Origin of the sequence: Comamonas denitrificans (assembly GCF_017368815.1) — a bacterium.
Classification (GTDB): domain Bacteria; phylum Pseudomonadota; class Gammaproteobacteria; order Burkholderiales; family Burkholderiaceae_C; genus Comamonas; species Comamonas denitrificans.
In genome coordinates, this window is sequence record NZ_JAFNME010000019.1 from 1 (window position 1) to 56,768 (window position 56,768).

Consider the following 56,768-nt stretch of genomic DNA (forward strand, 5'->3'; position numbering starts at 1 on the left):
CTTCTGCTTCCCCCCAGCCCACAACCACCCCTGCCACCCCAGGCAGGGCACCGGCCCATGTGGCACACCCCCAGACCGTGCGCAGCTTTGTGCGCCGCACAGGCCGCGTCACCACTGGCCAAGCCAAAGCTTTTGCTGAATTGGGCAGCACCTTTGTTCTGCCCTTCCAAACCGCGCCCTTGGACATGGTGGCGGCCTTTGGCCGCAGTGCCCCAGTAATTTTGGAAATTGGTTTTGGCATGGGCGAAGCCACCGCCCACATTGCCCAAGTGCGCCCGGATGACAACTTTTTATGCTGCGAGGTGCATGAGCCCGGCGTGGGCGCTTTGCTCAAGCGCATTGGTGAGCACAAGCTGGACAACATCCGCATCCTGCAACACGATGCCGTCGAAGTGCTGGCCCATATGCTGCCCGAAGGCAGCCTGCAGGGCATTCATGTTTTCTTTCCTGATCCGTGGCACAAAAAAAAGCACAACAAACGCCGCTTGATTCAAGCGCCTTTTTTAGCGAAGCTGGTCAGCCGGCTGGCCCCAGGGGGCTATATTCACTGCGCGACCGATTGGGAACCCTACGCGCAGCAAATGCTTGAAGTGCTCAGTGCTGAACCCCAATTGCGCAACAGCACCGACGGCTTTGCGCCGCGCCCCAGCTACCGTCCCACCACCAAATTTGAAAAACGCGGCCTGCGCTTGGGCCATGGGGTGTGGGATGTTATTTTTTTAAAACGGTAAGCCGCCGAGACAACGCGAGTAAAAGCCGCTATGGATATCCTGCAGAATTTGGTTCACATGACAGGGCAACGCGACCATTTGCGTTTGGAATTCTCTGTGCTCTCCACCCTGTTACAGCTGCCCCATGTCACCCAGGTACGGGCCCTGGAAATTCATCCCTTTGAAGGCCAGCCCTGGGTACGCCCCCGTACTTGGCTGCAAGATGGGCAGCTGGTCAATACCGATATTGATTTTCTGCATGACCCACAACGCAAGCCTTTGAGCACGTTGCCCACCTTGAACGCAGGCATGCTGCGCAAGCAAGAGCGCATTGCCATCACCACCGCCGATGGGCTGCACATTCTGTGGCTGCCGGTCTGGATGCGCGAACAGGCCCGGGTGTGCATTGAAATTACCCAATCGGCTGAGTTTTCCACGCACGATCTGGATATTTTGCTGGCCATTTTTCAGGTGTACCAAAACTACCAAAGCCTGCTTGATTACAGCGAGCGCGATGCTTTGACCGGGCTGCTTAACCGCAAAACTTTTGACGAGCATCTGCACCGCTTTTCCAACTCCACCAAGGCTGAGAACATGACCGAAATCCAGCCCTGGCTGGCGGTGATTGATATTGACCACTTCAAGCAGGTCAATGATCGCTACGGCCATCTGTTTGGTGATGAGGTGCTGATCTTGGTGGCCAATTTGCTGCGCTCTAACTTTGGCTCGCAGCACCGGGTGTTTCGCTTTGGCGGGGAAGAGTTTGTGATCTTGCTGCAACCCATGAGCCTGAGTGCCGTCTCGGAGGCCTTGGAGCATTTTCGCCAAGCTGTGCAGGATTATGAATTTCCGCAAATTGGCAAAATCACCGTCAGCCTGGGCTTTTCCGGGGCGCACATGCGCTCGCCATCGCCCACCGAGCTGCTCAGCCAGGCCGACGAGGCGCTGTACTACGCCAAGGAAAATGGCCGCAACCGCGTCTGCCACTACGAAACACTGCAAGCCTTAGGGGTGCTGAAAAAGCAAGAACAAATCACCCACGACGATGTCGAGTTGTTCTAAGCAGGTGTTAAGGCTGGCAGGCTTGGCACTTACCCTGCCGTGCTGTGCGCCCAGCCGGCATCCACCCACGAAGAGAGCAGCTGCAGCGCATCGTCACTGAGCTGCTGCACTTCGGCCGAGGACAACTGCCGGGTATCGGCCAGCTGGCGCATCAGTTCGGCATCGCGGCCTGCGGCCAGGTAGCTTTCGCCGTTGATGAAGATGTGCTGCGCGTCGTAAAGCATGCGGGTGCGCTGGTTCAGGCGCACGTTTTCGATCAGACCAAAGTCGTCGGCCGGCTCAAACCACACGCCGGGTTTGGGGTCGCTCAAGGTTTCGCCCAGGGCACGCTCCAGCGCCAAGGGCTCGGCCAGGGCTTTTTCCAGCGCTTGGCGGGCAAAGTCCAGCAAGGCCGCAGGAATTTCGCCCGGGTGGGCCACCGCCGTTTGCTTGGGGTCTTTGTACACCACATCCTTGGGGCACTCATCGGGCGCATCGGACAGGCGCAGAAACAGTTCACGCGCCAGCTCGTCTTGTTTGGGGGAGCGAAAACCGACGGAGTACGTCATGCACTCGCCCTCGGCAATGCCGTCGTGCGCCCACATGGGGGGCAGGTAGAGCATGTCGCCGGGCTCCAGCACGTATTCTTCTTCGGGCTCGAAGTGGGTGAGGATTTTCAGCGGCACATCGGGCTGCAGGCTGAGGTTTTTTTGCCGCCCAATTCGCCAGCGGCGCTTGCCATGGGCTTGCAGCAAGAACACATCGTAGTTGTCAAAGTGTGGGCCAACGCCGCCTTGGTCGGTGGCAAAGCTGATCATCAGGTCATCAAGCCGTGCATCCGGAATAAAGCGAAACGGCTGCAGCAACTCGTGCGCGGCCTGCACGTGCAAATCCACGCCTTGCACCAGCACCGTCCAGCCCGGTTGTTTCAGCGCGGGCAAGCGCCGGCGCGAAAACGGGCCGTGCGCCAGGCTCCACTGCCCGCCGCCTTGCTGTTGCACCAGGCGCGATTCGACACCGTCTTGTCCCGCCAAGTCCAGCAGCTCGGAGCGGCTGAGCAGCGGCTTGAAACCGGGGATGGCCTGGCGCACCAGCAGGGGCTTTTTATGCCAGTAGGTGCGCATGAATTGGGCGGGGGAGATACCACCAAGAAGAGCTAGAGGCGTACGTGTATCCATGATTTAAGCCATTAAAGTATAAAAAACTGTTTATTTAAAAGCGCGAGTAGCTCTTATTTTTAAGAAAATTCGCCCGAAAGATGCTGCGATTGTGCAACGCCTGCGCACGCCAGCGCTTGCGACAGCACAACAAAACCAGCGCTTGCCCCGGCTATCGGGGCTGCTCCTACAATCGCAGCCTTTTGCCAGAATGAAAGACTGCCGACCATGCACCCAGCGCACCCCACCGAAGTCAGCGAACAATGTGTTGTTGCCCTGACCTGGACGTTAAAAGACACTTTGGGCGAGGTGCTGGATGTGCTGGAGACGCCGGTGGAATTTTTGGTGGGCGGCGATGATTTGCTCACCCGCATCGACCAGGCGCTGCAAGGCCACGCTGTGGGCGATACCCTGCAACTGCACCTGGAGCCGGAAGATGCCTTTGGCGACTATGACGAGCAGCGGGTGTTCCTCTCAGCCCGCAGCGCCTTTCCGGAGACCTTGGAAGAAGGCATGACTTTTGATGGCCTGGGCCTGCCCGCCAACGCCTGCCCGGATGCACCGCCAGAGCTGCTCTACACCGTTACCGAGATTTATCCCGAGCATGTGGTGCTTGACGGCAACCACCCCTTGGCGGGGATTGCGCTGCGCATCGAGCTCAAAATTGAAGCCATTCGCGAAGCGACCGAAGAAGAAATTGGCCAGGGCAGCGCCGGAACGGGTTTTTTCCGCATCCAGCCGCCCATGGCCCCAGGGTCCAGCACGCTGCACTAAGCACCTGTGTACCCTCTCGGTGCGGGTGGGCAGCAAGGCCGCTCACCGCAACTGAAATGCCTCTTGGTGCAGGTGCCACCCCGCTTCGCGCTGGGCTTGTTCGCGCACGGCCTGGCCCAGCCCGGCGGGGCCGCACAGCCAAATGTCCAGGGCTTTGCCGTGGCGCAGCAGATCTTGCGGACGGAAATACTCGTTTTTTTCAGCGTCGTGCACGATCAATTCCACCGGCGGCTGGGCACTGGCCGCCAGCGCTTGAATGCGTGGCAGCACACCATCCTTCGCGGCGGCGCGGGTGCAGTAATGCAGCACGGCCGGGGCCGCCCCGGCCTGCGCTGCAGGGGCACCGGGCTGGCGGGCTTCCAGCAAGGCGATGAACGGGGTCACGCCCACCCCACCGGCGATCCACACTTGTTGGCGCTCTTGCACGCCCTGGCCGTCAAAGCGGCCGTAAGGCCCTTCAATGCGCACGCTGTGGCCCACGTGCAATTGCTGGTGCAGCTGCTGGGTGTAGTCGCCCAGGGGTTTGATCACCAGGCGCAGGCGCTCTGCGCCATCGGCCGCCTGGCCACAGGCCCCAGGAGCGCTGGCGATGGTGAAGGGGTGGGGGCCTTCGGCCCCATCAAACTGCACAAACACAAACTGCCCGGCGTGGTGTCCTGGCCAATCGGACGGCAGGGCGCACAGCACCTCCAGCGGGTCTTGGCCTGCGTGTTGGCCCAGCAGCTGCACACTGTCAATGCGTGCGCTGTATTGGCGGGCTTGGCCAATTTTGCCCAGCAGCGACCACAGGGCCGCGCCACTGCCGACGGCCAGCAACGCCCCCATCAGCACGCCCATGGGGGCCGCCCACAGGCTCAAAGGCATCAGCGCCACCGTATGGAACACGGCCGCCAGGTACAGCACGGGCATGACGCGGTGCAGTTTGCGCCACGGTTTGTAAGGCAGCAGTTTTTGCCAGAGGGTGAGCACAATCAGCGCCAGCAGGGCGTACATGGCCCACTCGCCCACATCTTTGCCCAGGCCGCGCCAATCGGTGGCAAAGCTGAGTACGGCATCGCGGGCCGGTTTGCCTGCACGGCCAAAGGTGGCTTTGAGCCCATCGCCCAAAAATTCCTTGAAGCCCCAGTAGTGCAGCGCCATGGCGACGGCGGCGGCAATCCCGGCCCATTTGTGCAGGCGATAGACCTGATCCAGACCGCCTACCAGCCGCTCTTGCCACGGCTGGCGCAGGGCCAGCAGCATGATCAAACTCATCATGCCCACGCTCCACACCCCGGTTAAATACAAGCCGTGGTGGCGCAACTGCCACCACCAAGTGCCGGGCACATCCTTGGGGGGCTGCCAGCCCAGCCAGGTCGTGAGCGCCCAGGCCAGGGTGAGTAGAGCGAGAAAGGCCCAAAAAACTTTTTTCATTCGCATGATCGTGTTCCTTTGCATGCAGCAACAAATCAAGGGTAAACCCTTTTATCTATGGCGGTGCTGCCAGCATGCCAAAAAACGACTGAACCGATGCTGAAAGCACTGTTCAGGCTGTATTCAGCGGCCCCAGCGTACAACCGAGGTGCTGCTGGTAGATGCAGCCACCTGAAGAAAGGAAACCGCTATGAATACCCGCACCCTGACTTTAGCCCTGGGCAGCGCCTGCCTGGGTTTGGCCCTGTGGGCCAGTGCCTTGCCCGTCGGTCACGCCGACAGCAGCGACCATGAGCTGGCCCGCCAAGCTCTGCAGCAAGGCAAGGTGCTGCCCCTGCGCACCGTACTGGACAAGGTGGAAAAAGAGTATTCTGGCCAAGTGGTTGAGCTGGAGTTTGAAGCCGAGCACGGCGAGTTTGTCTATGAGATCCGCCTGCTGCAGGCCAATGGCACGCTGCTGAAAATCAAAATGAACGCCGTCGATGGCTCCGTCATTTCTGTCAAACAACGCAATCAACACTAAGGCTTGCATCCCCATGCGCATTTTGGTCGTAGAAGACGAGCCCACCTTGCTCGCCCAACTGGTCGCCGCCATTACCGCTGCTGGTCATACCGTGGAAATGGCCCGCGATGGCCAAGAAGCGGCTTACCTGGGCGAGGTGGAAGATTTTGATGCGGTCGTGCTGGACCTGGGCCTGCCCATCGTCGATGGCCTGAGCGTATTGCGCGGCTGGCGCCGCCAAGGGCGCAGCATGCCGGTGCTGATTTTGACGGCGCGCAGCAGCTGGCACGAAAAAGTCACCGGCATGGATGCCGGGGCCGATGATTACCTGGCCAAACCCTTTCACATGGAAGAGCTGCTGGCCCGCCTGCGCGCCTTGCTGCGGCGGCTTTCGCCGCACAGCAGCGCCCTGTGGCACTGCGGGCCCATCAGTCTGGATACGCGCCAGGCCAGCGCCTGGGTACACCAGGTGCCCATCAACCTCACCAGCCACGAGTTCAAATTGCTGCAGCTGCTCATGCAGCAACCCGGCCACGTGCTCACCCGCACCCAGCTGGCCGAGCACATCTACCCCCAGGACAGCGAGCGCGACTCCAACACCATCGAGGTGTTTGTGGGCCGCCTGCGCAAAAAGCTCCCCCCCGGCAGCATCGAAACCGTGCGCGGCCTGGGCTACCGCCTGGTGGAAGTGGCCAATCACCACGCCAATCCCTTATGAGCGCTCCCGCCCGCCCCGCTGCCCAGGCGCAGCCCACTTACTCTTTGCGCCGCCGCCTGCTGCTGGGCACCCTGGGCTGGGTCTTGCTGGCGGTATTGACTGCGGGCTGGGGACTGCGTGATTTATTTCAAAGCCATATCCAGGCGCAATTGCAAGACCAATTGCTCATGCAACTCAACCAATTGAGCGGTGCGGTGCGCAGCGATGCCCAAGGGCAACTGCACGTGCCGCCGCTGGCCACCGACCCGCGCTGGAGCACGCCCCTGTCGGGCCTGTACTGGCAAATCGACAGCCAAGCCCAAGGCCAAGCGCCCCGCATGGCCGCCGCCCGCTCGCGCTCACTGTGGGACCAGGTGCTGCCCCTGCCAGCCCAGGCCGAGTGGGATGCGCACGCCCCCGAGGGCCATAGCGTGTGGACGCTGCACCAAGAGGGGCAACGCCTGCTGGCCGTCAGCCACCACATCCACCTGCCCGAAGAGGGTGCCCCCACCCTGCGCATCACCGTCGCTGCCGATGAGCGCCTGCTGGCCGAGCCCCTGGGGCGCTTTACCACCATGCTGCTCATCGCCCTGGGCACCTTGGCCGCCGGGCTGCTGATGGCCGCTGCCGTGCAAATGCAGTGGCTGCTGCGCCCTTTGCAGCAATTGCGCCAGCACCTGGGAGCGGTGCAAGCGGGCGATGCGGCGCAACTGCAAGGCCACTACCCGCAGGAGCTGACCCCGCTGGTCACCACCTTGAACCATGTGCTGGCCAGCAATGCCGAGATGGTGCAACGCGCCCGCACCCAGGCGGGCAACCTGGCGCATGCGCTCAATACCCCGCTGTCCATCCTCACCAACGCCGCTGCCCAAGACCCCAGCGCCCTGGGCCAGTTGGTGCAAGAGCAAGTGGCCCACGCCCGCCGCCATGTCGATTACCACCTGGCCCGCGCCCGCGCTGGTGCAGCCGTGCGGGCCACCGGCCTGGCCAGCCCGGTGCAGCCCACCACTCAGGCGCTGCTGCGCACCATGGCCCGCTTGTATCCAGCGGTGGACTTTGGCCTGAACGCCCCGGCCGCGCCGCTGCACTTCAAGGGCGAAGTGCAAGACCTGTTTGAAATGCTGGGCAACCTGCTGGACAACGCGGGCAAATGGGCGCACCGGCAGGTCAGCGTTACCCTGGCCCCGGCCACCGCGCCGGGCATGCTGCTGATTACCGTGGATGACGACGGCCCCGGCATTGCCGATGCAGCGCAGCGCCAGCAGATTTTTCAGCGCGGTGAGCGCTTGGATGAAAACCGCCCCGGCGCTGGCCTGGGCCTGAACATTGTGCAAGTGCTGGCCCAGACCTATGGCGGCGATGTGCGGGCCGAGCCCTCGGCGCTGGGCGGCTTGCAGCTGCAATTGCAGCTGCCATTGAGCGCCACCCCTGCCGCCGCCGCAGCATGACGACGGCCCCCTGGCCCAGGCCTGCCACACCAATAAGATGAGCTGGTAGCGCTGAATAAAAAAGGACTTCATGCTGATTTAGCCATGAAGTCCTTTAAATTGAAGCGCAAACAGCTATGCTATTTAAAGCATACCCAGCGTACGCGGCAGCCACAGCGACAGGTTGGGCCAGTAGGTCACCAGCACCAAAAAGCCCAGCATCGACAGCAGCCACGGCCAGACGGCCACCGTCAGCTCGGTAATGCCCATTTTGGTAATGCCCGAGGCCACGTACAGGTTCAGCCCCACCGGCGGGTGGCACATGCCCACTTCCATATTCACCACCATCAAAATGCCCAGGTGAATCGGGTCAATGCCCAGCTGCATGGCAATCGGAAACAGGATGGGCGCAAAAATCAGCATGATCGACGAGGGCTCCATAAAGTTGCCCGCCAGCAGCAAGATGACGTTTACCGCCAGCAAGAAGCTGATCACGCCCAGGCCGTTGCCCAGCATCCAGTCGGCCATGGCCTGGGGGATGTTCTCGTTGGTCATGATGAAGCTGAACAACGCCGCGTTGGTAATGATGTACAGCAGCATGGCGCTCATGTTGGCTGAGCTGAGCAGCACCCTGGAGACATCTTTCAGGCCCATGTCCTTATAGACGAACACCGCCACGATGAAGGCGTACACCGCGCTCATGGCCGCCGCCTCGGTCGGGGTGAAGATGCCGGAGTAGATCCCGCCCATCACCACCACGATCAGGAACAGCCCCCAAAAGGATTTGCGAAACGCCACCCAGCGCTCACCCCAGGTGGCCTTGGGCAGGCGCGGGTAATTGTTCTTGCGGGCGCGCCACCAGGTCACACCGCCCAGCACCATGGCCAGCAGCAGGCCCGGCACCACCCCGGCCATGAACAAAGCGCCCACCGAGGTATTGGTCGCCACGGCGTACATCACCATCACGATGGACGGGGGGATCAAAATCCCCAGCGCCCCCGAAGTGGCAATCACCCCAGCACCAAAGCGCTTGGGAAACCCGGCTTTGGCCATGGCCGGCAGCAAGATCGAGCCAATGGCCACCACCGTGGCCGGGCTGGAGCCCGAGACCGCCGCAAACAGGGCGCACGCCACCACCCCGCCCAGGCCCAGGCCACCATACCAGTGGCCGACCATGGCGGTGGCAAAGTTGATCATGCGCCGCGCCACCCCGCCGTGGGTCAGAAAGTTGCCCGCCAAAATGAAGAACGGGATGGCCATGATCTCGAACTTCTCGATGCCGGTGAACAATTTCAGCGCCACCGACTCCAGCGGCACATCGGTAAAGCCGAACAAAAACGACAACACCGTCAGGCCCAGGGCAATCGACACCGGCATGCCGGTGACCATCAGGGCCGTGAGGATCAGAAAAATAATGGCTGCGTTCATTTACTGGCCCGCCTTCTTGTTGGTCTGCTGATCGGCCTGCGCATTGGGGTGCAGGTTGTCGTGCATGTTCAAGGGATTGATGTTTTGTGCGGCGTTCTCCGCTTCGTCTTCCTCCAGACCATCGACGTGGCCATGGTCGTGGTGGGGCAGCTCGCCGGTGCGGATAAAGGCCACCAGCACCTGCAAAAAGCGAAAACACATCAAGCCACTGCCCAGGGGAATGGCGCTATAGACCATCCAGGTGGGCCACTCCAGGTCGGGGGTGGTGGGGCCTTCAATCAGCTCATCCACATTCCGGCCCAGCAACTCAAAAATGCCATAGTGCGCCCCGTTGTCCCAGACAAAGGTGGCACCCATGATGCCGATGATGCCGGTAAACAAGGCACCGGCCGCCAGGCCAAAAATAATGAATTTGCGCCGCGTGGCACCGCCCATGCGGTTGATCAGCACATCCACGCCCACGTGGATGCCCGTGCGCACCCCGTAGGCCGCGCCAAACTTGGCCATCCACACAAACATGATGATGGTCAGCTCTTGCGCCCAGGTCATGTTGATGGAAAGCAGCCAGTCTTGCAGGCCCGGAATGGCGTAACCCGCCATGTAACGGTGCAACACTGCTATAAAAACAATGAGCGTGGCAGCGCCCATCAGCAAGGCGATGATCCACTCTTCCAGTCGGTCCAAAATTTTCATCATGGGGTTCTCTCTCCCGCTGAACCTGCCCGCCCAAGGCAACGGGCACCACAGCCTGGCCGGGTGCCCGTGTGCACAAAGCGCAGCAGCGCCAAGAATTACAGCTTGCTGGGGTCAAAGCCAGTGGCTTGGTACACGTCCTGAATGGTTTCCTTGCCAATGCGGCTTTCCATCTGTTTGTGCACGGGCACCAGGGCTTTTTTCAGGGCGGTGCGCTCCTCGGCCGTGGGGGTGTAAATGGTGGTTTTGCCACTTTTCTTCACCGCTTCCAGGGCCTGGTCGTTTTCGTCCTGGGCGATTTGGTTGGCGTAGGCGGTGGCCTGCTTCATGGCATCTTCCAACTGGCCGCGCACGGTGGCATCCAGGCCATCCCAGAATTTCTTGTTCACGATGACGGCATAGCCTAGGTAACCGTGGTTGGTCATGGAGGCGTACTTTTGCACCTCGTGCATCTTCTGGGTGTAGAAGTTGGAAGGCGGGTTCTCGGTGGCATCGACCACACCGGTTTGCAGCGCCTGGTAGGTTTCACCAAAAGCAATCACCTGCGGAATGCCGCCCAGAGCGCGGATTTCCGCTTCCAGCACTTTGGACGATTGGATGCGGTATTTTTGCCCCTTGTAGTCAGCCACTTGGTGGATCGGCTTGTTCGACGAGAAAATTTTGAAACCGTTGTCCCAATACGCCAGGCCGGTAATGCCGCGTTTTTGCAGCTTGTCCAGCAGCTTTTGCCCCACAGGGCCGGTGGTCACTTTGTGCAGGTCATCGCGGTTGTCAAAGATGAAAGGCAGGTCAAACACCTCAAACTCTTTCACGCCCAAGGGGCCAAACTTGGCCAGCGAAGGGGCCAGCATCTGCACCGAACCGAGCTGCAGCGCCTCCATCTCTTCTTTGTCTTTGTACAAGGCGCTGTTGGCGTACACCTCCACCTTGACCTTGCCGCCGGTCAGCTCTTCGGCCTTTTTGGCGAAAAATTCTGCGGCCTTGCCTTTGGGGGTGTCTTGCGCCACCACGTGGCTGAACTTGATCACGGTTTGCGCATGGGCCACCGTGGCACCAACGGCCAGCAAAGCGCAAGCCAGAACGTGTTTCACAGGAAATTGCATATTCGGGGTCTCCTTGGCGAATCTGAAGGTTGTCACACGCCCCGAAATGTAGAAAAGCTGCCCTGCCTTGGTAACTGTGGCGTTCCACAGCTAGGGTTTACCCCTGATGTTTTGCATTCTTTCCAAACTACGCGAAACCCCTTATTCGGACTTGTAGCTTTTTGCAACAGTGGCGGTTATAAGTTTGCCCACAGGAGGACAACCATGACCATTCCAGGAATGGAACTGAGCGAAACCGATGGCCACATTTTCTTGACCATTACCCCCACGGCAGCGCCCAGCCCGACCGACGAAGCCAGCGTCATCCAATGGCTGCAAGCACAGGGGTATGGCACCTGCCAGCTCGACCAAGACGCCATCGCACAGGCTGTGCAAAGCCACCGCACGGCCGATGCCCAGATGGTGTTTGAAATCGGGCAGCGCCTGGATGCGCTGATCAGCGTCGAAGTGGCCAGCGATGCCATGAGCGCCACCCTGCACATCACCCCCGCGCAAGGCGGCACGGCTGCCCGCCCCGAGCAGGTGCTGCAGGCCCTGGCGCAGGCACGTGTACGCAAAGGGATTGATCTGTCGGCCATCGCCTTGGCCTTGGCACAGCCCCACACGGTGGTCATTGCCCGGGGCCAGCCACCAGAACATGGGCAAGATGCCCAATTTGAAGCGCTGGTGACTCTGACCGCCCAGCGCACCCCCCAGGTCAATGGGGAAGGGCGCATTGATTACCGCGAAGTGGATAACATCACCATGGTGTCCGCCGGTGCCCCGCTGCTGCGGCGCATCCCACCGACGCCGGGCATTCCCGGCTACACCGTTCGTGGCGACCTGGTGCCCGCACAACCGGGCACCGACATTCCCTTTGCCAGCGAATGCGAAGGCGTCCAGATCAGCGCGGCCGACCCCAACTTCCTGGAATCGGCCATTGCCGGTCAGCCGGTGGCCATTCCCTATGGCATGCAGGTCGATCCCGTGCTGGTGCTGCCCGGTGTGGATATCAGCACAGGCAACATCCGCTTTACCGGCTCCATCCAGATCGACGGCGATATCGGCCAGCAAATGACGGTGCAAGCCGATGGCGACATCATCGTGCGCGGCACGATTGATGGGGGGCTGGTGCAAGCTGGCGGGCAAATTCAGGTTACCGGCGGGGTGATTGGCCACGCCCAAGTCCAGGCCCAGGGCGATATCCAGGCCAAATTTGCCGAAGCCTCGGTGTTGAAGTCTGGTGCGGCCCTGGACATCCGCACCTATGCCATGGACTGCACCCTGCAAGCGCTGCAGACCATCACCATTGGCCAGGCGGCACCGCGCAATGGTCGGCTGATCGGTGGCAGCGCCACCGCCCTGCTGATGCTCACCACCCCCATTTTGGGTTCCGATGCCGCCAGCTTGACCCACCTGTGCGTTGGCACACACCCTGAGTTTGAAGAGCGCTGCAGCGCCTTGCAGCAAACGCTGCAAAAGCATGAGACCACCTTGAGCAGCCTGCGCAAAATTTTGGCCAACCTGACCGAAGAAGGTGACCCCAAAGGCCTGCTGCCCAAGGTACAGACCTCCTTGGCCCAGGCCCAGGAGGCGCACGCCAGCTTGGTGGCGCAGCGCGAAGCCCTGGAAGCACAACGCGCCCTGGCGCGCCAGGCCTACGTCCAAGTCGGCGTGGGGGTACACGGTGCGGTCGATTTATGGCTGTGCCGCCGACGTCTGTCCTTGCACCAAGACTTTGCCAACGGGCGTTTTGAAATCAACGGCGAAGGCATTCCCGTCTTTATTGACCGCCGTGGCTACGCCGACGTGTTGGCCTAGGCGGCGGCGCGCTCTTTTTCCAACTGCACCAGCCACTGGGGGCCAATGCGCTGCGCCAATCCCTGGTACACCGGCTCCAGGGCCTGGCGCAGCCGCTGGCGTTGGGCGGCATGAATGGTATGCAGGCGGCAATGGCCACTGGCACGCAGGGCCTGCAAATCCTCGGTATTGCGCTGCTGCGCCTGAACGTTGCCCCAGGCCAGCGCCCCCTGCAACGCTTGCTCCACCCACGCGCGCTGCAGGGGCGATAGATACTGCCAAAAACGCTGGTGTACGACGATGCAATAACCCAGGTAACCATGGCTGGTCAGGCTGACATCGGTTTGCGCTTCGTGCATGCGCTGCGTCCAGAAATTAGAGATCGGGTTTTCCGTGCCATCCACCACCCCCATGGCCAAGGCACGCCGCGTTTGACCAAAATCAAGCACCACCGGCTGCGCCCCCAGCGCCCGCATTTGATGGGCAATCACCCGCGAGCTTTGTACCCGCAGCCGCTGGCCCACAAAGTCCTGTGGCTCCAGCAAGGCGCGGTTGGCACTCATGTGCTTAAAGCCGTTGTCCAAATACCCCAACCCCACCAACCGCTGACGCTGCAACCCGGCCAGCAACGCCTGCCCCACCCGGCCTTGCATCACGCGGTGTACCTGGGCCGCATCCTGGAACAAAAACGGCAGGTCAAACAGTTCAAACTCCGGAAAACCCAAACGGCCAAACTTCGACAGCGACGGGGCCAGCATATCGACGGCCCCCAATTGCAGGGCCTGCATCTCATCGTCATCGCTCAATAGCTGCGAATTGGCGTAAATCTGCACCTGCATCTTCCCAGCGCTGATGGCGGCCAATTCCTGGGCAAACCGCTGCAGCGCCAATCCCTTGGGCGTATGCTGGGCCACCACGTGCGATAACCGCAGCACCACAGGCGCACCAGCCCGCACGGCCTGCCAAGGCAGGCAGGCACTCCCGAGCAGTCCTTGCAGGCAACGCCGACGCAATACATTCACAGCACTCATGCCCGGTATTATTGCCACCCCTAAGAACGTGTTCATGATCTCGAATGAAGGTGTGGGGGATGCGGTTGGGGATGGGTTGCGAGGCGCAAACCACAGCAATAGCTTGGCTATTGCGAGGATTTGCAACGACGCAGACCGCCCGAAGCCGCGCCCGCACACCCATGAGGAGATCGTGAACACGTTCTAAGAACGTGTTGGCGATCCCCATCCACGTGCGCCACCACGGCCCTTTGTTCCTCCATGCTTTTCCCCACGGCTGTGCCCTCCCATCCCAATGCCCCAGGCGACCTCGGCGACCACAACCTCCCTCCTGCGCACAGCAGCAGCGCCCCCGAGTACTTCCTGCACGCCACGCAGCGCCTGAACGAACGCAGCCGCTGGGCCATGGTCTGGATGGTCGGTTTTGCCATGCTGGTCATTGCCACCGTGGTGGCACTGGCCTGGTACCTGGACCATTTCGAGCAAGAAGAAGAACTGCGCCGCCGGGGTGCCGATGCCCAGTGGCTGGAGCAAAGCGTGCTGTTTCACTTTCGCCGCTTGGAAGACGACGTGGCCCGCCTGAGCCAACAAGCTGCACTGGGCCACGCCCCCACCCTCGCCCAACCCGGCAAGGGCCTGCACGACCCCCAGCCCAATGGCCTGCTCTGGCGCACCCCCGGCACCATCCTGACGCACACTTGGCTGACCGCGCATGCGGGCCACAACGCCGATCTGCCGTTGTGGCGCGAACACCTGCAGGCCCACCCCAGCAACCGCCAGGCCTTGGATACCTTGCTGGACATCACCACCGGCCTGCGCCGCTCCAGCTACGCCGGGCCGATGCGCGATTCCAGCGGCATCCCGGGCGACACCCTGTGGCTGGCCGTGCCCTACTTTGACGGTAGCCGCCTGCTGGGCAACTACCTGGTGGCGATTTCGATCCAACAAACCCTGAACACCTTGCTGCCACCATGGTTCAGTGCCCAGCAAAGCGTGCGCTTGGTGGTCGATGGCCTGCCCGATACCCCCCAGCCTGCGCCTGCCCAGGTGCCCGATAGCTACAACACCGCCATCAGCCTGCCGGGTGCCGACATGCTGCTGGAAGTCAGCCCCCTGGGGCCGCGCAGCTCCACCGTACCCCGGGTGTTTTTTATGGTGGCGCTGCTGTTTTTACTGGGCATGCTGGCCAGCTTGCTGGCGCTGCGCCAAGACTTGCGCAAACGCCGCCAGGTGCAGTTGCGTTTGCAGGCCGAAATATCTTTACGCACCGCCATGGAGCAATCGGCCAGCGTGGGCATGCGGGCGTGGGATTTGCAGGGGCGGGTGCTGTATGTAAACCCCGCTTTTTGTAGCATGGTCGGCTATACAGCAAAGGATTTGATAGGACAAAAAGCCCCATTTCCATACTGGCCAGCGGAACATGCTACTCATATCTTTGCCGAGCACCAACGCATCATGCGCGAAGGCACCCAGCCGCAAGGCATCGAAGTGCAGTTCCAGCACCGCAACGGCCAGCGCGTGGACGTGCTGATCCACGAAGCGCCCCTGCGCAACAGCGACGGCACGCACCTGGGCTGGATGAGCTCGATCATCGACATCAGCGAACGCAAACGCGCCCAGCACCTGGCCCAGGTGCAGCAGGAAAAACTCGAAGCCTCTGAGCGCCTGGTCGCCGTGGGCGAAGTTGCCTCCACCCTGGCGCACGAGCTCAACCAGCCCCTGGGGGCACTGTCCAGCTTTGCCAACGGCCTGGTCAACCGCTTGAACAGCGCCAGCATCAACCTGGCCGAAATGCAGCCCGTGGTGCAACGCATGGCCCAACTGGCCGAACGCGCCGGCAGCGTGCTGCAGCGCGTCAATGCCTTTGCCCGCCGCCGCGAACTCAAGGTGGAGCGTGTGGACTTCACCACCTTGGTGCAGCGCACCTGCGCCAGCGCCCAAGAAGGCCAGCCCCTGAAAATCCAAACCATACTGCCCGCCACCGCCTTGTGGCTGCAGGGCGATGCCTTGCTCGCCGAGCACTTGCTGGCCAATTTGTGCAGCAACGCCCTGGCCTGGGCCGCCCAAGGCAGCGCCCGCCAACCGGCCGTGCACGTGCGCCTATCCCTGCACAGCGCCAACTTAATTCTGGAAGTGGCCGACACCGGCCCCGGCGTGCCCCCGGAAGCACGCGGGCGTATTTTTGATGCTTTTTTCAGCACCCAAACCAACGGCATGGGCATGGGCCTGGCCATCTGCCGCTCCATCGTCGAGGCCCACCATGGCAGCATCACCGTCGGGCACGATGCTGTTTTGGGCGGCGCTTTGTTTACCGTCACCCTTCCGGCCAGCCCCACCCCGCCACTATCACCATGACCCCTTCCCCACACATTCACATCGTGGACGATGACCCAGACATTCGCGACGGCCTGGCCTGGCTGTTTGACTCGCGCGGCTGGCGCAGCTGCGCCTGGGACAGTGGCCCGGCTTTTATCACCGGCATTGCCGGGCAGGCCCCAGACTGGGGCGAAGCCGTGGTGCTGCTCGATGTGCGCATGCAGCCGTGGTCTGGCCTGGTCACTTTTGAGCATTTCCAGCGCCTGGACTGCCCTTGGCCCGTATTGTTTTTAACTGGCCACGGCGATGTCAGCACCGCCGTGCAAGCCGTAAAAAACGGCGCTTGGGATTTTTTAGAAAAACCGTTTCAGGACAACCAGCTGGTGGACCGCGTCGCCCAAGCCTTGCACGCTGCCGCTGCGCAGCGCCAAAACCAGCGCCACAGCCAGCGCCTGCGCCAGGCGCTGGCCAGCCTCAGCCCCCGCGAGCGGGAAGTGCTCGATGAGCTGCTGCGCGGTCACTACAACAAAAATATTGCCGAGCACCTGGGCATCACCCAGCGCACCGTGGAATTTCACCGGGCCAATATTTTTGAAAAAATGGGGGTGGAATCCGCGATTGAGCTGGCGCACCAGCTAGGCAAGCTGCAGCACTGAAACCGTGCTGCCCGCCCCCGCTTGCCCTGCGCGGATGAAGCCTTAGAACGTGTTCACGTTCTTAGTCGCGCTCGCCGCCAAAGATGCCCAGCAGGGCCAGCAGACTTTGGAACACGTTGTACACGTCCAAGTACAGTGCCAACGTCGCGCTGATGTAGTTGGTCTCGCCGCCATCAATGATTTGCTTGATGTCGTAGAGCATGTAGGCGCTGAAGATGCCAATGGCGGCGGTCGAGATCGCCAGCATGCCGGCGGTCGAACCCACAAAAATATTGATCACCGAGCCCAAGAGCAGCACCAGCACGCCCATGAACAGCCATTTACCCATGCCCGACAAATCGCGTTTGATCACCGTCGCCAGGCTGGCCATCACGACAAATACACCGGCTGTGCCGGCAAAGGCCGTCATGATCAGCTCCGAGCCATTTTTAAAGCCCAGCACCATCCCAATCAAGCGCGAGAGCATCAGCCCCATAAAGAAGGTGAATGCCAGCAGCACTACCACCCCCATGGCAGAGTGCTTGGTCTTTTCAATGGCGAACATAAAGCCAAAGGCCCCCGCCATAAACACAATAAAACCCACGCCACCGTTCAGCCCGGCCGTGATGCCCGTGCTCACACCAATCCAAGCCCCCAAAACGGTGGGCAACAAGCTCAGGGCCAAGAGCCAATAGGTATTGCGCAGCACCTTTTGGCGTTGCTGGGCGACCAAATCAAGACCTGCGTGGTCCAGCGTCGGAAATGAATGTTGCATTGAACGAAAGCTCCATAAATAAAAATTTGCTGCCCCTAAGAACGTGTCGGCAGCACCGAAGGTGCATTCTAGGAGCAAATGCACTGGTAACAAGTTCCTAAAAAACCTGAAAAATCGGCCCGCAAGCCACCAGAAAATGGGGGTGTTTGCGCCTGTTTTGCGCACAAATGGTTTACAAAAAACACCCTGTCCGGCTACCAGCGCTTGCACTACAGTCAAGCCTTGGCACGAAACTCCACAGGATTGCACCTTATGAAAAACAAACCCCAACTTGAACTGGCAGATGTCAAAAAAATTGCCGCTGCGGCCGAAGCCGAAGCGCTCAAGCACCAGTGGCCCGTGAGCATTGCCATCGTGGACGATGGCGGCCACCTGCTGTGGCTGCAGCGCTTGGATGGGGCCGCGGCCATTTCGGCCCACATTGCCCCGGCCAAGGCCCATGCCGCAGCGCTGGGCCGGCGCGACACCAAAGGCTATGAAGACATGATCAACACGGGGCGCAGTGCGTTCCTGAGCGTCACCGCCATTGCACCGGGCGGTTTGCTCGAAGGCGGGGTGGCCATCATGCACAACGGGCAATGCCTGGGCGCGGTTGGCGTTTCTGGCGTCAAGGCCCCGGAAGATGCCCAGGTGGCCAAGGCAGGGATAGCTGCACTCGCTTTATAAACAAGCATTTCAATTAAAAAACAGCTTCTAACGCTTTATTGACAAGCGTTAGAAGCTATTTTTTTATTCTTTTTACCGGCTGCAGCGCGCGGTTTCATATACCCCAATTCAAGCTGGTTTTAAGCAAAATTTGCTTTTATTTTTAAGGTTTTAGCAAGGCTAGAATGCCCCATTCCTTTTTTTCTATCCAGCGATTGACGTATGCCACTCCTAGAAAATAACGACTGGAAATTGCTCAAACACCTGCACCAGCAAATCGCCGATCGCCAGGCGCAAGGCATCGAGCAAGGGAAAAAAGTCACTCCCAATGCCTACCTCATCAGCCCGCCCGCAGCGCCCCAGGCACCCGCCCAATTGGCCGAAGTGGCGCAGGACTTTATCGCCCACTTGCTGCAGCAGGCCGATGGCGAGCACCTGCTGGCGAAGTACCTCGCCGATGCGGTGCAACCGGGCAGCGAAGTCCACCAACGCATTGCCCAAGAACACGGCTTTGATGCCCAATTTACCCTGAGCTGCCAGGAGGCGATGCTGCCTCAAGCCAATGGCTCGCTGCAGCCCGTGCTGATGGTGCTTTTGCACGGCCAAGGTTTTGCCATGCCCATTTTTCATAGCATTGACCGCACAGCCACCGGACGTTTGTGCCAGTTGCGGCCTTTTCCAGATTTGGAAGAATTTCAAGCCGTGCAAGCCCTGCTGGAACAACGCATTCAGCAAAACATGACGCGCCATTGAGTCCGCACCCAGCGCTGCGCACACGGCATAAAAAAACCTCCTCAACACGGGTTGAAGGAGGTTTTTTTATGGGGCTTACTTTTTCCAGTCTCTGGCTTATTTGATCAGGGCCTCCCAAGGCCAATCGCGGTGTTTGCGGATGGCTTCGGCAAACAGCATGTCTTCCTTACGCAGCCACAGGCCGTAAGGCCCTTGCTTCAAGTCTTGTACTTCGGCACGTTGCCACAGGGTTGGATCAATGGTTTGCGTCAGCGGGCGCTGGGCCGGGGCTTCAGGCTGCCCTTCCTCGGCAGAGGCTGCGTGGGGAACATCTTCGCGCCAGTAAATGCCTTGGTTGTCCCAGCCTTCAATCAGTGGCATGGCCGCCTGAATGATCAAATTGCGCACCAAACGCCGCTGGGGCTGCAGCCAATACAAGGTCCAGGTGGTCACGCCGCCGTAGGCGGGGCGCTCAGGCGGCTCCAGCAGCAGCCATCCGTCGCCGTTCGGATTGGGGTAGGCCGCTGGCCCGGTGCCACACAGCACAGCACCACTGCGCGTGACGCTGATGCCATGGCAGCGCGGCACCAAGGCATCGTCTTGCGGCTGCTCAGGGGTGTATTGGCGCATGCCACCAAACCACCACAGCTCATCTTTGACATCGCCGGCCCAAAAATAATCCCCGTCGGCGCACGGGTGCTGGGTGGTCGCAATCGTGCGCCAACTGGGCAGCAGGCGCCACACGCCTTGGTTGTCCGGCACGATGTCGCGCACCTCGTACAGCGGGGTGTATTCGGTTTTTTCCAACCGCTCCCAGGTAAAGGGCTCTTGGTACCAGCGCCAAGTGGGCTTGCGCAAATCGGCATCGCTCTCCTTCATCACCCCAACCATGGCCAACACACGCACCCGCAGCGATTTGGGCGCGCGCGCACTGGGGGTGGGGGTGATGCGGGCCACAGGCCAGGGCAAATCCAGGGGCAGCAGTTCCTTGCCATCCCAAATACAGACTTGGGCCTCTCCCTCTTTGCCGTCCTGGCCATCGTTTTGCAGGTAGCGCAGCAGCACCGCCCAGGTGCGCTGCACGATGACGTGCTCCAGCTCCCACAGCCCCGGAATGACCACTTCCCCCCAGCGCAACCGGTAGGCGGCCCGCTCGCCCGAGGTGGCGCTGGCGGGCAGCTCCAGCGTCCAGGACAGTGACTTGCCGGCCACCGGCTCGCTGCGGGCCAGCCACCGATCGGGGTGCTGCAGTTGCCGCTCCCACAGCAAACTGGTGATGGGGGCGGGGCGCAGCTCCAACCGCCCATCCTCTTGGTGGCCGGCCGGCACCAGCACCTCATCGGTGTGGTATTCAATGTGCGAGCCGTGGCGAAAGCGTTGCAGCACCGGAGTGTCGATGCGCACCCGTTGCAAAAAGCGGTCTTTCATCCAGCGAAACGCTGGCTGCCCCGGCTCTTCGGGGGCGGGCGACAGTTCCCAGGGTTTGCGGTCGGGGGGTTGCTGCTCAGCCCATTTTTGCCAGCCGCGCTCCGACTCCCACACCGCCAGCGCCACGCGCTGCTGGCGGTTGCCTTGCGCGACGGAATACGCGTACATGGCCAGGGCGTTGCCGTCCTCGCGCCAGCTAAAGGGCAGGTCGGTGGCCACCACCCACGGCTGGGGCTGGCCATCAAACAGCAGCTGCCACTGGGGCTTGGTGAACAACTCCAGCGGCTGGCGCTCCGTGCGCAAAGACTCGGGCCAATAGCGCTGCACCCCCACCAGCCGCCCACCACTGGGAGGCAGGGGGATATCCGGTGGAACTTCTTCTTTTTGCGATGGCATCGCATCCCATGGCACCCACAAATCACGCAGGGCCGCCATGGGCATGGCACTGTTGGCCACATTCGAGGCCAACCAGGCGGCAAATTGCCCCTCCGTCATGGGGGCTTGGGCCTCGTTGTGCATGGCACCGACAGACACCGTTTCACCACTCCAGCGGGGCAAGCGCCAGTGAATTTCTTCCAGGGCGCTGGCCTCTTCGGCGCTGAGCGTCCAGGTGCAGCGCTTTTTTCGATCCACCAAATACGGGCTGGCCTGGCCGTAGCCGGAAATGCGCAGCCAGCGGCCATCCATGGACGTGGCAAAGCCCGACTCCCATAAACGCGGCAAGTACACGCCATCAGCGCACATGATGTCGCCGTATGGGGTGTTGCTCACACCCGCTTCGCCGTGTTTGCGAAAGATGATTTCTTTGAGCTTTTGGTTTTGCTCTTGCTTTAAGGCCAGCTCCCGCTCGCGGGCCAGCTTGAGCGCACGGTCGGCAGCGTCAGCGCGGTACCACAGCACCAAAGGAAGTGCAATTACCACCACCACTGCCAAGATCCACCACATCATGCTTTGCTGCCTTTGTGCTTTAAAAAAATAGCGCCTGCTTCAGAACAAAGCAGGCGCTGGGGATTATGGCGGGAAATTTACAGGGCTTCTTGGCGCAATTGCGCTGGGGATTTGGCACTAATCCACCCAGGTGCCACATCGAATACCGTTTTGGCCCCATGCAAGCCCATCTGGGCCATGCGGTGCACAGCGCGGGCATACGCCACCAAGACGCTGGCGGTAAATTCCGGGTTGCTATCGAGCTGCAGGCGGTATTCCACCACTTGGTTGGTGCCTGCACTGGTGCGCCCACTGCGAATCACAAAACCACCGTGCGGCATGGTGCTGTGCTCGCGGGCAAATTCTTCGGCGCTGATGAAGTTCACCGTGGTGTCGTACTCATCAAAATAGTGCGGCATGGTGACGATGGTGTGGCGCACCACTTCAGCCTCAGCCCCTTCGGCCAGCACCACGTAGCAATGGCGCTCGTGCTTTTCGCGGGTGGACAGCGTGGGGCAACTGCCACTGCGCACGGCATCCACCGCCGCCTGCACCGGGATGGTGTACTGCACCCCTTGGGCCACACCCGGCACGCGGCGAATGGCATCCGAGTGGCCCTGGCTCAAGCCCTTGCCCCAAAAGGTGTAAGTGGCCCCTTGCGGCAGCAGGGCCTCGCCCATGATGCGGTTGATCGAGAACATGCCCGGGTCCCAACCGGCGGAAATCAACGCCGTGGTTTTACCGCCCTGCGCCGCAGCATCCACGGCCGCAAAGTGCTCAGGAATGCGGGCGTGGGTATCAAAACTGTCAATCACATTGAACTTGGCCGCCAGCGCCGGGGTTTGCACGGGCAGATCGTCTTTGGAGCCGCCACACAAAATCAACACATCGACCTGGCCATGGTGGGCATCCAAATCGTCCAAACGGTACACCGGGGTTTGCGCATGGGCCGGCTTTAACTGGGCGGGATCGCGGCGGGTGTAAATGCCGGTGATCTGCAGATCCGGGTTCAGCGCCACGGCGGCTTCGACCCCGCGCCCTAAGTTGCCATAGCCCACCACACCAATGCGGATGGGATTTGCTTGTGTGTTTTCCACGGTGATTTCCTTTGTGTGTTGAAAAGAATGAAGCGGCTAGCTCGCTCCTGGCTTATTTCGCAGCTGCATTAAACCCTCAAATGCCATAACAACAACGGCAGCAGCTATCAAGAAATACATTACTTCCTGCCCTGGCTGGATGCGCTCGCCCAAGAGCATGGCCGCCAGCAACAGCAAAATCGGCTCGACATACGACAACAGGCCAAAGAGCCCCAGCGGCAGCAGCCGGTGCGCAGTCATGTACAGCGCCAGCGCTATGCCACTGACCACGCCCAGCAGGGGAATAAAAATATGCAGTTTGGGCGTTTGCACCACCGCCAGCCAGCCGCTCAAGGCATTGACGGGCTCCACCGGCGTGACCACCACAAACCACAGGCACACGGGCAGCAAAATCAGCACATCCAGCCAATGCCCGGCCAAAGAATCGGTACGCATCAAACGGCGCAGCACAAAGTAAGCGGTATAGCCAATGGCCACCAGCCACGTCGGCCAATCCAGGCCCGCGCCGCGCAACAGCTCCCAGGCCACCCCAGCGCTGGCCAACGCGGTTGCCACTTGCTGCAGGCGGCTTAAGCGCTCGTTAAACACCAGCCGCCCGGCCAGCACCATCACCAGCGGCAGCAAAAAATACCCCAGGGAAGTGGGCAGGGCCAGGCCATTGAGCGGGGCCCATAAAAACAGCCACAGCTGCACGCCAAACAAAGCGGCACTGAGCAGCAGCAAAGCCCCCAGCCGCCAATACCGCTGCACCCGGCGCACGATGGCCAGCACCTGGCGCGATTGGCCGCTATAGATAAGCAGCAAAGTAGTGAAAGGCAGGGTGGCCACCATGCGCCAGCCGAAGATTTGCTCGCCAGCCAGCGGCGCGAGGAAAGGTGCAAAGTAGTACATCCCCCCGAATAAAAAAGAACCAACCACTGAAGCGAGAACTCCGCGCACCATCTCGTCACCAACCCCTTGCCAATAAATAACCCACAACAGGGGCAACCGGGCATTGTGCTGGATTTTGTCCGCCCGACTACACTGCCGGACTTTAGCCCGAATGACCTTATGGACACTGCCGCTGCGCCCGCTGCATCGTCCGGCGTGGACTTCTCCACGCCGCTGACCATCCTCTACCACGATGCCGACTTGGTTGCCGTCTATAAACCGGCCGGCTGGCTGGTACACCGCAGTGCCATTGCACGCCACGAAAAGCGCTTTGTCCTGCAGCGCCTGCGCGACCAGATTGGCCAGCATGTGTGGCCCGTGCACCGCCTCGACCAAGGCACTTGCGGCCTGCTGGTGTTTGCGCTGAACAAAGAAAGCTGCCAGCAACTGGCCCGGGCCTTTGCCGAGCAGCGGGTGCAAAAAACTTACTTGGCCCTGGTGCGCGGCTGGCTGCCGCAGCAGGTTGAGGTGGACTACGCCCTGCGCCCCGAAGACAGCGCCCCCGATGCCCCACCCCAATCGGCCCAAACCACGCTGCGCTGCCTGGCCACGCTGGACTGGCCGCAAAGCTACGACCCGCGCCACCCCAGCACCCGCGCCAGCCTGGTGCTGGCCCAGCCGCACACGGGCCGCCGCCACCAAATTCGCCGCCATTTAAAGCATGTGGCCCACCCCATCCTAGGTGATGCCACCCATGGCAAAGGGGCGCTCAACCGCTGGTGGGCGCAGCGCCTGGGCGGCCAGCGCCTGTGGCTGCACGCCCATGCGTTGCAGCTGCGGCACCCGCGCACAGGGGAAGCCCTGGCCCTGACGGCCGATTGGCACGCCCTGCCCCAGGTGCCCGAGGTGCAGCAATGGCAGCACATGCTGCAGCTGCCAGGCTGGCAAACCGTGGCACCTTGGCCGGGCAGTTGCTCCGTTATTTAATAGCGCCTTGCGCTTGTATATGGGCATTTCAAGGCTTTATTGCCCTGAAATGCTTTGTCAATCAGCGGTACAAGCTTTTATTTTTGGTGAATGGCGCGAACCAGTTGGCCCTGTGCATTGCGCACCAAGGCCGGCGAAGTGATTTCGGCGTACTGCGCCAACGGATCGGCCCGAAAGTCCCCACTGAGCAACTCTGCCAGTCGCGCGTGGGGCATCTTGCAGCCGCAGGCCTGGGCATGGCCACCGCCGCCCAGGCTCTCGGCCAGAGGGATGCAATCAAACCCGGTGCGTGAACGCATTCCAATTTTTACGCCCTGCTCATTGGCGTTCCACATCAGGGCAAACGTGCCCGATTCGCGCGCCAAAATATCGCCCACTTGGCTGTGGAACATGCCTGGGCAATTCACCATCAGCCCCTGCACGCCGTTGAAAACAATGGCGTGGGCACCATCGGCAATATCCGCACAGAGTTTTTGGTATTTCTCATCCATCGCGCCACCCCGGGCCATAAAGGCGGCCTCTTGCTCAGGGCTGAACGCGGCAATCTCGGCCCAGCGCAGCAAGTCACGCGGCTCCATCTCCAGGGCCGCCAAAAAGGCCGCGCTTTCGGCAAATTCCCACTTCCAGATATCGCGGTCTTCGATGTAGCGAATCAGCGCGGGAACGGGTTTTTCGGGATGAAAAAACTCCCACGCCAGCCGTGCGCCCGAATGGTGCATATCAAAATGCACCACGCCACCACAGCGACACTGAAAACCGGTCAGCTTTTCTGCCGCGCTTTTATGGTGATCCAGCACCACCAACTTGGCCGCACGCTCATCGAGTGCGGCCGTCAGCTCAGGGCCAAACGCAAAATCAAGCATGTACACCGTGCGCCCGCGCACCTCGCCCAGGTCATCAATGCTTTGAATTTCGCCATGGTCCAGGCCGCGCATTTCGACCTCGGGGCCATAAAACAACCAGGCCGCCAAGGCGGCACCAAAGCCATCGGAGCAATTGCGCCCGTGGTAAAGAATCAGGGGGCGGGGGTCATCCACAGAAGGACGCACCAAGAACGACGGGGGAAAAATACTGGATTTCATAGGGGGTGCATTTTGACCGCATTTGCCCTTACCGCGTTGTTGCCTGATTCGCACCCATAATGGTTTCTTTGCTGACTGCCCGGATTTTTTGTGATGTCTGCCGCCCTCGCCCCCCACCTGTCCGCCCTGGTGCAACTGCGCCGCGATTTGCACAGCCACCCGGAATTGAGCTACCAAGAAAAGCGCACCGCCAGCCAAGTGGCCGCCTACCTGCACGCCTTGGGGCTGCCCGTACACCAAGGGCTGGGCACCACCGGCCTGGTCGCCAGCATCCACGGCCAGGGTTTTAGCGCCGCGCACCCCGGCCCCAGCGTGGGCCTGCGGGCCGACATGGATGCCCTGCCCCTTGCCGAAGCCACCGGCCTGCCCTACGCCAGCCGCCACCCCGGCAAGATGCACGCCTGCGGCCACGACGGCCACACCGCCATGCTGCTGGGCGCGGCGCACCTGCTGAGCCAACAGCGCAACTTTGCCGGCACCGTGCATTTGATTTTTCAGCCTGCCGAAGAAGGCGGCGCTGGGGCCAAGGCGATGATGGAGGATGGCCTGTTCCAGCGCTTTGCCTGCCAGGCCGTCTTTGCCCTGCACAACTGGCCCGACCTGCCCCAAGGGCAAATGGCCGTGCGCGTTGGCCCCATCATGGCCGCCAACATCCGCTTTGAAATCCGCGTGCGCGGCAAGGGCGGGCACGCCGCACTGCCGCACACCACGCGCGACCCGGTCCCCGTGGCCTGTGCCATCGTCACGCAGTTGCAAACCCTGGTGTCGCGCACCCTCGACCCGGTCGATAGCGCGGTGCTGACCATCGGCAAAATCGAAGCGGGCACGGTAGAAAACATCATCCCCAACGAGGCCGTGCTCTACGGCACCCTGCGCACCCTGCGCGACGACACCCAGGCCACCTTAGTCGCAGGCATCGAGCGCATCGCCCAGCACACCGCCGCAGCGCATGAATGCCAGGCGCTTTACATCCACAAACCCGGCTACCCCAACACCACCAACAGCGCCGCCGAGGCCGCCTTGATGGCGCAGGTGATGGCAGAGGTGGTCGGCCCAGAGAACACCCACCCCAACATCGACCCGGCCATGACCAGCGAGGACTTTGGCTTCATGCTGCAGCAGGTGCCCGGCGCTTATGGCTGGATTGGCAATGGCAAAAATGGCCAGCGCGGCACCAGCCTGCACCATCCGGGCTACGACTTCAACGACGACAACATCGCCCTGGGCGCACGCTTTTGGGACACCCTGGCACGCCGCTGGCTGGAGCAGTCCAGCGCCTGAAGCGGCGCAGCAAGCAAAACAGCCCCAACAGCGCATCCGTCAGAGCGTAGCCCCACGAACAGGCAAGCCGCCTCCCGTCTGACTCACCGCAGTTGTTTGAGCGCAGCGCCCCCAGGGCGCGTAGCGAGTTCTGCGGTGCCAAGCTGCGCAGCACGCCTTCTTTGCGTCCTTTCTTGCGCGGGCAAGAAAGGATGTCGCCTGCCGGGGCGAGACCCGGCCAACGAACAAAAAATCAAACAAGAAAGCAGCTACCGAACGCCAAGCTTGAATACCAAAGAAAAATCACAAAGAAACCCCGAAAATTCAAGCAGTAACAACTATTGAAAAAATAGCATTTAGCCTCTGGCTGCTTCTTTAAATGCTTGCCAATTTTGCTTTCCGTTGGCCGGGTCTCGCCCCGGCAGGCGACTAACTTTCTTGTTCGCACAAGAAAGTCAGCAAAGAAAGCGTGCTGCGCAGCCTGGCACCGCAGAACTCGCTACGCGCCCTAGGGGCGCTGCGCTCAAACAACTGCGGTGAGTCAGACGGGAGGGGGCTTGCCTGTTCGTGGGGCTGCGCTCTGACGGATGCGCTGTTGGGGGGGAATGGCTGCTTCGCTGGCTGCGCCGCATCAGCAGTTGGTGTCGGTGGGCAGCTGCACCACCTCGTCCCACTGCACCCCGGGCAAAGTGTCGTGGTGCGCCACCAGTATCCAGCGGGGACGTTCAGCCTGGGCGATCTGATCGGCCAAGGCATCCAAGGCTTGCCCCAAATATTCAATAGAAGCGCGGTCCAGCCCCGCATCGGGCGCGTCGATCAAAGTGATAGCCGCCCCGCTGGCCAAGGCCGCCGCCTGCCAAAACTTGCGCTGCGTGCCGGTGGAAAGCTGCCACCAGGCTTTTTCCAAATGCGGCTCCAGCGCAAACCCTGCCACGTGCTGCTGCCACGCCGTGCCATCCCAATCGGGCCAGCGTTGCTGCAGGGCAGTGAGCCAATCGGCGACGGGTTGCTGGGGATCGCAATCGGTCAGTGGCACGGCCATGGCCTGCGCCCGGTAGGCCTGGGTGCCGCCTTGCCAATCCCCACACTGCACCTGCCCCGGTGCGGGAGGATTTTGCACCCCGGCCAGCCACGGCAGCAGGCGATGCTTGGCGCTATCGCCCTCGTCCAACAGCAAATGCAGGCCGGGCAGCAAGCGGGTATCGGGGGCCACATCAGGGGGCAAGTGGTGCCAGATCAATTCCATAACACTCCTTTTATAAGAACGTGTTCATGATCTCGAATGAAGGTGTGGGGGATGCGGTTCGGGATGGGTTGCGAGGCGCAAACCACAGCAATAGCTTGGCTATTGCGAGGATTTGCAACGACGCAGACCGCCCGAAGCCGCGCCCGCACACCCATGAGGAGATCGTGAACACGTTCTAAGAGCTGTTACCGCTTTATTTACCTTGTTTTATGGCGTTTTTTATTAAAAAAACCATTAAATTAAAGCGGATCAAGCTCTTGCTATGCATAGTATTTATTCAATCCGTTCGATTTTGACGGGCTTAAACGTCCAGCCCGCCGCCTTGCCTTTGCTGGCGCGTTTGCCGGCGGCGTTGTTCAGACTGCGAATTTCCAGCACCTCCTCGCGCTCTTTGCCGCCTCGGCCTGTGCCGCTGATGCGCACGCTGCGCGTGTAGGCGGCAGCGCCCACCAGGCTGGCCCCATCGGCCAGTTTCATCAGTTGCAGGCCGCGCCCGCCGGTCATGACTTTCAATTCGGCCAAGGGGTAGGTCAGCACCTGGGCATCGCTGCTTAGGCAGGCGATATGGGTGGCGGCCGTGCCATCGGGCGCATCCACCACGCTGGGCAGGCACAGGGTTTCGCCGTCTTGAATGGTGACAAAGGCTTTGCCTGCCTTGTTGCGGGCCACCAGGCTGCTGGCCTCAGCAATAAAACCGTAGCCGCCGCTGCCACTTAGCAGCAAGCGCGTGCTCGCCGCCCCGGCAAAGTAGCTGACGATGTGCGTGCCCGGCTCCAAATCGATCAAGCCCTGAATCGGCACCCCATCGCCGCGCCCACCCGGCAAGGTGGCCACGGCCACGCTGTACACCCGGCCCAGGTTGCCAAAGGCAATCAGCGTATCCACGCTGCGGCAGGCAAAGTGGCCCCACAGGGCATCGCCCGCTTTGAAGCTGAAATTGCTCGGCGCATGGTCGTGGCCCTTCAAGGCGCGCACCCAGCCTTTTTCTGAGATGACCACGGTCACCGGCTCATCGACCACCTTGATCTCGGTGCTCACCCTTTGCGCCTCTTCAATCAGCGTGCGGCGCGGGTCGGCAAAGGTTTTGGCATCGCGCTCCACCTCTTTGATCAACAGGCGCTGCAGGCTTTTGGGATTGGCCAAGATATCGAGCAAACGGCCCTCATCTTCGCGCAATTGCTGCAATTCTTTGTCGATCTTGATCGCTTCCAACCGGGCCAACTGGCGCAGGCGGATTTCCAAAATATCTTCCGCCTGGCGCTCACTCAGGTCAAAGCGGGCCATCAGCGCCGCTTTGGGCTCATCGCTCTCGCGGATGATGGCAATCACCTCGTCAATGTGCAGCAGCACCACCTGCCGCCCTTCCAAGATATGAATCCGCACCTGCACCCGGTCCAGCTGGTGCTGGCTGCGCCGCGTAAGCGTGGTCTGGCGAAAGGCCAGCCATTCTTCCAACATCTGGCGCAGCGATTTTTGCGTGGGTCGGCCATCAATGCCCACCATCGTCAGGTTGATGGGGGCCGAGGTTTCCAGGCTGGTGTGCGCCAAAAGCGTGTTAATAAACTCCTGTTGCGGTGTTTTACTGCTTTTTGGCTCCAAAACCAGGCGCACCAAGGCATCCTTGCTGGATTCATCGCGCACGCCATCCAGCACATTCAGCACCGTGGCCTTGAGCTGTTGCTGCTCTTGCGTGAGTGCCTTTTTGCCAGCCTTCAGCTTGGGGTTGGACAGCTCTTCAATCTCTTCCAACACCTTTTGGCTAGACACCCCCGGCGGCAGCTGCGTCACCACCAACTGCCACTGGCCGCGCGCCAGCTCCTCCACCACCCACCGCGCCCGCACCTTCAGGCTACCGCGCCCGGTGCGGTAGGCGTGCGCAATGTCCTGGGCGCTGCTGATGATCTGGCCGCCGCCGGGGTAATCCGGGCCGGGAATCAGGGCCAACAGCGCCTCGTCGCTCAGTTGCGGGTCTTTGGCCAGCGCCACACAGGCCACGGCCACCTCGCCCAGGTTGTGGCTGGGGATTTCCGTGGCCAGCCCCACAGCAATACCACTGGCCCCATTCAAGAGCGCAAACGGCAGCCGCGCGGGCAGCTGGCGCGGCTCTTGGGTGGAGCCGTCGTAGTTGGGCACAAAGTCCACCGTGCCTTCGTCAATTTCATCGAGCAGCAGCGTGGCAATCTTGGCCAGCCGCGCCTCGGTGTAGCGCATGGCCGCCGCGCCATCGCCATCGCGGCTGCCAAAGTTGCCCTGGCCATCAATCAGCGGATAGCGCTGGTTAAAGTCCTGCGCCAGCCGCACCAGCGCGTCGTAGGCCGACTGGTCGCCGTGCGGGTGAAAGCGGCCCAGCACATCGCCCACGACGCGGGCCGACTTCACCGGCTTGGCCGCCGTGGTGCCCTTAGCGCCGCCATAGCCCAGGCCCATGGCCTGCATGGCGTACAAAATGCGCCGCTGCACCGGCTTCATGCCATCGCACACATCGGGCAGCGCCCGGCCCTTAACGACCGAAAGCGCGTATTCCAGGTACGCCTGCTGGGCGTAGCCGCCCAGGGTCAGGGTGTCGCCCTGCGGGTCCGTGGCTGCAGGCTGGAGGGAAAAAATGTCTGTCATAGTTCAACAAAAAAATAGCTGCTAGCGCTTGTTGCATAAGGGCTAGATGCCAAAAACGTTCAAATATTCGATAAAGAAGAAGGGTGCGCTGCCTCGTCCAGCCCTTGCAACTCGGCTTCAATTTGCTCGATGCTGGGCAGGCTGGTTTGCAAACCGTGGCGCTGGTGCGCGGCAGTCTCAATCTGCATCAGCAAAATATTGCGGCTCCAGCCATGCTCCAGCGCAGCCTGCATATACCAGCGGCGCGTGGCGTGGTCTTTGACCTTGGCCATCAGGACGGCGTGATGCGTCCAGGGCAAGGCCAGAATCAGCTCAGCCGAAAAAAGTGCCACAGCCTGTGGCATTTTTTGCTCGGCCTCTATTTGTGCAGCAGGCTGCTGCACAAATGGCAGTTGCGCGTACTCCCGATAAAACGCCAGCATTTGCTTGATGTTGCGCTCGGAAAACCCCTTCTCCTCCGGCAACTCGTTGTGCAAATCCCGCACCAGCCGGGGAATCACACCCGCACCCCAGCCCTCTTGCTGCTGGCGCTCATGAATGGTCTGGCCGATCCCCCAATACAGGCGGATCAGCTCGGCATTGACCGACAGCATGGCCCGCACCTGGGCTTGGCGCACGCGCTGCTTGATGTCGGCCAGCAGCGAGGCGTAGCCCTGGGATGGGGGTGTGAAGGAAGCGGGTGGATGAGTCATATTTCAAAAACAATAGCTACTCACGCTTTCCTGAAAAGCGTTAGATGCCAAAAACACTAAAAATTTACACATCCACCGCTACCGCATCGCCATGCAGCTCCATCAGCTCGCGGCGGGCGGCGGCTTCGCCTTTGCCCATGAGCTGGGTCATGACGTTGGCGGTGGCGGCAAAGTCCAGTGCGCCCAGTTGCACTTGTTGCAGGCGGCGGGTGTCGGGGTTGAGGGTGGTGTCCCACAGCTGTTCGGCGTTCATCTCGCCCAGGCCTTTGAAGCGGCTGATTTGGCATTTTTCGCGCGCCACGCCTTCTTTGGCGGCTTTGTCCAGGATGGCTTGCAGCTCGCCCTCGTCCAGGGCGTAGAGTTTGGCGGCGGGCTTTTTGCCACGGGCGGGAATATCGACGCGAAACAGCGGTGGGCGGGCGACGTAGATGTGCCCGGCATCGACCAGCTTGGGGAAGTGGCGGAAGAACAAGGTGAGCAGCAGCACCTGGATGTGGGCCCCGTCCACGTCGGCATCGCTCAGGATGCAGACTTTGCCGTAGCGCAGGCCGGACAAATCGGGGCTGTCGTTCGGGCCGTGGGGATCAACGCCAATGGCCACCGAGATGTCATGCACTTCATTGTTTTTAAATAAAAAGTCGCGCTCTACCTCCCAGGTGTTGAGCACTTTGCCGCGCAGGGGCAGGATGGCCTGGGTTTCTTTGTCGCGGCCCATTTTGGCGCTGCCACCGGCGCTGTCGCCCTCGACCAGAAAGACTTCGTTGTGGGCGATGTCGCGGCTTTCGCAGTCGGTTAGCTTGCCGGGCAGCACGGCTACGCCGCTGCCTTTGCGCTTTTCCACCTTTTGGCCCGCTTTTTGGCGCTGCTGGGCGGCTTTGATGGCCAGTTCGGCCAGCTTTTTGCCGTGTTCGATGTTGGCGTTGAGCCACAGCTCCAGCGTCGGTTTGACAAAGCTGGAGACCAGGCGCACGGCATCGCGGCTGTTGAGTTTTTCTTTGACCTGGCCCTGAAATTGCGGGTCAAGCACCTTGGCCGAGAGCACAAAGCTGGCGCGGGCAAACACATCGTCGGGCATGAGCTTGACCCCCTTGGGCAGCAGGCTGTGCAGTTCGATGAAGTTTTTCACGGCCTGGAACAAGCCATCGCGCAGGCCGCTTTCGTGCGTGCCACCGGCCACGGTGGGGATCAGATTGACATAGCTTTCGCGCAGCACGGCCCCCTGTTCAGTAAAGGCCAGGCACCACGCCGCGCCTTCGCCCTGGGCGAAGCTGTCGTCCTGGGCATCGGCAAAGCCTGCGCCTTCGAGCAGGGGCAGCAGGGGGTCGGTGGCCAGCGATTGTTCTAAATAGTCTTTCAGGCCGCCCTTGTATTGCCAGGTTTGGGTGTCACGGGTTTTTTCATTGGCCAGGGTGACGCTTACGCCCGGCATGAGCACGGCCTTGGAGCGCAGCAGGTGGACCAGCTCGCCCAGCGGCAGGTGGGGGCTGTCAAAGTAGCGCGCATCGGGCCAGGCGCGCACTGTTGTTCCCTGTTTGCGCTCGCCACTTTGCAGGGGTCGGCGCTGCAGGGGCTGCACCACATCGCCACCGGCAAAGACCAAATGGGCGGCTTCGCCCTCGCGGTACACGGTCACTTCCAGGCGGGTGGAGAGCGCATTGGTCACGCTCACGCCCACGCCGTGCAGGCCGCCGGAGAAGCTGTATGCGCCGCCGCTGCCTTTGTCGAACTTGCCGCCCGCGTGCAGGCGGGTGAAGACCAGCTCGACGACGGGGGCGTTTTCTTCCGGGTGCAGGCCAAAGGGGATGCCGCGCCCGTCATCCTCGACGCTGACCGAGCCATCGTCGTGCAAGGTGACGCGGATTTTTTTGCCAAATCCGGCCAGGGCTTCGTCGGCGGCGTTGTCGATCACCTCCTGCACGATGTGCAGCGGGTTGTCGGTGCGGGTGTACATGCCCGGGCGCTGCTTGACGGGCTCAAGCCCTTTGAGCACGCGGATGGAGCGTTCGGAATAAGCGGAAGAAGACGACAAAGTGGGGGTGGTATCAGCCATAGCGGCGCAAATTGTAGTGGCCGCACGGCAGTCGCCCGAAAAGACTGTATGAAAAAACAGTTTCAAACAAGATGCGAGGCTTGCCACTTTACGTTTAGGTAAATTAAGGGAAAGCAACCTCGGTGACTGCTGTGCCGCGTGGTTTTCGCTACATTCCCAGCCTTATGCAAAAAAGCAATATAGATACTTCTTCCGCCTCCGCGTCCGCCGTTCAGCGACTGCCCATGCTGCAGGTGCTGTTGTGTGCGGGCATGGTGGTGACGCTGTCCATGGGCATTCGCCACGGTTTTGGCCTGTGGCTGCAGCCCATTACCCAAGACATGGGCTGGAGCCGCGAATCCTTCTCCCTGGCGATTGCAGTGCAAAACATGGCCTGGGGCATTTTGGGGATTTTTGTTGGCATCTTGGCCGACCGCTGGGGTGCATTCAAAATTTTGATAGCTGGAGCCGCGCTCTACGCCTTGGGTTTGGCCGGAATGGCCTTGGCACCCACCACTTGGTTGTTTATTTTGAGCACGGGCCTGGTCATTGGCGCGGCGCAATCGGGCACGACCTATGCCGTGGTGTATGGCGTGCTGGGCCGGCAAATCCCCGCCGCGCGGCGCAGCTGGGCCATGGGCCTGACGGCGGCGGCAGGCTCTTTCGGGCAATTTTTTATGGTGCCGGTAGAAGGGGCGCTGATTGCCCAGCTGGGCTGGAGCAATGCCTTGCTGGCCCTGGCCCTGGTGGTCTTGCTGATCGGCGTGTTGGCCTTTGGCCTGCGCGAGCCGGGCTTTGGCAAAGGGCAAGCACTGGCACCGCGCACCCAATCGGTGCGCGAGGCGCTGAAAGAGGCCCTGGGCCATTCCAGCTTTGTGTTTTTGACGCTGGGTTACTTTGTCTGCGGCTTTCAGGTCATGTTCATTGGCGTACACATGCCCAGCTATTTGAAAGACTTTGGCATGGCCCCGCAGGTGGCCAGTTACAGCCTGGCGTTGATTGGGCTGTTCAATATCTTTGGCACCTATATCGCCGGTAACCTGGGCCAGCAACTGCCTAAACAGTATTTGCTGTCGGGCATTTACGGGCTGCGGGCGCTGGCCACGGTGCTGTTTTTGCTGGCCCCGCTGTCGCCGTGGTCGGTGTACGCCTATGCGGCGGTGATGGGGTTTTTATGGCTTTCGACTGTGCCGCTGACCAACGGCATCTTGGCGCAGATTTTTGGCGTGCAGCATTTGTCCATGCTGGGCGGCATCACCTTCTTTAGCCACCAGCTGGGCAGCTTTATGGGCATTTGGTTGGGCGGCTACCTGTACGACAGCCAAGGCAATTACGACATGCTTTGGTACCTGATGATTGTGCTGGGCGTGGCCGGTGCCTTGATTAATTTACCGGTGCGCGAAACGGCCATTGCCCGCCCCGCACTGGCAACCACCCCAAAGGCATGACGACCGAACCCACCACCCCCACATCTGCGCCCCAGCGCCGCCCGATTTGGCAGCGGGCCTTGGCATGGCTGGTGGTTGCGCTGGTCTTGCTGGCCGTGTTTGGCCTGTACTTGGACCCCGATTTCATGCTCACCATCGCCGAGCAAACTTGGGCCTGTTTTTAAACCATTGCAAATAGCTGCACCCGCTGAAAAACAAAAGGATTTCGATTAGATTCAACCGAAATCCTTTGTAAATAAAGCGCAAGACGCTATTTTTATTGATCCAGCACACTCACCCCCGCCGGGGTTTGAAAGTGAAAACTGCCCGCTGGCAAACCAGGGGACAGCGCCATCTGGGTAAAGCGCAGCAGCGATTGCTGGCCAAAGCTGTCGTTAATCTGCAGCGCGGCCAATGCCCCTTCCGGGGTGAAACCTACGCGCAGCTGCTGAATCTGGCCATCCTGGTTTTTCGGCGTGGCTTGCACCCATTGCAGGCCCTCGGGGTCGGGCTGGGCACTGGCCTGCGCAGCCAAATCAAAATCTTTGCGCAAAGCGGCCATGTCTTGCACGCTGGTCAGCAATGCCGCTGGGGTGCCAGCCAGGGCATCGCCTTGTGGGCGGCGGGTGACTTGCTCTAAATCTTCGTCGTACAACCACAGTGTTTGTCCATCGGCAACGATGGTTTGGGCAAAGGGCTGGGTATAGACAAACTTGAACTGCCCCGGCCGCTGAAAGCTAAAGCTGCCGCTGCTGGACTGCACACGCGGTGCTTGGCCAGCTTTGGCGGGGCTGGTCACCGTTTGGGTGAATTGGGCGGTGCCGGCTTTGGCCTGGCGCACAAATGCCTCTAGGCTGGCCAAGCCATCGGCCCATGCAGGCGCTGCCAGGCCAGGGGTGGCCAACAGGGCCAGCACGGCCCATTTTCGGATATGTTGTTGCATCAATCACCTTTATTCGCCCCGGGCGGGCACCAGTACGTCGCGTTTGCCGCTGGAGGTCAGCGCACTGACCAAACCGGCTTTTTCCATTTGCTCCAGCAGGTTGGCCGAGCGGTTGTAGCCAATGCCCAGCTTGCGCTGCACATACGAGATGCTGGCCTTGCGGTCTTGCAGCACCACTTGCACGGCCTGGTCGTACATGGGGTCTTGCTCGGCACCACTGCCGCTGCCACCTTCGCCCAATTCACTGCCCAGGCCATCCTCGCCGGTGCTGCTATCGAGCACGCCATCCACGTAGTCCGGCTCGCCCTGCTGCTTTAAGTAGGCTACAACGCGGTGTACCTCATCGTCGCTGACAAAGGCCCCATGCACCCGCACCGGCAGGCCCGTGCCGCTGGCCATGTAGAGCATGTCGCCCATGCCCAGCAAGGCCTCGGCCCCCATTTGGTCAAGAATGGTGCGGCTATCCACCCTGGTGCTGACCTGAAACGCAATGCGCGTAGGAATATTGGCCTTGATCAGCCCGGTAATCACATCCACGCTGGGGCGCTGGGTGGCCAAAATCAAATGGATGCCCGCAGCCCGCGCCTTTTGCGCCAGGCGGGCAATCAGCTCTTCAATCTTTTTGCCAACGACCATCATCAAATCGGCCAACTCGTCAATGACGATGACAATGTGCGGCAGGCGCTGCAAGGGCTCGGGCTGCTCGGGGGTCAGGCTAAACGGGTTGCCAATGCTTTCCTCGCGGGCGCAGGCTTCGTCAATCTTGGCGTTGTACCCAGCCAAATTGCGCACGCCCAGCTTGCTCATCAGTTTGTAGCGCTTTTCCATTTCAGCCACGCACCAGTTCAGGCCGTTGGCTGCTTGCTTCATATCGGTGACCACTGGGGCCAGCAGGTGCGGAATGCCTTCATAAACGGACATTTCCAGCATCTTGGGGTCAATCATCAGCAGGCGCACATCCTTGGCTTCTGCCTTGTAGAGCAGCGACAAAATCATGGCGTTGATCCCCACCGACTTGCCCGAGCCGGTCGTGCCCGCCACCAACACGTGCGGCATCTTGGCCAGGTCGGCCACCACGGGTTTACCCTCAATATCCTTGCCCAGGCCCATGGTCAGCAGGCTTTTGCTCTGGTGGTAAATCTGCGAGCCCAGCACTTCCGACAACTTGATGGTCTGCCGCCGCACATTGGGCAGCTCCAGCGCCATGGTGTTTTTGCCCGGAATGGTTTCAATCACACGAATCGACACCAAACTCAAGCTGCGGGCCAAATCCTTGGCCAAATTGACCACTTGGGAGCCTTTGACCCCGGTCGCCGGCTCCACCTCGTAGCGGGTCACCACCGGCCCCGGCGTGGCCTGCACCACCACGACATCTACGCCAAAGTCTTTGAGCTTTTTCTCAATCAAGCGGCTGGTCATCTCCAGCGTTTCGGGGGCAACGGTTTCTTGCTGGGCGGGCGGCGCATCGAGCAAATTCACTTGGGGCAAGCCTTCGGACAGCGCGGCATGGCTGTCGATAAACAAAGGCTTCTGGCGCTCTTTCAGCACCCGTTCACTGGGGGCAATCGCCACAGGGGCCGGCGCAATCACCACCGGCTCATGCTGCGCCGGGGCATCGTGCTGCACATCTTGGGCACGCTGGCGGGCGGCTTGTTTTCCCTTGGCAATATCGCGCCCCTGCTCCCGCCACGCTTGAATTTTGGGCCAGAGTTTGTCCAACTGCGTGCCCAAACCTTGGGCCACACTGCCCCAAGAAAAATTAAAAACCCACCCCACCGCCACGACGATGCACAAGATGCCCACCACCCCTGAGCCCGTAAAGCCCAGCCAGCGCATCCCACCCACGCCCAACATATACCCCAGCACCCCACCAGCGTGACCGGGCAAGGCCTCTTCAAAGCGGTAAAGGCGGCTCCATTCCAACGCGCAGCTGGCCCCCAGCAAGAGCAAGGTGCCCAGCCAAAAACTCAAACGCTGGCCCAGTGAAGGGATAAAAATGCCCGCGCCCGCAATCCAGCGCCGAAATGAGCGCAACCACACAAAAATCGCAATCGCCCACAGCCACCAGACCGAAAAGCCAAAACCAAAATACGCGGCATCCGACAAAATCGCGCCCAGCCGCCCCATCCAGTTGTGCGGCAAAACGGTGTCCGAAGCACCCGACGTGGACCACGCCGGATCCAGCAAAGAATGGCTGGCCATGGCCGCCAGGCCAAACATCAGCACCAACAGGCCTGTGAGCAAGCACATCTCATGGCCAAACCGCGCCAAACCCAATCGAGACGGCGTACCAGCCAGTGCAGCGGCTGAAGAAGAAGAGGAAGCTTTCATACGAGGGCGAAAGCTTACCCCAGGGGCAGCCAAGCTTGCCCAAGCTTTCTACAATCAACCGTTTCAAAGCGTATGCAAAACATATAACGCCCCTCCTTCCACCTCACTACGGATCACAGTTATGAGCACACCCCAACACGCCAAGGTTTTAATTTTGGGCTCCGGCCCGGCCGGCTACACCGCCGCCATCTACGCTGCGCGTGCCAACCTGCAGCCCGTGCTCATCACCGGCATGGCCCAGGGTGGGCAGCTGACCACCACCACCGAGGTCGATAACTGGCCCGCCGATGTCCATGGCGTGCAGGGCCCCGAGCTGATGCAGCGCTTTTTAGAGCACGCCCAGCGCTTTGAGGCTGAAATCGTGTTCGACCACATCAATCAGGTTGATTTCTCTCAGCGCCCCTTCACCCTGACCGGCGACAGCGGCACCTACACCTGCGACAGCCTGATCATTGCCACCGGCGCATCGGCCAAATACCTGGGCCTGCCCTCAGAAACAGAATTCATGGGCCGGGGCGTTTCCGGCTGTGCCACCTGCGATGGCTTTTTCTACCGCGACCAGCCCGTCTGCGTGGTCGGCGGCGGCAACACGGCGGTGGAAGAAGCCTTGTACCTGTCCAACATCGCCAGCACGGTCACCCTCATTCACCGCCGTGACAAATTTACCGCCGAACCCATCCTGGTCGATAAGCTGATGGCCAAAGTGCAAGAAGGAAAAATCATCCTCAAAACCCACTTCACCCTGCAGCAAGTACTGGGCGAAGCCAGCGGTGTCACCGGCGTGCGCATCCAAAGCACGCAAGACGGCCACACCGAAGACATCGCCCTGCAAGGCTGCTTCATTGCCATCGGCCACGCACCCAACACCGACATCTTCAAGGGCCAACTAGAGATGGATGGCGGCTACATCGTCACCCACAGTGGCCGCAAAGGCTTTGCCACGCAAACCAGCGTGCCCGGCATCTTTGCCGCCGGCGATGTGCAAGACAACATCTACCGCCAAGCCATCACCAGCGCCGGTACCGGCTGCATGGCGGCACTGGATGCCCAGCGGTTTTTGGAACAGCAGGAATAAAACCAACTACGCCGGAAGCAATATACGTATATACAATATCCACCAACCATGATCTATGAATGGGACGAGGCCAAGCGCCTTGCCAATCTAAAAAAGCACGGTATTGATTTTCTAGATGCCGACTTGGTCATGGAAAGTGAATTTGTCTGGATCGTGGACAGTTCACGCAATAGCGAGCCACGCTATCAGGCGCTGGCCTATGTTTTTGACGTACTGATGGTGCTCTCAGTGGCCTTCGTCGAGCGCGATACCCAATGCCGCATCATCAGCTTCCGGCCTGCACACGCAGAAGAAAGGAGTGCTTACTATGACTGGCTTGAAAACGACTACCCTGACCAGTGAGCAAATCCACCAGGCTCGGGCACAGGGCCAATCGGCAAGCAATTGGCAGCAAGTGCGTCAAGCGCTGCATAGCCAAGACCCACAAGCCGAAGCACAAACCCAAGCCATTGCTCAGCTGATCGAACGCAAACGTGGCCGCCCCGTCCAGGGCGAGCCCAAAACAGCGATCTCCCTGCGTGTTCCCAACTCTGTCCTGGCTGCATTCAAGCAAACCGGCCCTGGTTGGCAAACACGCATGACAGATGCATTGCAAGAGTGGCTACGCACCCACCAGCTCACATAAGCACCTGAATCAAACTCCCCGCCAATAGAAACCAAAGCCGCGCTATAATGCGCGGCTTTGCTGCTTTTGCCCCAAGCTTGGGCAGCATGGGTTTACCGCCACCCAGAACCACAATGGCGAGGTGAGGCAGTCAGCACCCTATGCTGGCCGCTGTAAAACTTGAATCGGAGTGTCCTCAATGGCACGCGTATGCGAAGTAACAGGCAAAAAGCCTGCGGTGGGTCACAAAGTTTCCCACTCCAACATCAAAACCAAACGCCGCTTTCTGCCCAACCTGCAGTACAAGCGCTTCTGGGTCGAAAGCGAAAACCGCTGGGTGCGTCTGCGCGTCTCCAGCGCCGCCCTGCGTCTGATCGACAAGAACGGCATCGACACCGTTCTGGCCGACATGCGTGCCCGTGGCCAAGCTTAATTTCTAGCTAATCTCAAGGAGAAATACTCATGGCTACCAAAGGCGGACGCGAAAAAATCAAACTGGTCTCCACTGCTGACACCGGTCACTTCTACACCACCACCAAGAACAAAAAGACAATGCCTGAAAAGATGTTGATCATGAAGTTCGACCCCAAAGCTCGCAAACACGTCGAGTACAAAGAAGCCAAGATCAAGTAAGCAATTACCGATCAACACCTTCAAAAAAACCGCCACGGTGCAAACCATGGCGGTTTTTCTTTTGTCGCGTTTAAACGTCTCCTTGCCACTCATCCCGCACCACTCACCGCTCATCCTGCCCCAGCAACCACCGCGGCAACAGCCCCCTACATTCAACCCAAATGTTGAAATACCCTGTGCTCCCTCTCAAACAACATGGCTTCACCCTCATTGAACTGATGGTGACTGTCTCCATTCTGGCCGTCATTGCCATGATTGCCGCCCCCAGCTTCACCCCTTTAATAGAACGCTGGCGCGTGCGCAGCGCAGCCGAAGCGCTGCAATCAACCATCTACTACGCCCGCTCTGAAGCCATCAAACGTGGCGGCGGCATCACCATTAGTGCCATCGACGATGACTGGGCCAACGGCTGGGAAGTCCATGGCATTGATGCCGATGGCGACGATGAACTGCTGCAAACCAGCGGCGCATCCACCAGCCTGGCCATCAGCGAAGAAAGCGATGCCACCGAACTGGCACTGGACCGCTGGGGCACCATCACCCCGGTCACCGATTTTTTGCTGACTCCCGCCAACAAGGATGAAAACGCTGCCAGCGCTACCCGTGTCTGCATTAGCGGCAGTGGACTTATCCGGCACTTACCGGGCAGCGAGGAGTGCAACCCATCTACCCCCGATCCCGATCCTGACCCCTAAAGGACACGCCATGCACCGCATCCAGCACCTCCATCCACGCCATAGTTTGGGTTTTACCTTGATTGAACTCATGGTCGCCGTGAGCGTGCTGGGGGTGCTGCTGGCGATTGCGCTGCCCAGCTTTCAGCCACTGATAGAGCGCTGGCGGGTGCGACAGGTGGAAAGCAACCTGGAAGCCAGCCTGCAATTTGCCCGCTCTGAAGCCATCAAACGCGGTGGCCACATCATCATGCAAAAAATCACCACCAACACCAACGGCTGCACCGCTCCCAGCGCCCAGCGCGAATGGGACTGTGGCTGGTTCATCTGCGCCGACACCAACCGCAACAACAGCTGCGCCGCCAGCGAACCGGTGCTGCTGCGTTACGACAGCCCCAACCGCACCCAGATTTCACGCACCGGGGGCAACAACCGCATCATTTTCAACCGCTATGGCCTGGTAGCGGGCACTTACGTCGGCTTCAACCTCGTCCCACACAACCAAAGCATCAGCCACCCCGCCACACGCGGACTGTGCATGAGCTCTGGGGGGCGCATACGCACTGTTAAATCAGAGGAAGTTCCATGCAAAGGATAAACCGCCCACACCCCACCACCACGCACCGCCGGCAACGCGGCATTACCTTGATTGAATCGCTGGTGGCCTTGGTCATTTCGGTGCTCGGCATCATCGGCATTCTGGGCATGCAAATGCGCACCCTGGTCGATTCTCAAACCGCCACGCGTCGCGCCCAGGCCGTTCGCCTGATTGAAGACTTCAGCGAACGGCTGCGCGTACAGCCCAACGCTTTGGTCAGCCTGGGCAACTACATCGACCTATTAAGTGACGATATCGTCTCTGACTTCGACGATGAACCAGACCCCGATGGCTGCACTGATAGCAACAGCCCTTGCACCCCCGCTGCCTTGTTCACCCGCGACCTAGGGGTGTGGAAACAAAACGTTGCCAACACCCTGCCCTTGGGCCAAGCCAGCATTTTTGTTGCGCCCTGGGACGCTGGTAGTACTGCGGCCAGCCAAATCGGCATCATGGTCAGTTGGCGGGCCAATGAAGCAGAAGGTCTAGACACTGACGATATTGATGCAACCCAAGTCCGTGCCGCCGATGGGACTTTCTCCGCTGGCACCGACACAGACGTTGCCGTCTGCCCCGATGGGCGCATCTGCCACCTGCAATACATCACGGTAGCCGCCCGCTGTGTTCGCAGCCAAGACGACAGCAAAATTTACTGCCCAGGGAGCAAATAATGGCATTGCACACACACCGCTATATAAAAAAAATAGCTACTAGCGCTTACCCAACAAGGGATAAAGAGCAAAAACACTTGAAATTCCAGGCCGGCCTGACACTGATTGAGCTCATGATTGGCCTTGCCGTTGGTCTGCTTGTGGTCGCCGTGGCCACGGTCTCGCTGCTGGGCTCGCGCAGCGTGACCGGGGCCGTCAGCGATATCAGTGGCATCCAGCAGCAAGCCGCCTACGTTATGCGCACCTTTGGCACCCAATTGCGCCAGGCTGGCTCGCTCTACCTTGATTTGGGCCTGGATGCTGACGGTGATGGCGAGATCACCTCCGCCACTGCCTTCCAGCTGCGTGGCAGCACCGACACAGCCATCGCCGAAAACAATGGCAGCGTCACCATTCGTTTCACCGGCTACGAAGAACCCACTTTTGCCAATGCTGGCCCCATCTCCCGCAACTGTCTGGGCGCTCCTGGAAGCATCCCTGCCGGAACGACTACCTCTATCGAGAGCATCTTTACCCTCAATGGCACAGATTTGCGCTGCAACGACCAACCCATTGCCCAAAACGTCGCTGCTTTCCAAGTGCGCTACCTGCTACAAGGCACCGATCAAGATGACCCCACCATGCTCTACACCAACAGTGCAGGCGTAGCAGACTGGAACCGGGTTCAAGGTGTAGAAGTCTGCCTGGTGCTGTTTGGCACCGAACGTATCGACCTGCCCGAAGGTGCCAGCTACACCGGCTGCGACGGCAGCACCGCTGTGAACATCACCACCCTGGCCGCTCCACGCACCAACCGGATGCACTACGTGTTTCGCAATGTCTTCCAACTGCGCAGCCAAGGGCTGATTTAAAGGTGAAAGGCTCCCCCATGCACACCCCCTCTTCCACCACCCGCCCTGCTGCCCCCCACCGCGAACGCGGCATTGCCTTGTTTGTGGTGATTGTGTTTGTCATGCTCTCCATGCTGCTGGCGCTGTGGGCATCGCGCACCGCCATCTTCAATGAAATGGTGGTGGGCAACGATGCCGATTACCAACGCGCTTTTGAAGCCGCGCAAAGCCTGATTCAAGATGCTGAATTAGATATTCAGCAATTCGACACCACAGGCTATCGCGCTGATGACAATGCCGCGCTGACCGCTGTGTACGATAACAATATCGTCGGTTTTTCGAACCACCGCAGTACCTCGCCGTTCTGCGAAAACGGGCTGTGCGTCAAGCGCCGAGGTCGGCAGGACTTTTGGAACAACCACACAGACACCACAGAGGCTGACGACCCCGAAGTCTCTTTCGAGCAAATGACCAGGGCTAACAACGCAGGCAAACGCGGCGGTGCACGCTATGGACAATTTACTGGAGCCCTATCTAAAAACGCTTCAGATGACGATGCCCCGCACAACGCCATCCTGGCCGAGCGCGACGCCGACGACCGTGGTGGCTGGTACTGGATTGAAGTGTTGAGCTACGCCGACCCCGATGCCGTCGGCGGTGCAGGCCTCATTGTGAATGACGCCCCCAATGCAGCAGCACCAACAGACCTCCTGGATTTGCGTCTGAAACCCAGCGTGGTGTACCGCATCACCGCCTGGGCCAGGGGCTTGAAGCCCAACAGCACTGCCGTGATCCAGGAAACCTACGCCCGCACGCGTCTGCAGGACTGACACCATCTCAAGCCCGTTGATTTTTTCTTTCTGTTCTTTCGTGCCGCCCCAGGAGTTCACCATGCCCCGACGCACCACACCCCAAAAATTTCGCCGCCGCCTGATTGCAATTGCTGCCAGCGCTGCCTTGGCTCCTGCCAGCGCCTGGGCACTGGACTTGGCCAATTCGCCCCCCGGCACGGTAGAGCCGTATGTGGCACCCAACGTGATCTTGTCGCTGGATGATTCTGGAAGTATGGATGAGAAAGACATGCTTAACGGAACCAAGTCCCGTGCAGCCGTGCTACAAGATGCCTTAAAAGCGGTTTTCGAGGATCGATCATTACTCCCAGAGGGCAAGATACGCTTAGCATGGCAAACCTTGGGCAATTGCACCAAGGTTAATGGTGAAAAATGGGCACCAAAGCTTAATGCAGCAGCAGCCAGTAGTAACAATATCAACGTGATGCGCTCATTGGAAGGCACCCATCGAGATAATTTTTTACTATACGCAAAAAATTTCAATACCTGCGCATGGACTCCCACGCATTTTATGATGAAACGGGCTGATGAATATATGCGTGCCCCTCTGCATAAAAATGGTCCTTGGGCCAGCAAGCCTGGAGAAACCCTGAATAGGCCCAATGAAAAACCTTTGGGCTGCCGACGTAATTACCACATCGTTCTAACGGATGGCGCATGGAATGGGTATTACTATGGCCCTGAAAGTACTTACTTCGATAATAATGATGAAATACAAACAAATAAAAATTCAGACCAAGAAGATATCAATACCAATCCCATCAACTTTGATAATCAGGACTCAGAAACAAACAGCAACGGCAAGCTTGGCCCCAACTACCCAGTAGAGACCACTGACGCATTCTTTCTACCTGATGGAACAGCATATAAGCGTAGTGACCCGCAAACTTGGATATACCGCGATATCGACTACCCCACGTGGAGCAGCTTCCACCTAGGCTATCGACCATGCAGTGAAACCAAAAAAAGTGGAAAAGAATGCAGCGACCGCTGGGGCGGTTATATGAGTACACTCTCCGACTGGGCTTTTCAAAGCTGGGCAAAACCTTTGCAAGCAAAAGAAAACCTTGATGGAAGTGTTTCCCCACTCCCTGAATACATCAAAGCTCCTGAAGAAGAAACTTTCACTAATAGAGTTTCAGGAAGAAAAGCCACACTCAAAAAATATTGGAACCCACGCTACAATCCAGCCACTTGGCCGCATATGACTACGTTCACTATCGGATTTAGCAAAGATTCTCTTCCTGAAAATCAATATAGACCTATAGGATATGAAGAGAACTCAAAATCCCCATCATGGAAAAGCAATATTGGAAATTATTCCACCCGAAGGAAAGGCTCACAACCAGGGACAACCATTGACACCACTAACGGAAATAATGGAAAGCTAATACCTCCAACCAATACATTACCTTATGGCTATGATGGCAGCTTTGCAGATTACGCATCTGGTTGGGCACAATGGCATGCAATTGCAAAACAAGAACAGGACGATATGTGGCACGCCGCCATCAATGGCCGGGGCCAGTTCTACGCCGTAGAAAAGGGCGAAGATTTGAAAAAAGCATTCGAGCAAATTATTCGCACCATTAACACCGAGGTCAGCCCCAGCATTACTTCTACCGCTTTGAGCGGCTCGAATATTTCGCGCAGCGGTGTCAGCAAATTCACCGGCAACTACGAGCCACAAAGCGGCTGGAAAGGCTTTGTGATTGCAGAAACAGTCGATACCGATGGCGGTGTAACCCTTGCGTGGGGCGGAGAGAACACGGCCAACAAGCTTGATGCCCTGGCCTCGCACGAATCGCGCGTTATTCTGAGCTGGAGCGATCAATGGGTGAATGCTGCACCCAAGGGAGGGGTGCCTTTTGTTTGGGCGGCCGACCAATCCAACCTGAGCACCTCCCAAAAACTGGCATTGCAAAAAGCCACCAATGGCACCGACGAGGGTGAAGCCGCAGGCCAAGATCGGCTCAACTACATTCGCGGCGATCGCAGCAAAGAGGGCACCAACCCCTCCAACTACACGGAAAGCAAACCCTATCGCCAACGCCAAAGCCGCCAAGGCGATATTGTGAATTCTGAAGTGTGGTACACCGCCGCCCCTGCACGCAGCTATGCCTTTAATGGGTATAGCAAATTTATTACTGACTACAAAGACCGCACCCCCATGATTTACGTGGGCGGCAACGATGGCATGCTGCATGGTTTCTCTGCTGAAGATGGCACCGAAAAAATCGCCTACGTGCCCCAAGGCGTGATTCCCAGCCTCACCCGACTGACGGCACCGGCCTACGACCAGCAGCACCGCTACTTTGTCGATGGTTCGCCCATGACAGGCGATGCCAATACCAGCACTGACCCCAATTCCCCTGACTGGCGCACCCTGCTGGTGGGCACGCTGGGGGCCGGCGGCCGGGGTTACTTTGTGCTGGACGTGACCAACCCCAGCAATTTTTCCGCTGATAACGCCAGTAGCCTGGTTGTGCTGGATCGCACCCGCAGCACCGAAGTCAGCCCACCAGACTGCACCCTTGAGAGCGACAGCACGATTCAAGCTGCATGCACTACCACCGTTACGGAAGACCGCGATATTGGCCACATTACCGCCGCACCGGTCACCAACAGCACCAGCCTTTTGCATGCCTCGCAAATCACCATGCTGAACAACAACCGCTGGGCCGTGGTGCTGGGCAATGGCTACAACAGCGCCAACCAGCGCCCGGTTTTGCTGGTGCAATACCTGGATGGCAATAAAGAGCTGCTGACGATTCCCACCACCGTGGACGTGCCCGGCACTGGCAAGGCCAATGACAATGGCCTGAGCGCCCCCCGCCTGGTCGATTTGAACGGCGATGACCGCCCGGACATTGCCTACGCTGGCGACAACCAGGGCAATATGTGGAAGTTTGACCTGACCAATTACGATGCCAGCAAATGGAAAGTGGCTTTTAACGGTGCTCCCCTGTTCACCGCACAGCGTCCTGCCGTGTATGGCAACAGTGGCACAGAACTGCCCCAGCCGATCACGGTGGCGCCAACAACACGGGCCAATGACCGCAAAAAATGCGAACTGGATAGCGCCACCAATGAATGCAAAGCCAACACGAGCACTCCCGTGGGCGGCATGATGGTCGCCTTTGGCACCGGGCGCAATGTGGCACGCAACGACCCAGAAAGTACCAATGTACACACCCTGTACTCGGTGCTGGACAACACCCGCTATCGCTACATTAAAGATAGCAATCCAAAACGTTTGGAGATTCACCCTGGCAAAACCTGCCAAACCAGTGATGGCCCGAAGTGCATCAACGTACCCGCACCTGCGCCACTGGGGGCAGGGGTGGATGCGGCCAAGCTGAAAAAACAAACCACGACAGTGGTTTCTGGCAGCCAGCAAGCCACCTTGGGGCAAGACCCGCTCAAACCCACCAACTGGGGCAGCTATAACGGTTGGTATCTAGACCTCCCCAGCACAGGCGAGCGCTTGCTCAAACCACTGGATTTTTATGATGGCACTAACATCCTGACCGTTTATTCGCAAGTCCCCGCCAAAGGCAGCAATGTGTTTGATGCCAGCATCGAAAGCTGCGAAACCGGTTCGGTGGACGATGAACGCCAATACCGCACCTTTATCAACATCATGGACGGCGCCACCCCCAGCATCCAACTCATGGCCGTGGCCGATGGCATTGACGACATCATGGTGCGCCGCCAAGTGCGCAAGGGCGCACATGCCATGGTGACTTCAAAAGATAAAAACACCGACCTCTCTTCGTGCGTGGGTGACAAATGTGACGCAACGCTGCTCGAAAAAGAAGAGTTAAACCGCATGCCCGAAACCACATCACGCCCCAGCTGGCGTCAAATGCAATAAGGGAACATTGCTATGAAAAAAAACTACCTCTCCCACATGCCATACCCGTCCCGCCAAACCGGCTTCACCCTGATTGAGGTCATGATCGTGGTGGCGATCATTGGCATCTTGAGCTCCATCGCCTACCCCAGCTACACCGAATACGTGCGCAAGGGCCACCGCGCCAACGCCATGGCAGGGTTGCTGGAAGCGGCACGGTGGATGGAGCGGGCCGCCACGGCTACGGGGACGTATCCCGTGACGGCCAACTTCCCTGCCAACTTAAAAACTGTGGAAGGTGACCGCTACGATATTGCTGCAGTGTCTGACGGTGCCACTTTTACTCTGACGGCTACCCCAAAAGGAGCGCAATCCGGTGATAAATGCGGTAATTTCACCCTGACCAATACCGGTGCAAAGGATGTGAGCGTCAGCGGCAAAAAGGCCGAATGCTGGGGGAAATAATGCTCTAGCATTCACGGCATGACTGACCATGCTATTTACATGCAAGAAGCGCTTGGGCTGGCCGCCCAGGCGCTTTTTTTATCCAATTGCAAAATCGTGAACGAACGATTACGATTGGGCCATGTATATAGTCAAGCAACTGCCGGAGTTTTCCCTCTGGCTGTCCAGCCTGCGTGACGGCATGACACGCCGCCGCCTTGCACGACGGCTGGAAAAGGTGCAACGCGGCCTTCTGGGGGATGTGCAGCCCGTGGGAGAAGGCGTATATGAGATGCGTGAGTTCTTTGGCCCTGGCTGGCGCATGTATTACGTACAGCGCGGTGACGTGCTGATTGTCATGTTGGCCGGTGGCGACAAATCCACCCAGCAGGCCGATATCACCCACGCAATCGCTCTGGCCCAAACTATCGAAGGAGTATGAGCATGACCAAGAAGATGAACGTCGCCGATCTGCCTGAGTTCGATATGGCCGAACACCTGGACAGTGACCTGGCGATTGCCGAATACCTCAGCATCGTTCTGGAAGAAAACGATCCTGCCGAGCTGACCCACGCACTGGGAACCATTGCCCGCGCCCGTGGAATGACCGAGGTGGCCCGCGCCAGCGGCCTGACGCGCGAGGCGTTGTACAAGGCCCTGCGTCCTACATCCCAACCGCGCTTTGACACCATCATGAAGGTGCTGCAGGCAATGGGATTGCAATTCAGTGTGCAAGCTGTTAAGCAATCTTGAGCCGCATGGCGCACAAATAATGCTCTAGCATTCACAGCATGACTGACCATGCTATTTACATGCAAGAAGCGCTTGGGCTGGCCGCCCAGGCGCTTTTTTTATCCAATCCCAATCCACGTGTCGGCTGCGTGCTGGTGGGCCGCAGCGGCGCGGTCATTGGCCGGGGTTTTACCCAACAGGCCGGAGGGCCGCATGCCGAAGTGATGGCGCTGCGCGATGCCGCCGCACAGGGGCACAGCACCCAGGGGGCCACGGCGTATGTGACGCTGGAGCCCTGCGCCCACCACGGGCGCACCGGGCCATGCTGCGAGGCGCTGATTGCCGCCGGGGTGGCCCAGGTGGTAGGGGCGCTGACCGACCCCAATCCCCAGGTGGCGGGCCAGGGTTTTGCCCGGCTGCAGGCGGCAGGGGTGGCCGTTGAAGTGGGGCCAGGGGCGGCGGCTTCGCGGGCGCTGAATATTGGTTTTTTTAGCCGCATGGAGCGGGGCCGCCCGTGGGTGCGGCTGAAGGCCGCTACGTCGCTGGACGGGGCCACCGCCCTGGGCAATGGGGCCAGCCAATGGATTACCAGCCCAGCGGCACGGGCCGATGGCCACCACTGGCGGGCGCGGGCCTGTGCGGTGCTGACGGGGATTGGCACGATTTTGGCGGACGACCCGCAGCTGAACGTTCGCGCCGTGGCCACGCCGCGCCAGCCGCAGGTGGTGGTGGTCGATAGCCAGTTGCGCATACCGCTGGATGCTAAGGTTTTAAGAGCTGGTAGCGCTTGTATTATCTATACTTCAGTATTAAATATACAAAAAACCAAACAATTACAAGCGCTAGGCGCTACTGTTATTCATCTACCCAGTGCCCAAGGGCAAGTGGATTTGGCGGCGATGCTGGCCGATTTAGGGCAGCGCTCGATCAATGAGTTGCATGTTGAGGCGGGAGCCATCCTCAACGGTGCTTTGCTGGCGCAGGGGCTGGTCGATGAGTTGTTGCTGTATTTGGCCCCCACGCTGTTGGGCCAGGGCTGCAAAGGCATGGCGGCACTGGGGCCACTGCAAGATTTAGGCCAAGCGCTGCCCTGGCAGTTTCACGAGGTCACCCCTATTGGCCCAGATTTGCGGGTGCTGGCACGCCAGCCGACATCGGCTGTTGGCAGCGCTGCAGGGCCAACCACTGGGTAATGAGTGTTTGGTCGGTCATCACCCGCACTTGTTGGTAGGCGGTTTCCGCCTCGGGGTAGCGGCGGCGCAGCAGGTTAAGCCATTGCTTTAGCCGCCCAGCCCGCTGGTTGGGGGTGAGGCGCTGACAAACCCAATCCCAAAACTGCTGCATGTGCGGCAAGAGTGCCGCCCACGGCACCGCCGCTGGCTGAATGGGCGCAACGCTATCGGCAGCAGGGACACCGTGAACGACAGCAGCGCGAATGGCCAGGGCCAAGCCGGGGTCGGCCACGCTGCCTCGGCCCAGCATCAAATCGGTGCAGCCGGATTGCTCGCGGCAGCGCAAAGCGTCTTGCACGGTCCAGATTTCACCATTGGCGATGATGCGAATCTGCGGGCCAACGGCTGCGCGGATCAGCGGGATTTGCTCCCAGTAGGCGGGCGGGCGGTAGCCATCGGCCTTGGTGCGGGCGTGAACGACCAGCTCACACGCGCCGTTTTCTACCATGGCCTGGGCGCATTCGCGCATCAGGCCCCGGTCGTCAAAACCCAGGCGCATTTTGGCCGATACCGGCAAATGCGCTGGCACGGCACGGCGCACGGCTGCCACCAGGCGGGCGATGTTTTCAGGGTCTTGCAGCATGGAGGCACCGCCACCGTGGCGGTTCACAGTGCGGGCCGGGCAGCCAAAATTCAGGTCAATCCCCTCCGGCCCCAAGGTGGCGAGGAAGGCGGCGTTTTCAGCCATGCTGACGGGGTCTGAGCCCAGCAATTGCGCCCGCACTGGCACACCCGCCAGGGTGCGGCTGCCATGGGCCAACTCGGGCATGTAACGCAAAAAAACACGCTCCGGCAAGAGCGTGCCACTGATGCGGATAAATTCAGAAACGCAGCGATCGGCCCCGCCAATGCGGGTGAGGACATCGCGCAGCACAAAGTCGAGCAACCCCTCCATCGGGGCAAGAAGCAATTGCATGGCAGGTGGGTGGTAAATCTATTCAACGCGCAGCAGAAAGAGGCATCACGCGATTGCCATAGTGAGTTTTATATTCGCGTTTTGAATATAAAAATCTTCTCAGTAAAAATCAGCAATTATTGAAGTTGCCAGCGCACAAACAGCAACGCCCCTCTGTTCGCTCGCTACGCAACAATTTCCACACGCCCTGTCTCAAGGTGGTACAGGCCACCAAGGACTTTCAATTTTTGAGCCTGCACCGCCTTGCTCAGTACGGGCGTAGCTTCTTGCAGTCGCTGAACGTTTTGCTTGATATTGACGATGGTTGCTGCTTGCGCCAAAGAGCCTTCGTGGGGCTCGGCTGCAGCGGCACGCACCGCTGGCATCAGCGCTGTGACGATGCTTTGAATGTGACCGGGAAATTCTGCCTGCTTTTCCAGTGCATTGACCGTTGCGCTCACAGCACCGCAACTGGTGTGGCCCAGCACCAAAATAACCGGGGAATGAAGGGCGGCCACGCCATATTCAAGGCTTGCCAAAATATCCGGCGTGACATAGTTGCCGGCCACGCGCGTCACGAAAAGATCGCCTCTTTCCTCGTCAAAACACAGCTCGGGACTGACGCGTGAATCCGCACAACTCAAAACGCAGGCGTATGGATTTTGTCCGCCCACCAGTGCCGCACGCGTCACGCTGAATTTTCGAACCTCGGTCTTGCCAGAGGTATAGCGCTTGTTACCTTCCAGCAAGCGCTGGATGGCCTGATCCGGAGACAGTACGTTAGCGGGTTTGGGTGGTGATTTTGCGTGAGATATTCCAGACATTGCTGAAAGACCCAACAGGGAGAACGCCCCCATCGCACCAAGAACAGCCCGTCTGGAGGGAGGCACAACCGCTTTGGTCAAGGTATTGCCCGCTAGGCACAAATTGCACATTTCTTCACTCCTTAATACAGCCTACAGCCGGTTTTGCAGACTACACGCCGAAAGCGGTTTGAGCAACACCGCGTATTTTTTCAGCTGCCCCTCCAGCAGAGACAAAAAACAATTGCATGGCAGGTGGGGTGGCGAATCTGTGCAACGTGCCGCACCGCGAGGGGTCACGCGCTTGTCATAAAGGGGGGGTGCAATAGCGGCTATCTCAACACGCTCTGGGACGGACCGGATACTTCATGATTTTGCAGAAAACCGCCAAAGCCTTGGACGAACTTCAGCCCGGTTCCCGAAAGTTGCCCCAGCGGGCACGAACGGTGCTATTGCTGGCAGACGGCAAGACGTTGGCGCAACTGCACGCTTTGCTGGGCGGCGATCATGCCGCAGTCGCCCAGACGTTGGTAGCACAAGGGTATCTGCAACTGGAAAATGGCTCGGAGGTCTCTCCATCGGCCTTTTCACCAACCCAGCAAACCACTGCGCAGACCCCTCAGCCGGGGGCTGCAGCAGCCAGCCTGTCCATGGCCGGCACCCGCATGTATTTGTTTGACCTGTGCGAGCGCCTGTTTGCCAATCGCCATGAAATGCTGGCCCAGTCACTGCGGGCCCAGCTGCGCGAGGCCCGCGATCTGGCGGCGCTGCGCTGCGCAGGACTGGCCCTGCTGCAGGCCGTGCAATCCCATGCCGGAGAGGAACGGGCCGCGACACTGCGCGAACAACTAAGAGGTTTGCTGGACGAGGCCCCCCAAGCGCAGCCGGCCTAAGAACGTGTTCACGATCTAAGCCACGCGCAGGGACTGCCTCAAGCTACACCGCCAGCCGCCACAGGGACGTGACCTCTGCCGCGCGGGCGCTGTGCAGCGGGTCGCTGGCGTTCTGGGCTTTGCGATGGTGCGGGCGAATGTCCAATCGGCCAACCACGCGCAGGCCAGCGGCTTCGGTCCACGCCAATAGATCGGCGCGGCTGCGCAGGCCAAGGTGCTCGGCCAAGTCAGACAAAATCAGCCAGCCCTCGCCCCCTGGGCGCAGGTGGGCCGCCAGCCCGGCCAAAAAACCACGCAGCATGCGGCTATCGGGGTCGTACACGGCTTGCTCCAGGCTGGTTGTGGCCCGCACGGGCAACCATGGCGGGTTGCAAACAATCAAGTCGGCGTGGCCTGGGGGGAATAAATCAACATTGCACAGCTGCACTTGCGCGGCTACGCCCAGGCGCTGCACGTTGTCCTGCGCACAGGCCAGCGCCCGCGCGGCATTGTCGGTGGCAATCACCTGGGGCACGCCCCGGCGGGCCAGCACGGCGGCCAGCACGCCGGTGCCGGTGCCAATGTCCCACGCCACGGCCGCTGTTTGCGTGGCGGTTGCAGGCAGCGGGGCCTGGGCAACCAGATCAACGTATTCCCCACGCACGGGAGAGAACACGCCGTAATGCGGGTGGATGCGGTCGTAGCCACCCAAGGTTTGCAAGGCTGGAATTTGCACGCCGTTTTTGCGCCACTCGTAGGCGCTGACAATGCCTTGCAGCTCACGCAGCGCGATCACCCGTGCCGTGCCATCGGCAGGGCCCCAGGCTTGGGTGCAAGCGGCCTGCACATCGGGAGCGCGGCGCAGGGGAATGCGGTAATCCCCATTCAAAGGAATAAGGATGCTGCCCAAGATATGGGCCCGCCGCGCCTGCACTTGGCGTTGCTGGTGAAAGGCCAAGGCTGGGGTGGCGGCAGGCGCAGGAGGGTGCGCCGGCTTGGCGTTCTTTTGCGCTTTGCCACGCAGCTTGGGTTTATCCAGGCGGCGCTTGAGCGCCTCCATTAAATGGCGGGCATTAAAAAAATCACCCTGCCAAAGCAGGGTGCTACCTTCACAAATCAGGTGGTAAGCGGCATCGGCGGCCAAGCGGTCGTCGGCCACCTGCATGCGCGCGGGCGCAGGCCGCCCGGCTTCGCTGTGCCAAGCCGCGTGCTGCGGCTGGCCGTTTACGTCATCCCATTGCAGCGTGGCATTGGTCACAGCAGCAGCCAATCAGCCGTTCAAAGTGCGCTGCAGGCGCACTTCTTCAATTTTGATGGGGCCAACCTGGGCGGTTTTGGCGGTGGTCATTTCGCGCTTGAAACCGGCCATTTCATGAAAGCGCAGGGCGCGTTCGTTGCGCAGCGGCACCCAGCAGGTCACGTTGGTGCAGCCTTCTTCAAGCAGGCCTTCACGGGCCGCATCCCACAGGGTGATGCCCACGCCTTTGTTCCAGTGGGAGGGGGTGGCGTAGATCGCCCAAATTTCACCGGTGGTTTGGCGCGATTTAGGGTCGCGCGAGCGGTCAAAGCCCACAAAGCCGACGATCTTGTCGCCATCAATGGCAACTTGGACCTGGGGCTCACAAAACTCAATGGCTTCGCGCCAATAGGCCTGGCGCTTTTCGACGGACGACATGGCTTTGAGTTGATCGTCCGGCACGATGCCTCGGTAAGCCTCAAGTGCAGCAGCAGTATGGATTTGCGCAATGGCCTTGGCATCACGAAGCGTAGCGGGGCGAACCTGGTAGTGAGTGGACATGGGAGCAGACAAAAAATAATAGTTAGGGAAAACGAAAGAACGCGATTGTCTAAGAATTCATTTTTTTTGCCAGTTTTTGGTGTAGGAATCCATAAACTGAAGTACGGCTGTTGGCCGTTTCTTGCCCTTGTGCAATGGATATGCTAATGCAGAAGGAAAAAAATTTTAGGAGCTGTCAGCGCTTTGCTGGTAAGCGTTAGAGGGCTAAAACAATGAAAAAATCCTCCCTCTACCAAGAGGGAGGATTGTCAGCTGCAGGCAGAAAACTGCCAGCGATCCAGGTTTAGTGCACTTCGCGGGCTTGCACGTCGGTGACCTCGGTGGCCACCTGGGGCAGCACGCCGCTGCGTTTGCTGGGGGCTGCCTGGCGGGTTTGGGCCGCAAAGCCACCGGCTTTTTTGCGCATGCTCGACCAGGTGGCCGCTGCCTGAGTAGGCAGCACCCAGGCCATTACGGGGCGGCCCGTCAGCTTGGCCCACAGCGCCCGCAAGCCCCAGACCAAAGCCAACACCATGCCAGCGGCCAGCACGCTCATAAAAAACACAACACCGGCCAAGAGCAGCACGACGCGGACAAGAAAACGGCTCAAGTCTGAGACAAATGCGTTCACAAAAGCTTCCTTTTCCAAATAAACCCTGGTGGGCAAGTTTATGCAGCAGTCTGCGTGAATTTAAATACCCCTGGGGCAACCACCGGATCGACACCCACCGCAATCACACTCTTGGGCGGGAATTGCCCCTCCAGCAGCAGGCGCGAAAGCGGGTTCTCGATGCGCTGCTGAATGGCCCGCTTTAACGGGCGCGCACCAAACACCGGGTCAAAGCCGACCTTGGCCAACTCGTCCATCGCCTGGTCAGACACTTGCAGCTGCAAATCCATTTTCTCCAGCCGGGCACGCAGGTGCTGCAACTGAATATCGGCAATGGCGCGAATGTGCTGGGCATCCAGGCCGTGGAAGACCACCGTTTCGTCGATGCGGTTGAGGAATTCGGGGCGGAAATGCGTTTTCAGCTCCCCCCACACCGCGTCCTTGATCTCGTCGGCCTCCTGGCCCACCATGGCCTGGATCATGTGCGAGCCAATGTTGCTGGTCATGACGATCACGGTGTTCTTAAAGTCCACAGTGCGGCCCTGTCCATCGGTTAGGCGGCCATCGTCCAGCACCTGCAGCAGCACGTTGAACACGTCGGGATGGGCTTTTTCCACCTCGTCGAGCAGCAGCACCGAGTACGGCTTGCGGCGCACCGCCTCGGTCAGGTAGCCACCTTCTTCATAGCCCACATAGCCCGGAGGCGCACCAATTAAGCGTGCCACGCTATGCTTTTCCATAAATTCGGACATGTCCACGCGCAGCAGGTGCTCTTCGCTGTCAAACAAAAAGCCGGCCAGCGCCTTGCACAGCTCGGTCTTGCCCACGCCGGTGGGGCCCAGGAACAAAAAGCTGCCCAGCGGGCGGTTCGGGTCGGACAGGCCCGAGCGTGAGCGGCGGATGGCGTTGGCCACGGCGGCAATCGCCTCGTCTTGGCCCACCACGCGCTGGTGCAGCTTGTCTTCCATGGCCAGCAGCTTTTCCTTTTCGCCCTGCATCATCTTGGCCACCGGAATACCGGTGGCGCGGCTAACCACTTCGGCGATTTCTTCTGCGCCCACCTGGGTGCGCAGCAGCTTGTGCTGCGTCGCTGGCCCACCGGCTTCGCTGTCTTGGGCCGCTTTCAGGCGCTTTTCCAGCTCGGGCAGCTTGCCGTATTGCAGCTCGGCCACCTTGGCCAAATCGCCCTTGCGTTGCAGCTCGGTGATCTGCACGCGGATGTGGTCAATGTCTTTGCGCAGCTGCTCACTGCCCTGGGCGCTGGCTTTTTCGCTCTTCCAGATTTCTTCCAGGTCAGCGTATTCGCGCTCCAGCTTGAGCAGCTCGTCCTCGATCAGCTCCAGGCGTTTTTGCGAGGCCTCGTCGGTTTCCTTTTTCATGGCCTCGCGCTCAATTTTGAGCTGGATCATGCGCCGCTCCAGGCGGTCCATGACCTCGGGCTTGGAGTCGATTTCGATCTTGATCTTGGCCGCCGCTTCGTCGATCAGGTCGATGGCTTTGTCGGGCAAAAAGCGGTCGGTGATGTAGCGGTGCGACAGTTCTGCTGCAGCAACGATAGCAGGGTCGGTAATATCTACGCCGTGGTGGGCCTCATAGCGCACTTGCAGGCCGCGCAGGATGGCGATGGTGTCTTCCACCGTCGGCTCTTGCACCAGCACTTTTTGGAAGCGCCGCTCCAGCGCCGCGTCTTTTTCGATGTATTTGCGGTACTCGTCCAGCGTGGTCGCGCCAATGCAGTGCAGCTCGCCGCGCGCCAAGGCGGGCTTGAGCATGTTGCCCGCATCCATCGCACCTTCGGCCTTGCCTGCGCCAACCATGGTGTGGATTTCGTCAATGAACAGA

Annotated in this window: 54 protein-coding genes (1 of these 54 running past the window's edge); 31 read left to right on the forward strand and 23 right to left on the reverse strand. The window is 59.9% G+C overall.

What is annotated here, in order from left to right; translation table 11 throughout:
* On the forward strand, positions 1–731 hold a 731-nt coding region (gene trmB / locus J1777_RS09405; RefSeq protein WP_207575476.1), incomplete at its 5' end, for a tRNA (guanosine(46)-N7)-methyltransferase TrmB.
* Between the two features lie 57 nt (positions 732–788).
* On the forward strand, positions 789–1,772 hold the full coding sequence (locus tag J1777_RS09410; protein WP_242700479.1) for a GGDEF domain-containing protein: 984 nt from the start codon (positions 789–791) through the stop codon (positions 1,770–1,772).
* A gap of 29 nt (positions 1,773–1,801) precedes the next feature.
* Here the strand turns inward: J1777_RS09410 and J1777_RS09415 are convergent, their stop codons facing one another.
* The gene (locus tag J1777_RS09415; protein ID WP_207575478.1) at positions 1,802–2,929 is read right to left on the reverse strand and encodes a cupin domain-containing protein; all 1,128 of its coding nucleotides are present in this window, start codon (positions 2,927–2,929) and stop codon (positions 1,802–1,804) included.
* 207 nt (positions 2,930–3,136) lie between these two features.
* Here J1777_RS09415 and J1777_RS09420 point away from each other — a divergent pair, with 207 nt between their 5' ends.
* Positions 3,137–3,682 (forward strand): FKBP-type peptidyl-prolyl cis-trans isomerase, encoded by a 546-nt coding sequence (locus J1777_RS09420; RefSeq protein ID WP_207575479.1) that lies wholly within the window; start codon positions 3,137–3,139, stop codon positions 3,680–3,682.
* A gap of 42 nt (positions 3,683–3,724) precedes the next feature.
* Here the strand turns inward: J1777_RS09420 and J1777_RS09425 are convergent, their stop codons facing one another.
* Positions 3,725–5,101: a ferredoxin reductase family protein gene (locus J1777_RS09425; RefSeq protein WP_207575480.1), complete on the reverse strand. Its 1,377-nt coding sequence runs from the start codon at positions 5,099–5,101 to the stop codon at positions 3,725–3,727.
* Between the two features lie 184 nt (positions 5,102–5,285).
* On the opposite strand from J1777_RS09425, the gene J1777_RS09430 reads away from it, so the two are divergent.
* From J1777_RS09430 to J1777_RS09440, 3 genes are read left to right on the forward strand one after another with little or no spacing between them, the layout of a single operon-like run.
* Complete coding sequence (locus J1777_RS09430; RefSeq protein WP_207575481.1) at positions 5,286–5,618, forward strand: PepSY domain-containing protein; 333 nt, start codon at positions 5,286–5,288, stop codon at positions 5,616–5,618.
* Positions 5,619–5,631: 13 nt separating this feature from the next.
* Positions 5,632–6,315, forward strand: coding sequence for a response regulator transcription factor (locus J1777_RS09435; protein WP_207575482.1), 684 nt, complete (start codon positions 5,632–5,634; stop codon positions 6,313–6,315).
* Positions 6,312–7,742, forward strand: coding sequence for an ATP-binding protein (locus tag J1777_RS09440; RefSeq protein WP_207575483.1), 1,431 nt, complete (start codon positions 6,312–6,314; stop codon positions 7,740–7,742). The genes J1777_RS09435 and J1777_RS09440 overlap by 4 nt, the downstream gene beginning before the upstream one ends.
* 123 nt (positions 7,743–7,865) lie before the next feature.
* On the opposite strand, the gene J1777_RS09445 is transcribed toward J1777_RS09440, so the two are convergent.
* The 3 genes from J1777_RS09445 to J1777_RS09455 form a co-directional block, all read right to left on the reverse strand.
* A complete protein-coding gene (locus J1777_RS09445) occupies positions 7,866–9,149 on the reverse strand; it encodes a TRAP transporter large permease (protein WP_207575484.1) in 1,284 nt (427 codons plus the stop codon).
* Positions 9,150–9,842, reverse strand: coding sequence for a TRAP transporter small permease (locus tag J1777_RS09450; RefSeq protein ID WP_207575533.1), 693 nt, complete (start codon positions 9,840–9,842; stop codon positions 9,150–9,152).
* Between the two features lie 98 nt (positions 9,843–9,940).
* Complete coding sequence (locus J1777_RS09455; protein WP_207575485.1) at positions 9,941–10,945, reverse strand: TRAP transporter substrate-binding protein; 1,005 nt, start codon at positions 10,943–10,945, stop codon at positions 9,941–9,943.
* Positions 10,946–11,149: 204 nt separating this feature from the next.
* Between J1777_RS09455 and J1777_RS09460 the strand changes: the two genes are divergently transcribed.
* Positions 11,150–12,745, forward strand: coding sequence for a DUF342 domain-containing protein (locus J1777_RS09460; protein WP_207575486.1), 1,596 nt, complete (start codon positions 11,150–11,152; stop codon positions 12,743–12,745).
* Here the strand turns inward: J1777_RS09460 and J1777_RS09465 are convergent.
* A complete protein-coding gene (locus tag J1777_RS09465) occupies positions 12,742–13,755 on the reverse strand; it encodes a DctP family TRAP transporter solute-binding subunit (protein WP_207575487.1) in 1,014 nt (337 codons plus the stop codon). The genes J1777_RS09460 and J1777_RS09465 overlap by 4 nt on opposite strands.
* A 240-nt stretch (positions 13,756–13,995) precedes the next feature.
* On the opposite strand from J1777_RS09465, the gene J1777_RS09470 reads away from it, so the two are divergent.
* Positions 13,996–16,089 (forward strand): two-component system sensor histidine kinase NtrB, encoded by a 2,094-nt coding sequence (locus J1777_RS09470; protein ID WP_207575488.1) that lies wholly within the window; start codon positions 13,996–13,998, stop codon positions 16,087–16,089.
* Entirely contained in the window at positions 16,086–16,706 is a 621-nt protein-coding gene (locus tag J1777_RS09475; RefSeq protein ID WP_207575489.1) for a response regulator transcription factor, read from the forward strand. The genes J1777_RS09470 and J1777_RS09475 overlap by 4 nt, the downstream gene beginning before the upstream one ends.
* Positions 16,707–16,767: 61 nt before the next feature.
* On the opposite strand, the gene J1777_RS09480 is transcribed toward J1777_RS09475, so the two are convergent.
* A complete protein-coding gene (locus tag J1777_RS09480) occupies positions 16,768–17,460 on the reverse strand; it encodes a Bax inhibitor-1/YccA family protein (RefSeq protein ID WP_207575490.1) in 693 nt (230 codons plus the stop codon).
* A 252-nt stretch (positions 17,461–17,712) separates the two neighbouring features.
* Here J1777_RS09480 and J1777_RS09485 point away from each other — a divergent pair, with 252 nt between their 5' ends.
* Together J1777_RS09485 and J1777_RS09490 are read left to right on the forward strand one after the other, a co-directional pair.
* Entirely contained in the window at positions 17,713–18,126 is a 414-nt protein-coding gene (locus J1777_RS09485; protein ID WP_207575491.1) for a GlcG/HbpS family heme-binding protein, read from the forward strand.
* A gap of 201 nt (positions 18,127–18,327) precedes the next feature.
* Positions 18,328–18,858, forward strand: a complete 531-nt coding sequence (locus J1777_RS09490) for a hypothetical protein (protein ID WP_207575492.1) — start codon at positions 18,328–18,330, stop codon at positions 18,856–18,858.
* A gap of 96 nt (positions 18,859–18,954) precedes the next feature.
* Here the strand turns inward: J1777_RS09490 and J1777_RS09495 are convergent, their stop codons facing one another.
* The 3 genes from J1777_RS09495 to rarD form a co-directional block, all read right to left on the reverse strand.
* Positions 18,955–21,213, reverse strand: coding sequence for a hypothetical protein (locus J1777_RS09495; RefSeq protein ID WP_207575493.1), 2,259 nt, complete (start codon positions 21,211–21,213; stop codon positions 18,955–18,957).
* A gap of 77 nt (positions 21,214–21,290) precedes the next feature.
* Entirely contained in the window at positions 21,291–22,295 is a 1,005-nt protein-coding gene (locus tag J1777_RS09500) for a diaminopimelate dehydrogenase (protein WP_423220541.1), read from the reverse strand.
* Positions 22,296–22,325: 30 nt separating this feature from the next.
* Positions 22,326–23,231, reverse strand: coding sequence for an EamA family transporter RarD (rarD, locus tag J1777_RS09505; RefSeq protein ID WP_207575495.1), 906 nt, complete (start codon positions 23,229–23,231; stop codon positions 22,326–22,328).
* A 108-nt stretch (positions 23,232–23,339) separates the two neighbouring features.
* Between rarD and J1777_RS09510 the strand changes: the two genes are divergently transcribed.
* The gene (locus J1777_RS09510; protein ID WP_207575496.1) at positions 23,340–24,146 is read left to right on the forward strand and encodes a pseudouridine synthase; all 807 of its coding nucleotides are present in this window, start codon (positions 23,340–23,342) and stop codon (positions 24,144–24,146) included.
* Between the two features lie 77 nt (positions 24,147–24,223).
* Here J1777_RS09510 and J1777_RS09515 read toward each other — a convergent pair whose 3' ends face one another.
* The gene (locus J1777_RS09515; protein ID WP_207575497.1) at positions 24,224–25,228 is read right to left on the reverse strand and encodes a DHH family phosphoesterase; all 1,005 of its coding nucleotides are present in this window, start codon (positions 25,226–25,228) and stop codon (positions 24,224–24,226) included.
* A 93-nt stretch (positions 25,229–25,321) separates the two neighbouring features.
* On the opposite strand from J1777_RS09515, the gene J1777_RS09520 reads away from it, so the two are divergent.
* Positions 25,322–26,509, forward strand: coding sequence for a M20 aminoacylase family protein (locus J1777_RS09520; RefSeq protein ID WP_207575498.1), 1,188 nt, complete (start codon positions 25,322–25,324; stop codon positions 26,507–26,509).
* Between the two features lie 610 nt (positions 26,510–27,119).
* Here J1777_RS09520 and J1777_RS09525 read toward each other — a convergent pair.
* From J1777_RS09525 to J1777_RS09540, 4 genes are all read right to left on the reverse strand, one after another.
* Positions 27,120–27,734 carry an ABC transporter ATP-binding protein gene (locus tag J1777_RS09525; RefSeq protein WP_207575499.1) on the reverse strand — a complete coding sequence of 205 codons (615 nt, stop codon included), beginning with the start codon at positions 27,732–27,734 and terminating at the stop codon, positions 27,120–27,122.
* A gap of 273 nt (positions 27,735–28,007) precedes the next feature.
* On the reverse strand, positions 28,008–30,347 hold the full coding sequence (parC, locus tag J1777_RS09530; RefSeq protein ID WP_207575500.1) for a DNA topoisomerase IV subunit A: 2,340 nt from the start codon (positions 30,345–30,347) through the stop codon (positions 28,008–28,010).
* 59 nt (positions 30,348–30,406) lie between these two features.
* Positions 30,407–31,039, reverse strand: a complete 633-nt coding sequence (locus J1777_RS09535; protein WP_207575501.1) for a DUF1016 N-terminal domain-containing protein — start codon at positions 31,037–31,039, stop codon at positions 30,407–30,409.
* Positions 31,040–31,103: 64 nt separating this feature from the next.
* The gene (locus tag J1777_RS09540) at positions 31,104–33,089 is read right to left on the reverse strand and encodes a DNA topoisomerase IV subunit B (protein WP_207575502.1); all 1,986 of its coding nucleotides are present in this window, start codon (positions 33,087–33,089) and stop codon (positions 31,104–31,106) included.
* Positions 33,090–33,313: 224 nt separating this feature from the next.
* Here J1777_RS09540 and J1777_RS09545 point away from each other — a divergent pair, with 224 nt between their 5' ends.
* The gene (locus tag J1777_RS09545) at positions 33,314–34,516 is read left to right on the forward strand and encodes an MFS transporter (RefSeq protein ID WP_207575503.1); all 1,203 of its coding nucleotides are present in this window, start codon (positions 33,314–33,316) and stop codon (positions 34,514–34,516) included.
* Complete coding sequence (locus J1777_RS09550) at positions 34,513–34,680, forward strand: hypothetical protein (RefSeq protein WP_207575504.1); 168 nt, start codon at positions 34,513–34,515, stop codon at positions 34,678–34,680. The genes J1777_RS09545 and J1777_RS09550 overlap by 4 nt, the downstream gene beginning before the upstream one ends.
* Positions 34,681–34,772: 92 nt before the next feature.
* Here J1777_RS09550 and lolA read toward each other — a convergent pair whose 3' ends face one another.
* Both lolA and J1777_RS09560 read right to left on the reverse strand, forming a co-directional pair.
* Entirely contained in the window at positions 34,773–35,438 is a 666-nt protein-coding gene (gene lolA, locus J1777_RS09555; protein WP_207575505.1) for an outer membrane lipoprotein periplasmic chaperone LolA, read from the reverse strand.
* A gap of 9 nt (positions 35,439–35,447) precedes the next feature.
* Positions 35,448–37,769 (reverse strand): DNA translocase FtsK, encoded by a 2,322-nt coding sequence (locus tag J1777_RS09560; protein WP_207575506.1) that lies wholly within the window; start codon positions 37,767–37,769, stop codon positions 35,448–35,450.
* Between the two features lie 121 nt (positions 37,770–37,890).
* On the opposite strand from J1777_RS09560, the gene trxB reads away from it, so the two are divergent.
* The 15 genes from trxB (at position 37,891) to ribD (ending at position 49,930) form a co-directional block, all read left to right on the forward strand.
* Positions 37,891–38,844, forward strand: a complete 954-nt coding sequence (gene trxB / locus J1777_RS09565) for a thioredoxin-disulfide reductase (RefSeq protein ID WP_207575507.1) — start codon at positions 37,891–37,893, stop codon at positions 38,842–38,844.
* 48 nt (positions 38,845–38,892) lie between these two features.
* Positions 38,893–39,186, forward strand: coding sequence for a BrnT family toxin (locus J1777_RS09570; RefSeq protein ID WP_207575508.1), 294 nt, complete (start codon positions 38,893–38,895; stop codon positions 39,184–39,186).
* Entirely contained in the window at positions 39,152–39,469 is a 318-nt protein-coding gene (locus tag J1777_RS09575; RefSeq protein ID WP_207575509.1) for a BrnA antitoxin family protein, read from the forward strand. Before J1777_RS09570 ends, J1777_RS09575 begins: the two co-directional genes overlap by 35 nt.
* Positions 39,470–39,647: 178 nt before the next feature.
* Positions 39,648–39,881, forward strand: a complete 234-nt coding sequence (gene rpmB / locus J1777_RS09580; RefSeq protein WP_207575510.1) for a 50S ribosomal protein L28 — start codon at positions 39,648–39,650, stop codon at positions 39,879–39,881.
* A 29-nt stretch (positions 39,882–39,910) separates the two neighbouring features.
* Positions 39,911–40,081, forward strand: coding sequence for a 50S ribosomal protein L33 (rpmG, locus tag J1777_RS09585; protein ID WP_207575511.1), 171 nt, complete (start codon positions 39,911–39,913; stop codon positions 40,079–40,081).
* 161 nt (positions 40,082–40,242) lie between these two features.
* Entirely contained in the window at positions 40,243–40,776 is a 534-nt protein-coding gene (locus J1777_RS09590) for a GspH/FimT family pseudopilin (protein WP_207575512.1), read from the forward strand.
* A gap of 10 nt (positions 40,777–40,786) precedes the next feature.
* On the forward strand, positions 40,787–41,353 hold the full coding sequence (locus J1777_RS09595; RefSeq protein ID WP_207575513.1) for a GspH/FimT family pseudopilin: 567 nt from the start codon (positions 40,787–40,789) through the stop codon (positions 41,351–41,353).
* Positions 41,341–42,024 carry a type IV pilus modification protein PilV gene (pilV, locus tag J1777_RS09600; RefSeq protein WP_207575514.1) on the forward strand — a complete coding sequence of 228 codons (684 nt, stop codon included), beginning with the start codon at positions 41,341–41,343 and terminating at the stop codon, positions 42,022–42,024. The genes J1777_RS09595 and pilV overlap by 13 nt, the downstream gene beginning before the upstream one ends.
* Positions 42,025–42,101: 77 nt before the next feature.
* A complete protein-coding gene (locus J1777_RS09605) occupies positions 42,102–42,875 on the forward strand; it encodes a PilW family protein (RefSeq protein ID WP_242700481.1) in 774 nt (257 codons plus the stop codon).
* A 17-nt stretch (positions 42,876–42,892) separates the two neighbouring features.
* Positions 42,893–43,684, forward strand: coding sequence for a pilus assembly PilX family protein (locus J1777_RS09610; RefSeq protein WP_207575516.1), 792 nt, complete (start codon positions 42,893–42,895; stop codon positions 43,682–43,684).
* Between the two features lie 61 nt (positions 43,685–43,745).
* Positions 43,746–47,582 carry a pilus assembly protein gene (locus tag J1777_RS09615; RefSeq protein WP_207575517.1) on the forward strand — a complete coding sequence of 1,279 codons (3,837 nt, stop codon included), beginning with the start codon at positions 43,746–43,748 and terminating at the stop codon, positions 47,580–47,582.
* Positions 47,583–47,618: 36 nt separating this feature from the next.
* On the forward strand, positions 47,619–48,026 hold the full coding sequence (locus tag J1777_RS09620; protein ID WP_207575518.1) for a type IV pilin protein: 408 nt from the start codon (positions 47,619–47,621) through the stop codon (positions 48,024–48,026).
* Between the two features lie 121 nt (positions 48,027–48,147).
* Positions 48,148–48,447 (forward strand): type II toxin-antitoxin system RelE/ParE family toxin, encoded by a 300-nt coding sequence (locus tag J1777_RS09625; RefSeq protein WP_207575519.1) that lies wholly within the window; start codon positions 48,148–48,150, stop codon positions 48,445–48,447.
* A gap of 2 nt (positions 48,448–48,449) precedes the next feature.
* Positions 48,450–48,758: an addiction module antidote protein gene (locus J1777_RS09630; protein ID WP_207575520.1), complete on the forward strand. Its 309-nt coding sequence runs from the start codon at positions 48,450–48,452 to the stop codon at positions 48,756–48,758.
* A 38-nt stretch (positions 48,759–48,796) separates the two neighbouring features.
* Positions 48,797–49,930 carry a bifunctional diaminohydroxyphosphoribosylaminopyrimidine deaminase/5-amino-6-(5-phosphoribosylamino)uracil reductase RibD gene (gene ribD, locus J1777_RS09635; RefSeq protein WP_207575521.1) on the forward strand — a complete coding sequence of 378 codons (1,134 nt, stop codon included), beginning with the start codon at positions 48,797–48,799 and terminating at the stop codon, positions 49,928–49,930.
* Here the strand turns inward: ribD and J1777_RS09640 are convergent.
* Entirely contained in the window at positions 49,851–50,885 is a 1,035-nt protein-coding gene (locus tag J1777_RS09640) for a tRNA dihydrouridine synthase (RefSeq protein WP_207575522.1), read from the reverse strand. The genes ribD and J1777_RS09640 overlap by 80 nt on opposite strands.
* 164 nt (positions 50,886–51,049) lie before the next feature.
* Complete coding sequence (locus tag J1777_RS09645) at positions 51,050–51,769, reverse strand: carbonic anhydrase (protein ID WP_242700482.1); 720 nt, start codon at positions 51,767–51,769, stop codon at positions 51,050–51,052.
* A gap of 266 nt (positions 51,770–52,035) precedes the next feature.
* On the opposite strand from J1777_RS09645, the gene J1777_RS09650 reads away from it, so the two are divergent.
* Positions 52,036–52,560, forward strand: coding sequence for a hypothetical protein (locus J1777_RS09650; RefSeq protein WP_207575524.1), 525 nt, complete (start codon positions 52,036–52,038; stop codon positions 52,558–52,560).
* A 43-nt stretch (positions 52,561–52,603) separates the two neighbouring features.
* Here J1777_RS09650 and J1777_RS09655 read toward each other — a convergent pair whose 3' ends face one another.
* From J1777_RS09655 to clpB, 4 genes are all read right to left on the reverse strand, one after another.
* Positions 52,604–53,797: a methyltransferase gene (locus J1777_RS09655; RefSeq protein WP_341352955.1), complete on the reverse strand. Its 1,194-nt coding sequence runs from the start codon at positions 53,795–53,797 to the stop codon at positions 52,604–52,606.
* A gap of 12 nt (positions 53,798–53,809) precedes the next feature.
* Positions 53,810–54,337, reverse strand: a complete 528-nt coding sequence (locus tag J1777_RS09660) for a GNAT family N-acetyltransferase (RefSeq protein ID WP_207575525.1) — start codon at positions 54,335–54,337, stop codon at positions 53,810–53,812.
* Positions 54,338–54,620: 283 nt separating this feature from the next.
* Complete coding sequence (locus J1777_RS09665) at positions 54,621–54,947, reverse strand: hypothetical protein (RefSeq protein ID WP_207575526.1); 327 nt, start codon at positions 54,945–54,947, stop codon at positions 54,621–54,623.
* Positions 54,948–54,985: 38 nt separating this feature from the next.
* Positions 54,986–56,768 carry the 3' portion of an ATP-dependent chaperone ClpB gene (gene clpB, locus J1777_RS09670; protein WP_207575527.1) on the reverse strand. It continues 815 nt past the right edge of the window, so 1,783 of the gene's 2,598 nt are visible here — the last part of the coding sequence; the start codon falls outside the window, past its right edge; its stop codon occupies positions 54,986–54,988.

What these genes read in the sequence shown, in the direction of transcription:
- J1777_RS09410 (WP_242700479.1), top strand. Translation starts at nt 789, where the DNA reads ATGACAGGGCAACGCGACCATTTGCGTTTGGAATTCTCTGTGCTCTCC.
- J1777_RS09415 (WP_207575478.1), bottom strand. Translation starts at nt 2,929, where the DNA reads ATGGATACACGTACGCCTCTAGCTCTTCTTGGTGGTATCTCCCCCGCC.
- J1777_RS09420 (WP_207575479.1), top strand. Translation starts at nt 3,137, where the DNA reads ATGCACCCAGCGCACCCCACCGAAGTCAGCGAACAATGTGTTGTTGCC.
- J1777_RS09425 (WP_207575480.1), bottom strand. Translation starts at nt 5,101, where the DNA reads ATGCGAATGAAAAAAGTTTTTTGGGCCTTTCTCGCTCTACTCACCCTG.
- J1777_RS09430 (WP_207575481.1), top strand. Translation starts at nt 5,286, where the DNA reads ATGAATACCCGCACCCTGACTTTAGCCCTGGGCAGCGCCTGCCTGGGT.
- J1777_RS09435 (WP_207575482.1), top strand. Translation starts at nt 5,632, where the DNA reads ATGCGCATTTTGGTCGTAGAAGACGAGCCCACCTTGCTCGCCCAACTG.
- J1777_RS09440 (WP_207575483.1), top strand. Translation starts at nt 6,312, where the DNA reads ATGAGCGCTCCCGCCCGCCCCGCTGCCCAGGCGCAGCCCACTTACTCT.
- J1777_RS09445 (WP_207575484.1), bottom strand. Translation starts at nt 9,149, where the DNA reads ATGAACGCAGCCATTATTTTTCTGATCCTCACGGCCCTGATGGTCACC.
- J1777_RS09450 (WP_207575533.1), bottom strand. Translation starts at nt 9,842, where the DNA reads ATGAAAATTTTGGACCGACTGGAAGAGTGGATCATCGCCTTGCTGATG.
- J1777_RS09455 (WP_207575485.1), bottom strand. Translation starts at nt 10,945, where the DNA reads ATGCAATTTCCTGTGAAACACGTTCTGGCTTGCGCTTTGCTGGCCGTT.
- J1777_RS09460 (WP_207575486.1), top strand. Translation starts at nt 11,150, where the DNA reads ATGACCATTCCAGGAATGGAACTGAGCGAAACCGATGGCCACATTTTC.
- J1777_RS09465 (WP_207575487.1), bottom strand. Translation starts at nt 13,755, where the DNA reads ATGAGTGCTGTGAATGTATTGCGTCGGCGTTGCCTGCAAGGACTGCTC.
- J1777_RS09470 (WP_207575488.1), top strand. Translation starts at nt 13,996, where the DNA reads ATGCTTTTCCCCACGGCTGTGCCCTCCCATCCCAATGCCCCAGGCGAC.
- J1777_RS09475 (WP_207575489.1), top strand. Translation starts at nt 16,086, where the DNA reads ATGACCCCTTCCCCACACATTCACATCGTGGACGATGACCCAGACATT.
- J1777_RS09480 (WP_207575490.1), bottom strand. Translation starts at nt 17,460, where the DNA reads ATGCAACATTCATTTCCGACGCTGGACCACGCAGGTCTTGATTTGGTC.
- J1777_RS09485 (WP_207575491.1), top strand. Translation starts at nt 17,713, where the DNA reads ATGAAAAACAAACCCCAACTTGAACTGGCAGATGTCAAAAAAATTGCC.
- J1777_RS09490 (WP_207575492.1), top strand. Translation starts at nt 18,328, where the DNA reads ATGCCACTCCTAGAAAATAACGACTGGAAATTGCTCAAACACCTGCAC.
- J1777_RS09495 (WP_207575493.1), bottom strand. Translation starts at nt 21,213, where the DNA reads ATGATGTGGTGGATCTTGGCAGTGGTGGTGGTAATTGCACTTCCTTTG.
- rarD (WP_207575495.1), bottom strand. Translation starts at nt 23,231, where the DNA reads ATGGTGCGCGGAGTTCTCGCTTCAGTGGTTGGTTCTTTTTTATTCGGG.
- J1777_RS09510 (WP_207575496.1), top strand. Translation starts at nt 23,340, where the DNA reads ATGGACACTGCCGCTGCGCCCGCTGCATCGTCCGGCGTGGACTTCTCC.
- J1777_RS09515 (WP_207575497.1), bottom strand. Translation starts at nt 25,228, where the DNA reads ATGAAATCCAGTATTTTTCCCCCGTCGTTCTTGGTGCGTCCTTCTGTG.
- J1777_RS09520 (WP_207575498.1), top strand. Translation starts at nt 25,322, where the DNA reads ATGTCTGCCGCCCTCGCCCCCCACCTGTCCGCCCTGGTGCAACTGCGC.
- J1777_RS09525 (WP_207575499.1), bottom strand. Translation starts at nt 27,734, where the DNA reads ATGGAATTGATCTGGCACCACTTGCCCCCTGATGTGGCCCCCGATACC.
- parC (WP_207575500.1), bottom strand. Translation starts at nt 30,347, where the DNA reads ATGACAGACATTTTTTCCCTCCAGCCTGCAGCCACGGACCCGCAGGGC.
- J1777_RS09535 (WP_207575501.1), bottom strand. Translation starts at nt 31,039, where the DNA reads ATGACTCATCCACCCGCTTCCTTCACACCCCCATCCCAGGGCTACGCC.
- J1777_RS09540 (WP_207575502.1), bottom strand. Translation starts at nt 33,089, where the DNA reads ATGGCTGATACCACCCCCACTTTGTCGTCTTCTTCCGCTTATTCCGAA.
- J1777_RS09545 (WP_207575503.1), top strand. Translation starts at nt 33,314, where the DNA reads ATGCTGCAGGTGCTGTTGTGTGCGGGCATGGTGGTGACGCTGTCCATG.
- J1777_RS09550 (WP_207575504.1), top strand. Translation starts at nt 34,513, where the DNA reads ATGACGACCGAACCCACCACCCCCACATCTGCGCCCCAGCGCCGCCCG.
- lolA (WP_207575505.1), bottom strand. Translation starts at nt 35,438, where the DNA reads ATGCAACAACATATCCGAAAATGGGCCGTGCTGGCCCTGTTGGCCACC.
- J1777_RS09560 (WP_207575506.1), bottom strand. Translation starts at nt 37,769, where the DNA reads ATGAAAGCTTCCTCTTCTTCTTCAGCCGCTGCACTGGCTGGTACGCCG.
- trxB (WP_207575507.1), top strand. Translation starts at nt 37,891, where the DNA reads ATGAGCACACCCCAACACGCCAAGGTTTTAATTTTGGGCTCCGGCCCG.
- J1777_RS09570 (WP_207575508.1), top strand. Translation starts at nt 38,893, where the DNA reads ATGATCTATGAATGGGACGAGGCCAAGCGCCTTGCCAATCTAAAAAAG.
- J1777_RS09575 (WP_207575509.1), top strand. Translation starts at nt 39,152, where the DNA reads ATGACTGGCTTGAAAACGACTACCCTGACCAGTGAGCAAATCCACCAG.
- rpmB (WP_207575510.1), top strand. Translation starts at nt 39,648, where the DNA reads ATGGCACGCGTATGCGAAGTAACAGGCAAAAAGCCTGCGGTGGGTCAC.
- rpmG (WP_207575511.1), top strand. Translation starts at nt 39,911, where the DNA reads ATGGCTACCAAAGGCGGACGCGAAAAAATCAAACTGGTCTCCACTGCT.
- J1777_RS09590 (WP_207575512.1), top strand. Translation starts at nt 40,243, where the DNA reads ATGTTGAAATACCCTGTGCTCCCTCTCAAACAACATGGCTTCACCCTC.
- J1777_RS09595 (WP_207575513.1), top strand. Translation starts at nt 40,787, where the DNA reads ATGCACCGCATCCAGCACCTCCATCCACGCCATAGTTTGGGTTTTACC.
- pilV (WP_207575514.1), top strand. Translation starts at nt 41,341, where the DNA reads ATGCAAAGGATAAACCGCCCACACCCCACCACCACGCACCGCCGGCAA.
- J1777_RS09610 (WP_207575516.1), top strand. Translation starts at nt 42,893, where the DNA reads ATGCACACCCCCTCTTCCACCACCCGCCCTGCTGCCCCCCACCGCGAA.
- J1777_RS09615 (WP_207575517.1), top strand. Translation starts at nt 43,746, where the DNA reads ATGCCCCGACGCACCACACCCCAAAAATTTCGCCGCCGCCTGATTGCA.
- J1777_RS09620 (WP_207575518.1), top strand. Translation starts at nt 47,619, where the DNA reads ATGCCATACCCGTCCCGCCAAACCGGCTTCACCCTGATTGAGGTCATG.
- J1777_RS09625 (WP_207575519.1), top strand. Translation starts at nt 48,148, where the DNA reads ATGTATATAGTCAAGCAACTGCCGGAGTTTTCCCTCTGGCTGTCCAGC.
- J1777_RS09630 (WP_207575520.1), top strand. Translation starts at nt 48,450, where the DNA reads ATGACCAAGAAGATGAACGTCGCCGATCTGCCTGAGTTCGATATGGCC.
- ribD (WP_207575521.1), top strand. Translation starts at nt 48,797, where the DNA reads ATGACTGACCATGCTATTTACATGCAAGAAGCGCTTGGGCTGGCCGCC.
- J1777_RS09640 (WP_207575522.1), bottom strand. Translation starts at nt 50,885, where the DNA reads ATGCAATTGCTTCTTGCCCCGATGGAGGGGTTGCTCGACTTTGTGCTG.
- J1777_RS09650 (WP_207575524.1), top strand. Translation starts at nt 52,036, where the DNA reads ATGATTTTGCAGAAAACCGCCAAAGCCTTGGACGAACTTCAGCCCGGT.
- J1777_RS09660 (WP_207575525.1), bottom strand. Translation starts at nt 54,337, where the DNA reads ATGTCCACTCACTACCAGGTTCGCCCCGCTACGCTTCGTGATGCCAAG.